The organism is Desulfosporosinus metallidurans, assembly GCF_001936615.1.
Taxonomy (GTDB): Bacteria; Bacillota; Desulfitobacteriia; order Desulfitobacteriales; family Desulfitobacteriaceae; genus Desulfosporosinus; species Desulfosporosinus metallidurans.
Genome location: NZ_MLBF01000010.1, coordinates 1 through 57,671, shown reverse-complemented (window position 1 = coordinate 57,671; position 57,671 = coordinate 1). Strand labels below are relative to the sequence as shown.

Here is a 57,671-nt window from a genome sequence, read left to right as displayed (position 1 = left end):
GTCCAAAGACCTTATTATTCGTGGGGAGACGATGGCCTTAGCCTTTGGCAAGGAACCTTTCTTTGACCCGCTGGTCATTCAAATGATGTCCATTGGGGAAGAGACAGGGCGGTTAGAAGAATTAATGGTTGAAGTAGCTAATCACTATGATAAACGAGTGGAGATTGGGATTACTCGTTTAGTAGCCTTGGTCGAACCGATCTTTACGATCATCATTGGAGTTTTTGCCGGGGGGTTAATTATTGCCATAGCCTTACCCATCTTCAACATGGCGAGTGGGGTCAAATAAAGTTGGGAGGTCGTCATGAGGGCAGGAACAGAATCATTGAAACGGCGGCCAAGCCAGTTCGGATTTACGTTAATTGAAGTCATGCTCGTCTTAGCGGTGATCAGTATTTTGGCACTCGTTACGGTTCCAAAATATCAAGCGTTGATTGAGCAGATTCACTTGGATTCTTCGGCTCAAAGTGTGGTAGGGCGTCTGAATTATGCTAAGCAACTGGCTATGGATCAACGAAAAACAATTTATGTAGCCTTTAATGGCAATGCGATTCAAATATTAGATTCGACCTATCAATCGATTGGAGATTCACAGTCTTTTGAGAGTGGAGTTTCCTTTAATCAACTCCAAAGTCTGGGACTAAATCCGCTTACCGACGGGACAAATTCATATGGGTGGGGCTTAGCGTATAGCAATAAAGGGTATGTCATGGCCAGCGGCGGACGTACTGGATTTGCAGCTAATATTCTCTTAACGAGTTCAAGGTCCGGACGATCGGAGAGCATTAATATAGGGGCAGGTACTGGATATTTGACCACTTCTGAGCCTTAAGGTACTTTACAAACGTCGTGCGAGAGAGGGGGGAAGGGGATGAAGAACAAACGTGAAAAGGGTATGACCGTATTAGAAGTGGTGATAGCCTTATCCATTCTTATGATTGGGATTGGTTTTCTCATGCAAAGCGATGCGGTATCTTACCACTATCGAGATCAGCGTGAACAACGCCAGCAAATGCTGTTTTATGCGGCGGGGCAGATGGAGGCTTTTGTTCAGGGTCAAACTGTGAGCGGAGATCATGCACCGTTCTCGAATTATACCGTCCAGACGACCGTTACCCCAGTGACTGGTAGTTCCCATCTTGAGAAGGTTCAGCTTACTGTGTCCTCGAAGTCTGTCTCCTCCTATGCCCCGCTTCCTGTCGAATTATATGGGTACAGGGTAACGCCATGAGAGGATTGAATGGGTTTAGACCTAAGAAGGATTTTTGCCCTAGTCTGGATAATAAGAGCTTGAGGAATGATGGATTCACTTTGTTGGAATTAATGATCGCAGTGGCCATCTTTGGCTTCTTGATGCTCTCAATTTCGCAACTCATGCGTTTTGAAATTCGCAATTTTAATACAGGATCTGCTCAAAATGAAATTCAGCAAAAAGCCCGTACAGCCATGATGCATATCTTAGATGAGATCAACAGACACCCTTATACCTATTTTTCACCTGCCAGTCCCCCGACTACTGACAGCGGCGTCTATTATACTCTCCCTCTGGGAACCCTCACTTGTCTGATTGATGTCAGTCCGACGAACCTCAGTAGTCTACCTTCCGGTACAGAACTCTATTATGATGCGCCGCAACATCGTCTTTGGTTTCGGGATAACACGAAGAATACGACGTATCTCGTATCGGATGAAATCTATACGTTAACCATTACGCCCGTGGAAGATGACGTGCATTTGGTGCAAATTGACTTGGTGGCAGGGGATCCGAACACCCCTCAAACCTTTGAACTTTTAACATGGGTGCGCTTATATTGAGGGGAGGGGAGTCCTTGCGTGAAAGAGGGTCAGCCCTGCTGACAGTTGTGGTGGCAGTCATGGTATTACTCTTGATTTCGGGAGCTTTCTTCTCAACCATCATATATCAGTCGAAGATCGAATCTTCAGAAGAGAAAGGTTTACGAGCGTATTACTTGGCTGAAGCAGGGATACAGTATGGCATCGCGAAAGTATTAGATGGAAATTTGAAAAAGGGAGATCCTCTGCCTACCCCTGAAACTGTCGATGACCCTTTTGGACAAGGGGGAAGTTTTACTGTTCAGTGGCAGGACAATCCTAGTGGACCATCCTTTTTTGTCACAAGTACGGGTACATATTCTGGGATCATGCGCAATAAAAAGGCTGAGTATAAGTACGACGGTTCAGCCGATGGGTGCAGTGACGGCCCTCTTCCTAATTATCCCTTATGGACGGCTCAGAGTTACCAAGCCAATAGCTATGTCATTTATAACGGGGGTGCGTTTTATTCAAGGTATTATGCGAATTCTAGTCAGGTTCCAGGAGTACTTGGTAACCCGTGGCAAGAGATCACGAAAAAGTGGAGAGATTTCAATGTCTACAACACCAATGACATTGTTTGCTATAATTCGGCTAAGTTCCAAGCTAGGAATTACTCGTCTAATCAGCAGCCAGGCTTACTGAGTAGTCCTTGGCAAGAGATAACGGATCAATGGAGAGATTTTAATGAATATGACACAGGAAGTATCGTCATCTATGGCAATAAACAGTTTAAAGCGAGGTATTGGACTAAAAATCAACAACCGGGTCTATTGAGCAGCCCTTGGCAAGAAATTACGAATGAATGGAGATCCTTTAATGTGTATAATACAGGGGATGTAGTGATCTATAATGGACATAGTTACAGAGCAAACTATTATTCCCAAAATTCCCAACCGGATACTTCCCCTAATTGGCAATTAATCAGTTAAGTTTAACTTTGCGTTGATGAGGGAGGTCAGCACATGTCGAAATACTCAAAACTAATCAGGTTGGTTATTTTCCTTGTACTGGCTTCGCTTTTGCTTACAGGTTGTTGGAACCCTTATAATCCTGGGGATGATGACACAACGGATCAAACCGCGCGAACCTTTGCGATTTCAGATGTCTATCCTTATCCGGGAGGCGCAAATCAGATTCAGGATAAACTAATCGATCAATCTTATACTATTTACATTTATATCATTAACAATGGTAATCATGTAAAAGGCATATCAGCAGAAAATGTTAAACTAACGCTGATCGATGAAACACATTTACAAACTATTGATGTGGGAACTACCACGATTGATGGGGGTGTGGGTTACGCAGTCTTCAATAATCTAACTCCGTTTGAGGTTGCAAAGGTTCATTTACATGTCGAAGGATATATTTATCAAAATAAAAATAAAGAAATCTTCGCTGCAGTTAACAGCAATTCTTTTAATATCAATAATCCGCCCCCAGTTTTACAGTCAATTACTATAGCTCCGGCTAATTCTACAGTCCAAGTGGGTTTGACTCAAACTTTCACGGCTACAGCGAATTACTCTGACGGATCCACCAAGGATGTGAGTAATACTGCCGTCTGGTCCAGTTCTGATGTCAGTAAGGCGACAATGACGGATAATTCTGCGACAGGGATTGCCGCAGGAACCTGCCTTATCACAGCTACTATCGGGGGTAAATCTGGAACAACGAACTTAACCGTTGCGCCTCCAGTGCTTCAGTCGATCATGGTAACCCCGACGAATGCCTCTGTTCAAGTCGCGCAAACTCAGACCTTTACTGCGATGGCGTACTATTCTAATGGTTCTACGATGGATGTAAGTCATACGGCCACTTGGTCCAGCTCCAATCAAAGTGTGGCTACCATGACTGGAGGAGTGGCGACGGGTGTAGCTGCTGGAACTAGCACTATTAAAGCTACTTATCAAGGCAAATCGGGAACGACTAGCTTGACAGTCACAGCGCCGGTTCTTCAGTTGATTATGGTAACCCCGACGATTGCTTCTGTTCTAGTCGGGCAAACTCAGACCTTCATTGCTATGGCGTACTATTCCAATGGTTCTACAACGGATGTAAGTCATACGGCCACTTGGTCCAGCTCCAATCAAAGTGTGGCTACCATGACTGGTGGAGTTGCGACGGGTGTAGCCTCTGGATCAAGTACCATAAAAGCTGTTTTTGGGGGGCAATCAGGAACTTCTGAATTGACGGTCGTTGTACCGCCCAATCAGAATACCAATGATCGCCTTATTTGGGAGCAAGAAATAGTCGAGCCATAGACTGTTAATCGTATGGTTTGCTTCGAGGGGGATAAGAAGTGTTTAAGAAAAAACAATGGTTGGCAGTGGTACGGGGGAACCACTGGGTTGTAGCACAAGTGGCTCGCCGTAAGTTCAATCTGAATATTCTTCGCTTGTCGGAATTTCGACCGGAACCGGTCTTTGCTGACTCACTAGAGTATCTTGAGGAAAAGGCACACGAGCAGACTGAAGGTCACCAGGAAGAGGAGTCCTCAACGGGCGGAAGAAATGCGAGTTCACTTAAAGAGTGGTTGCAGAAAAACCATGTTCCTGTCAAGAAGCTTCGCTTGGCAGTCTCCTGTCCAGGAGTGATCACCCGGATGATCACGCTTCCTCTTATGTCTGTGCAAGATTTAGACGAATTGTTGACGTTACAGGTCGATCAGTATTTTACTTTAAATATTTCGGATTATGTTGTAGATTATAGAGTGTTGGAGCGTTTAATCGAAGATGGAGAAATGCGACAACGAGTTCTTCTAGCCGCTTTGCCTAAGTATCAGTGGGAGAAGTTATGGTCGGAGTGGGAGGAGATCGGGTTTAAACCAGATGTGGTAGATTTAGCTGCCGATGGATTAGCCCGGTTATATTCTCAACTGAGCTCGAGGGGCAAGAACCAAGCTAGTAAAGCTGAGGTGGAGGTTCCTCTTGATTTGGCCATTGTTGAACTCAGTGCTGATCGAGTAGAATTCGTTCTCTTAGAGCATGGAGTGTTTTTTTTGTATTCAGATTTGGAGGTTGCTTTAGATGGCCTAGATCAAGTTGCCAGAACTGTAACTTCACAAGAAAGTAGGGCTGAACTTCCAGAAGAGCAGCAAGATTTGGAGCTGCAGACTGCAAAACTCCATGATTGGACTAAAACGGAGATTGAGGCGAGCTTGGGAAATGTACTCCAATCAGTCTCTGAATTTTTTAGTTTTTTTGCGGCAAGGCATTTTGGGAAAGCCATAGATCGAATTTATCTTACGGGTGATTATGCAAATCTCCCTTTTTTGCCAGAAATCTTTGAGAAAAATTTAGAGGTCCAAACTCAGGTAGGCTTCCCGAATGCATGGCGCCCTCGCTATAGTCGAAGGATACGGAGACTACAAAATGACGGAATAAAATATGGCAGCCTTTATGGTTTGGCCTTTCGGGAGGGCTAAATGAGGGAAAAAAGAGAGTTTAATTTTGCCCAACAATGGGAAGCGGGACTAGCCAGAGAAATCCAGAATCCTCACTCTTGGAAAACTAAGGCTGTGCTTTGGGGGACAGTGAGTGTGATGCTTTTGGGAGTACTCGGAAGTGTGCCGTGGATTTGGGAGTACAAGGTGAAACGAGATATCGCCCTAGTTGAACAACAAAGTTCTTCGCTGGGAGATATTGCTAAGCAAGTTAATCAACTAAAGGTACTTAAAGCTCAAACTGAAGGACAACAGCAACTGCTCAATCTTATGCAAAAAAATACCCGCGATCCCGGTCCTATCTTAGATGAACTGAAAAGGACCCTTCCAATGGGGACGATCGTGAATACGTTTTCCTTGCAAGAAAATGTTCTGACAATGGGCGTCAGTGTGCCAACACCTGTCGATGTAGCGAGGCTATGGGTCAGTTTGCGTGATTCTGGAATGTTTCAAGAGGTTGATATTCAGACTGTTTCGTTACAAGACAAGGAGCAGACTTTAAATTTTAACTTAAAGTTAAAATAAGATTTAGTCGCAGCAAGACCATAAAGGCAGAAGAGTTAGGAGCAAAAGGGTGAAGGAGTTAAAGAAGGAAAAACTCGAAATAATCATACTGGTTCTTTTTGTGATGTTGGGGCTGGGTTACGCCTATGTTGCTTTTCTCTTTCTGCCCGAATGGACGGTCATTCAGAGGGCGACAAGTCAGTTAAATGCCCAAATGAGAAACTATCAGGAACTGCTGGCGTACCAGAAAAATCAAAGCGCGCTTCAACAGGATATTAAGACCTTGGAAACAAAAGTCCAACAATTAAAGGCCCAGGTACCTAACCGACTGGATAAACCTCAACTCATGGTTGATCTCTATACGTTGGCTAAGCAACACTCCGTATCTCCGCAATCGATCACGTTTGAACCAATACAAACCAAAGGCTCCTATCAAACAATAGGGATGAACGTAAATTATATCGGAAAGACGGCAGACGTGCTGGCCTTGATTCATGATATGCAATACGGAGGGGGCCAACGTTTGACGCTTCAAAGCCTCAACCTTACCGTTTCCCAAGGGAATATGCGAGCATTTGTTAAATTGACGGCTTATGCCAGTGTCGGAGCAAGCGATTCAACTCAGAAACCAGCCTATATGAATTCGCCCATCGGAGTAGACACTCCCGCGAAAATGTTTCAACCCTAAAAAAATCGCCTTCCCTAAAATGAACGGGATGGCGGTTTTTAATATTCAGTGGATAAGCAAAATTTCTCCCCCGTAAGCATAAGTAATAGAACAACGACAACGTGCAAAAAGGGGTGGAGAAGATGTTCGCGGAACTATTTTTTATTAGTATGGCGCTCTCTGTTCTTAAGGGAGTCTCCTTACTGGTCTCGTATATCAACAACAATGCCTTTCCCCAACCCTTAAACGAGCGGGAGGAAGCGCGCTGTTTGCGAATCCTAAGTGAAAGTAAAACAGAACCTTTTACTCTAACCCGCGAGGTTGAGCAAGCGCGCAATACCTTAGTGGAGCATAATTTGCGGTTGGTTGCTCACCTGGTAAAGAAATTTGACGGAACAGGGGAAGATGCTGATGACCTTATTTCCATCGGCACCATAGGTTTAATTAAAGGGATTAACACATTTGATCCGGGCAAGGGGACAAAGCTTGCAACCTACGCTGCGAGATGTATTGAAAATGAGATTCTGATGCATTTAAGATCCTTGAAAAAGTCACGGGGTGAAGTTTCTATCTACGACCCGATCGGAATGGATAAAGAGGGCAATGAGATTTCTCTGATTGATGTTCTTGGCTCGAATGAAGAGGATATTTCCATCAAAGTTGAAAATGAGGCTGAGCAAAAGGCTTTGCTAGAACTTGTAAAAACATTGAACAAGAGGGAAAAGATGGTGCTTCAGTTGCGTTATGGGTTGATGAACAGTCCGAAAAGGACACAACGGGAGATTGCCAAGATGCTGGAGATTTCGCGTTCGTATGTTTCGCGTATCGAGAAGAAAGCCATTCAAAAGTTATTGGAAGAGATGGGGAAGATTGATTCAAATAAATAAGTCCTCTACTTGCTCTCACGGCATTCTCTAAGGTATAATTATGAAAAAGTTCTGCACTTTGGAGGGTTCAATGTTTGAGTATTTTCGACCCACACTTCAAGCTCCTTCACTCGATCTTATTTCAGTAGAACAACTTGTTCGGGATGGAATCAGGGGGCTCATTATCGACTTGGATAATACTATGACCCCATGGAATGATGTTAATGTAGGCCCTAAAGTGGCGGAGTGGTTTATAAGGGTTAAGGACGCTGGAATTCAGGCGTGTGTTGTGTCAAACAATAAAAAGCGGCAGCGTGTAGCTGTTGTTGCAGAACGAGTTGGAATTCCGTTTGTATTTCGGGCGACAAAGCCGCGCAGAAAAGCTTTCAAAGCGGGAATGGATCTTTTGGGAACGGGGCAAAAGGATACGGCTGTCATTGGAGATCAGTTGTTTACGGATATATTGGGCGGGAATCGTCTCGGTCTCTATACAATTTTGGTCACTCCCATTAATGACCATGAGTTTATAGGAACACGCCTTATGCGTCGCGTGGAGAAATTGCTGGTTTGGATGATGAAACATTTTACTTCGGTGAAACCATTCAGCCCCAAAATACAATAAACAGTAAGGGAATGGCCTGCCATTCTCTTTTTCACATAAACCGTTAAGAGATATAGGGATATCGACCAAACATGTAAAGGGATGTTATAAAATGGAGAAACACTATGCAGTGATTGGGGATCCGATTGAGCATTCGCTTTCCCCAGGGATGCACAATGCTGGGTATGCCGCCTTGGGGGTTAACGCGGAGTATCAACGCTTTCACGTTAAGCCTGGCCAATTGGCGGAGGCGGTAGAAGGTCTTTGTGCCCTAGGATATTCAGGTTGGAACGTCACTCTTCCGCATAAGGAACACATCATTCCCCTTCTTGATTCACTAACCCCTGAGGCTAAGCGTGCTGGGGCTGTCAACACGGTGAAAATCCATGAGGGGAAGAGGATTGGACACAATACGGACGGCGCTGGATTTATTCGATCTGTGGAAGGATATCTTAATGGGTTCAAGGGAAAAAACGCGGTTCTTCTTGGGGGAGGTGGAGCGGCCAAAGGGATTGCCTTGGCTCTGGTAGAGCAAGGGATGAACATACATATTCTTAATCGGACGCGGGAAAAGGGTATAGAATTGGTAGAGTTGATTAAGCACTGGGGAGGAACGGCAACTTCAGGGGAGTTTGCTCCGGGGGATTGGCTTACGGACGTCGACCTTTTAGTGCAGACAACTTCGGTGGGGTTACATGATGAGCCTTTCCCATTTTCTATTAAAGGGATTTTTAGTCAAACACTCGTGGTTGATATAATAGTTAACCCTAAAGAAACGTCTTTGTTGAAGGAAGCAAAAAAACAGGGATGCCGTGTGCTAAACGGACTCGATATGCTTCTCTATCAAGGGACTTTGGCTTGGGAGTTCTGGCTTGGTGGACAAGCTCCGGTGGAGGAAATGCGACAAGCTTTGAAAAAACAGCTCTTACAGCGGATGTTTTATAAAGGTTAAAAGGTAGAGTTAAGTATGAAGAGAGATGAGCGGGCGAGGGGCAATGATCGAGGATTTACTTTGCTGGAAATGCTGCTTGTTTTAGTGCTTTTAGCAGGCTCAGGTTTCGTTCTGCTTATTAAGCTTCCTGTAAACCTTGAAAAGGAACGCCTAACCTTCGCAACTACCCAATTATTAGAGGATATACGGGATACGCGGCAGGCTGCACTGGCGGAGAATAACTGGTACTCGATCAAGTTTTATTATCAAATTGGGGATCAGCATTATCAGATCTTTCGTCAAGGCACAAGAGTAAAAGACGTGTATTATAAAGAGGGTATCCAGCTTTTTGGAGGCCCGAAAGAATTATCATTTAGTGCTATCGGGCGAGGTGTGGGAGCAACCATCATTTTAACAAATTCAAAGGGTGAGCGTAGGAGCATCATCGTTGCCCCCGTGGGCATGCGCATAAGAGAAAAATAATAATTTTTACCTTATAGGATAGAGAGAAGGGATAATATAGTGCGTTTTTTAACGGCAGGGGAATCACATGGTCAGAAATTAGTGGGTATCATTGAAGGACTTCCGTCTGGAATGAAAATTTCCAAGGATAGAATCGATGAAGCCTTAAGACAACGTCAACAGGGTCCTGGTCGAGGCGGGCGAATGGCCATTGAACAAGACGAAGTTCATCTTGTTTCTGGAGTTCGGGGTGGCGTAAGTACTGGGGCTCCAATCGCTTTGGAAATCCTGAACCGTGATTGGGAAAACTGGGAGAAAGTCATGGCTTGGGGAAAAGAGGCTGATTTAGAAAGCCGTAAAGTAATGACTCCACGACCGGGACATGCGGATTTGACCGGAGCTCTTAAATACCATACGGAAGTGCGAAATATTCTTGAGAGAGCAAGTGCCCGAGAGACGGCTATGCGGGTGGCCATTGGTAGTATTGCTAGACAAGGGTTGTCTGCTTTAGGAGTGGAGATCAAAGGGCATGTTCTTGCAGTTGGTGGGGTTCATGCGGAGTATGTTGACGAAGATGCATATTGGCAACGTGTAAAACAATCGGAATGGTCCGTGGGGGATCCTGTTGCTGAACAACAGATGGGAGAACGACTCATGGTAGCTCGGAGTGAGGGCGAATCCTTGGGCGGGCTTCTAGAGGTACAAGTTCATCATCTCCCCGCGGGGCTGGGGTCCCATGTACAGTGGGATCGAAAGTTAGATGGAAAATTGGCCCAAGCGGTGCTCTCAGTGCAGGCGATGAAAGGGATCTCCTTTGGCTTAGGGTTTGATATGGGGGATCGAATGGGATCAAAGGTCCATGATCCGATCTATTATTGTCAAGGACAGGGTTTTAAGAGACGAACCAACCATGCTGGAGGAATCGAAGGGGGAATGAGTAACGGGGAACCCATTATCCTTCAGACGGTGATGAAACCGATTCCTACACTGTATCAGCCTTTAGAAACAGTGCATTTGAAAACTAAAGAGGTGGTAAAGGCCAGTGTAGAACGCTCAGACGTCTGTGCTGTGCCCGCAGCCTTGGTTGTATTAGAACACGTGGTGGCCTGGGTTATTGCTGAAGCGGTGCTTGAAAAATTTCCAGCGGACAGCTTTCTGGAATTACAAACCGCTTGGGAAGCTTATATAGGAAACTTACTTACGATGGAGTTCTAGCTCCATCGTAAGTTTAGTTGAACTTATTTCATTGAGAGGAAGGATCTCCATGCGAAACATCGTTCTCATTGGCTTTATGGGAACAGGCAAAAGCACGGTCGGTAAGCGCCTAGCCCAGTCGCTCGCTTGGGATTTTGTCGATACAGATTGCGAAATTGGTGAAGTAACTAGTATGAGTGTGACGGATATTTTTCGACGTCATGGGGAGACCCGTTTCCGTTCAGAAGAAAGGATTGTGGTCGCGAGGCTCAGTCAGCAGGAGCAAATCGTGATCGCTACGGGCGGAGGGACTGTATTAAACCCGCATAACTGGGATATTTTAGCCCAAAATGGGATTATTATCGGCCTTCATGCTTCACTGGAAGTTATTCTCAGCCGAATCGGGCATAAGAATGACCGTCCACTCCTCAAAGGGCCAAAAGAGGCGATTGAGAAATTATGGTCTGAACGGCAAGTAAGCTACGCCAGGGCTGATTTTACGGTGGATACATCCCAAAAAAATATTGACGAAGTGGTGAGTGAGATTCTGGCACGGCTTGGAAGGATGGAAAATAATGAGTTTAGCAGAGTGGCAAAAGATTGAAGTAAGAGCGGATAGATCTTATCCGGTGTTTTTAGGAGCACCTCTTCAAGAGTTAGGAGAGTACCTGCATTCTCAGATGGATGATGTGGAGCATATTCTGATCATTACGCATCACTCAGTTGCAGACCTTTACTTTGATCGCCTCATGGAAGGGCTTCAAGACTATAGAGTGAATTTATTCAAAATCCCTGCAGGAGAGGAAGGCAAGTCGCTTGAACGTCTAAGTCAGCTAACGACGTCGGCCTTGCGTTATGGTGCGGATCGCAAAACCCTCGTGATTGCCCTTGGAGGGGGAGTAATTGGGGATTTGGCCGGCTTTTTTGCTAGCGTTTTTATGCGAGGGATTCGTTTGATTCAAGTCCCTACCACGTTGTTGGCTCAAGTAGACAGCAGTATTGGTGGGAAAGTTGCCGTAAATCATCCAGCGGGCAAGAATATTTTAGGTTCTTTTTATCCGCCACAAGCAGTTTGGACAGATTTCACAACCCTGGAAAGCTTGCCATGGGGAGAAGTTGAAAATGGTTTAGCGGAAAGCATTAAGCATGCTATAATTGCCGATTCTGACCTGTTTGAGTTTTTCGAGAAACAGGAACAAAGCATTAAGCAACGTGATCCCTCGGTTTGGCGTGAAATGGTGGCCCGATCTTCGGCGGTCAAGGTGAGGATCGTTTCTCAAGATGAGCGAGAACAGGGAGTGCGTGCCTTGCTGAATCTAGGACATAGCTTCGGACATGCCTTAGAGACGGAGATGAACTATCGTGGAGTGACTCATGGTCAGGGAGTTAGCATTGGCCTATTAGCAGCTGCGTATCTGGCTAATGCCAAAGGGTTTATCACCTTAGACGAGGTCGATAGAGTCAAACATCTCCTTATAACTTTTGGGTTACCGACTGTGATTAAAGGGCAAGACTCCCAAGCTTTGTTGCAAGGGATGAAAACGGATAAGAAAAACCAAGGGGGGCGGAAAATCTTAATTCTGCCCAAAGGGATTGGGCAAGCGGTAGTTTCTAAGGAGTGTACAGACCCTGAGATCTTGGCTGCGTGGGACCAGGTAATTTCGTCAGACGATGAAGTTGAGAGTTAAAAGTTAAAAGTTATAAGTTGTGAGTTATTGAAAGTTGAAGGATGCAGTTAGGAGAGAGTTGGAAGCTATTAGAATCTGGCGAGGATCGAAGGATCTTTGTCAGATTTCTTGTTTTATTGGAGTGGAATCATAGCGTTTAAACGAAAATATGCGATTTAGTTAGAAGGATGACAATTGGTAGACTTTCTAAGAAAGATGTGTCGAGGTAGAAGGTTTTCCTTAAAGGGTAGAGAAATAAAAAGGGAATATGCGGTAATGAATTTGATTTTTGGGACATTACAATGACATTATTAAGGAGCAGAAGTAAAGCTGTGAAAAGAGAAAAGAGCGTGCCCTCAGGTTATACGTTATGGGAGCTTCTGCTTGTCCTTTTTCTGATGGGAGTTCTCCTGACCTTGGTTACACCTCATTTTGGTTCAGCTGCTCAACAGGTTCGAGTCCGTGTCAATCTGGCCAATGTGCGGAAGATTGAAGGAGCCGTACAACTTTACCGGATTGATGTCGGAACTTATCCTGCCAGTCTTCTTGACTTAGTTCATACCCCGCAAGGAGTGAGTGGATGGCGTGGTCCCTATCTGGAGGAAGTCCCGGTAAATCCCTTCAATTCTGCTGAGGATTATCAAATTAATGCTTTGGGGCAAGTAAGATAGAAGTGGAGGGTGGAAAGAAGAGAAAGAAGAGAGAGTACAAGAGTAGAGAGAACAAGAGAGAAGAGTACAAAGTAGAGAGTAGAAGAGTGTTGAAAGATTAGGGAAAGGTGGAAAAATGATACTAAACGTTGAGGGGGGAGACTTCTACGGAACAAACGAATGCTTCGCAGGGGTATGTATTGTTTGATGTGTTGCTTGCTCTCTTCCTTTTCTCATTAGGGTTTGCTGTTCTTTTTGGTTTGACGGAAAGTGCCGTCTCTGAATCACGTCAAGCGTCAGCCCTAATAGAAGGAGCGAACCTTGCTCAGACAAAATTGGACCAGTTAGCGGTTCATACTTGGAGTGATAATATTGCTCGACAGGCCTGTATACCTGGTGGGATAGTCGAAGGAAGCGAGGGGAAGTTCCATTGGCTCATTCGTTCAGATTGGGATGATATCCCACAACTTTTGCGAATCAGTGTAGAAGTACGTTGGGCGGAACGAGGAAATCTTTCTTCGTACAAAGTGGAGAGCCTTTATGCGGTCGAATAGAGTGGACTATAATTCTGAGCGTGGGTTAACGCTTTTAGAAGTCTTGTTCGCTTTGCTGATTTCAGGTATTTTTATGGTAATTGCGCTGCGATTAATATCGGATCAGTGGCGGGGATCGCGTACTTTGAAAAATCATTTGGAAGCGCACTATTCAGTCATGACGGCGGGACAAACAATTTCCACAGAGATTCGTTCGGCACAAACCGTGGAATGGGTTCAAGATACTAAAAAATTGTTTATATTACCGCTGCCGGCTGACGCAAATCCGGTGCCAACGCTCGATTTTTATTATATTAATGATTTAGACTATGATGGCATTAAGGATTTGTACTGGGTGCACCTAGGGGCAAAGGAACCGTTGGCTAGTTATATTACAGGATGGGAATGTGTGGAGGTGGAGCCTGGACTGTGGAACGTCTTCTTAGAAGCAAGTGTGGAAGGACAAAAAGCGTCATGGCGGAGCGCCATCAGGCAAAGGAGAGTAAAGCTATCATATACCGATCGACCGGGTATGTTAGCCTTCTTATGCTCCTTCTATTGACGATTCTTTCAGGACTAGGCATGGAAGGATATCTAAAGGCTAATGTAGAGAATCGAATGGTGAGACGGGAAACACAAAGTAGACAGGCCCTTTACGCGGCAGAAGGGGGTGTTGAGTGGGCGAAAGCCCATCTGCTGGTTAACTCTGAACTTCGGGGAGGGAACTTTTCTTTAAGTACCGGGCGCGTTGACGTAGTTATTGTGACGACGAAAGGAGGAGGGTATAAAGTGATTTCTCAAGGTCATTCAGGATTAGCAGTTCGGAAAATTGAGGTGATACTTCAATTAGTGACAGGAAAGTGGATTATGAAGAGTTACCAAGAGTTACATACGTAACATGAAAAACAGTCATGAATTTGGTCAGTTTCTACTCGCCGGAGGCTATATAGAGGCTAAGGATTTGGCGGAAGGTTTAGAAGTTGCGCAGGAAAACGGAGAACCGATTGGTGAAGTTCTCGTGAGTATGAGAGTATTGTCTAAAGCGAGCTTGGCAGAAGCCTTGCGTAGATATTTGGGTATCCCTGAAATTTCGCTGACCCAAGTCACTATTGACCCAGGGGTCGCAGGGTTAATTCCCGAAGAAGTAGCTCGACGCTACACCCTTATCCCCTTCGAACTGCGGTCGGGAATCTTGAGAGTCGCTATGTTTGACCCAACTCATGAACGAGCCCTCCGAGATGTGAGAATGTTAAGTGGGTTGGAGGTTGAGCCAGTCTTTGCTAAGGTAGAGGAAATCCAAGCATCAATTCGTCAGTATCTAACTGTGGAACAATCGGTTGCTCAACTTGCCTCCCCAGTAGACACGATCTATGAAGATCAGGCTGTATGGTCGGTCGAGGTCACAGATACTGATTTGCTGCAAAACGATGCTCCCACTCTTAAATTAGTGCGTTCTGTGTTGCATGAGGCAGTAATACAAGGGGTAAGTGATATCCATTGGGAACCACGCAAAAACGACTTTGTCGTGCGCTATCGAATCGACGGTAAACTTATTCGGAAACATGTTCTTTCTACAAATGCTGCACGGAGTATAGTTTCGTGTTTAAAAGTCATGGCTCAAATGGATGTTGCGGAACGCCGAATTCCACAAGATGGGCGAATGACGTTTAGCGCTGAATTTCGTCGTGTCGACTTGCGGGTGGCGTCAATGCCAACGGTGTTTGGTGAAAAAATTGTTGTTCGTATTCTTGATCCAGAGATGGCACAGCGAACGCTCAATGCTTTAGGGATGCGTTCAGAGGTTGAGTCAGGGTTACAGGCCTTGTTAAGACGCCCGAATGGTTTAATATTGGTGGTGGGCCCGACGGGAAGTGGTAAAACGACAACCCTTTATGCTCTTCTTAGGGAGCTGAATGCCGAGGAACAAAATATCATTTCGATCGAAGAGCCTGTCGAATATCAACTTCCGGGGGTAAACCAAGTACAAGTCAATCTTCCTGCGGGACTCAGTTTTGTAGTCGGATTACGACATATCCTGCGGCAAGACCCGGATGTGATTATGATCGGAGAAATACGGGATGAAGAAACGGCTAGAATCGCCATCAGGGCTTCTCTTACAGGGCATTTGGTCTTATCGACCCTACATACCAACACAGCTGCGGAGGCGTTGGCCCGACTCATTGATATGGGAATAGAACCGTATCTTCTGGCATCTGCGGTCAGTGGGGTTTTGTCTCAACGCTTGGTTCGCCGTTTGTGCGAACATTGCAAGACGACGTACAGAGTGTCTGAGACAGAGAAAAGATCACTTCACTTGCCGACAGCTATTACTCACTTATATCGTCCTACCGGATGCCCGGAATGTCTAGAAACCGGGTTTAGAGGCAGGATTGGGATTCACGAGTTTTTGCAATATAATCAGGAAATTAAGGAACTAATACTTTCACGTCAAAACTCTAGGGACATTGAGCAACAGGCCATGGTTTCAGGGATGTTAACGGTCTTGGAAGATGGGCTACTGAAGGTGGCTCAAGGGTCTACGACTGTGGAAGAAGTACTACATGCTACTTCGGGCATTGAAGGGTAAGGAGAGAAAAAACATGCTTTCACTTGAAGAACTTTTGCAGTTGGCGGGGGAAAAAAAGGCGTCTGACATCCATCTAACAGTAGAGAGCCCACCGGTACTTCGGATTGACGGCTCACTTGTGCAACTTGAGATGGAAAAAATTTCGCAAGCGAATCTCGAAACGTTTGGTCATTCCCTTATGAATGACCAACAGGCTAAACGATTTGCTGAAAATGGTGAATTGGATCTTTCTTATAGTTTGCCAGGGATTGGACGATATCGCGTTAATGTTTTTCGACAGCGAGGATCCATTGGAGTGGTTATTCGTTTGATTCCCTTTGTCATCCCTAGTCCAGAAGATCTGGGCCTTCCGCCCGTGAGCATTGAATTAGCTCGCTTACATAAAGGGTTAGTATTAGTGACTGGCCCAACCGGGAGCGGTAAATCGACGACGCTTGCTTCGCTAGTTGACTACATTAATCGCACAAGGGCTTGTCACATTGTAACGATCGAAGACCCTATAGAATATTTACACCGCCATAAATTGAGTTTAGTCAATCAACGGGAAGTTGGTAATGATACTCAATCGTTTACGAATGCGTTGCGCGCTGTCTTGCGCCAAGATCCAGATGTAATTTTAGTAGGCGAGATGCGAGATTTAGAAACGATTGCAACTGCTGTTACAGCTGCTGAAACCGGGCACTTAGTCTTCAGTACGTTGCATACGAATGATGCAACCCAGTCAGTGGATCGAATGATTGATGTTTTCCCACCGCATCAACAGCAGCAAATCCGCGTGCAACTGGCGGCCGTTTTACAGGGGATATTATCTCAACAATTGTTTCCCAGAGCAGACCATAAAGGGCGCGTGGCGGCCATTGAAGTTATGTTGGCGACGCCAGCGGTTCGTAGCCTCATCCGGGAGGGTAAAACCCATCAGCTGCCGACCGTCATCCAGACGAATGCCAAGCTGGGGATGCAAACTATGGATAAGGCCATTCTGGACTTAGTCCAAAAGGGCCTTGTTTCTTACGAGGTTGCCCAGGAAAAACTGCAGAGTCCTGATAGTTTAAGGAGATGAAGAAACGTTTTGCATGGAAAGCTGTTGACGAGAAGGGAGTAATACAGCACGGTTCATGGATCGGTGATGAAATCTCAGAGGTTCAAGCACGACTAAGGAAGGAAGGATATTTCCCGGTGGGGGTACACTCAATGCGAAATTGGCAAAGTATTTTGGTACCGACCCGGAAGAAGTTTCAGTGGAGCCATTTCGCCCGCCGGTTAGCTACTTTATTGGAAGCAGGAATCCCCTTACTTCAAGCTTTAGAGATGATGACCTTTCATGAGGCAAAAGTATCCTTTGAGCAGGAACAATGGAAGAGTGTAAAGGAACGAGTAGAAGCAGGCAGTGACTTGTCGGAGGCTTTAGCACTTCTAAATCCATCCCCTAATTCGTTTGTGCTCTCTATGGTCAAAGCTGGGGAATATACTGGAACACTGGCAAAAGTCCTCAGTGAAGTCGCTGACGAGTTAGATCAGGAATACGCTTATCATAAAAAGATAAAGGCAGCTCTGGCCTACCCACTGCTGTTGTTCTTCGCAGTGATTGTAGTGCTCTATGTCCTTTCTGTCTGGGTACTCCCCATGTATGAAAAACTTTTTATAAGCATGGGTGCAGAATTACCGTTTTTGACTAGAGTCATTTTTGCGGGTGGGCGAAAAATCCCTCTTTTTCTGTGGGGTACATTTGGTTTGGTTACGAGTGGTTTACTTGTTTTGAGACACACGAATTCGGATCGTTGGAAAATACGCTTAGACCACTTATTGGGACGGATTCCCCTTCTAGGAAGGGTCTATCGCCTTCGTGATTTAGTCCAATTTAGCCAAATTTTGGGTCGATTGATAGATGCCGGAATTCCTTTACTCGAGGCGTTGCGCTTGACGGCTGGTATGTTACGTAGCCAAGAAATGTTGGAGTTGACGAACCAGCTTGTGCTCAATGTTCGACAGGGAAAACGAATGGCCCCATTACTGCGTACGAGCAGGATTTTCCCTAGAGAGGGAGCTGAAATGATCTCAGTCGCAGAAGAATCTGGTCAGTTGGATCGCATGTTGCATTATGTTACGCAAATGTTTCGACGTGAACTAGAGGATCAGCTCAACAGGCTTACCAAGATGCTTGAGCCAGCATTTATCCTCGCTTTAGCTGGGCTGATCGGACTTGTTGCCAGCGGAGTAATGCTTCCTATTTTTGATCTCAGTTCACATCTGGAATAACAGAAGTCAGAGGCCGGAGGCCAGATATAAAACGGTAACTTCGGAGTTGAGCAAGTGTGCTTATGCCCGCGGACAAGTTTAGCTATACTTGAGATCATTTGAAGTGAGGGTCGCAATGAATATGAAGGAGGAGCGGGGGATGAAGTCTATCAGACAAGACAAAGGGTTTACTCTTATTGAAGTGTTGGCTGTAGTGATTATTATTAGCGTCTTAGCGGCTGTGGTGATTCCTAAGATAGCATCGAGCACAGCAAATGCACGGCGAAAAGCAGATGTTGCGACGGCGCATCAAGTCAAAGCGGCCTTGGATCGCTTTCAGGTTGAAAACGGAAATTACCCTAAAAATACTGAGTTGACAGTGTCTGCTGGCACGGTGACCAGCTCTAATCTCATACCTAAATATATTAGTAAATTGGACAAATCGACGACTCAACAAATTGTCCCTGAGGGAAACAAGGGATTTGGGGTGGTTTATATTGCGGCCGATGCCGCAGATCCCACGAAAATTGTTATTCCAGATACTAAGACCAATACGATCATGATTTATTTATTTGGCGATGGCTTGGCAGCCGAAGTTCGAGCATATGATGAAGGTTTAGATAATGTCCTTTGGACGTCTGCTAATTAGCCTTCCGTTAGTATACTAACGGAAGATTGAACTCCAACATTAAGTCTAAGAATCTGACCAGGAAAGGGGACACTTCGTTGAATTTTTCGTTGTATTTAATGAGTATTACAATCGGACTCTTAGGACTCCTGATTGGTAGTTTTCTGAACGTGGTCATTTATCGTGTCCCACGTGGGGAATCCATCGTAACCCCAGGTTCCCACTGTCCTGCTTGTGGACATTACCTAAGAGCCTGGGAGCTAGTTCCTGTGGTTAGCTTTCTGATTCAGAAGGGACAGTGCCGTAACTGTCAAGCACGAATTTCTTGGCGTTATCCCATGGTCGAACTTTTAACTGGGGTTCTCTTCTATCTGACCGTTGCGTTAAGTTTTGGAATGGAAATCCACCCAGCTCGGCTGTTGTTGAACTTGGTTTTTGTGGCGGTGCTCATTGCCTTAGCGTTTATTGATCTTGACACATTCCGCTTGCCGGATGTTCTTACCCTTCCGTTGTTGGGACTTGGGTTACTGGGAGCCTTTCTTATACCGGGAAACCCAACGGGATGGGAGAGTGTGCTCAGTGCCTTAGGAGCTGGGGGGTTATTCTGGATTATTGCTCGATTTTATCCGCAAGGAATGGGACTTGGAGATGTAAAGCTGGTTGCTGCAATGGGCGCTTTCTTAGGGTTTCCTTCTATCTTTCTAGCCATTTTCATAGGTAGTTTTTTGGGAGCACTGATAGGGATTTTTCTTCTCTTAGCGGGTAGAAAAGGTTTTCGTCAACAGATCCCCTTCGGGCCTTATCTTGCGCTCGGGGCGATACTGGCCCTATTCTGGGGAACTCAAATATTCGACTGGTATTGGACCTGGGCTAGATAATAGAAACTTACTTCCGAAGGCTTCCTACTCTTGCGGAAGTTAAGTTGAACTTTTTTAGGATTAAATGTAGGATGTGCGAATCGATATATTTGGATTTCGGACATCGATTGTCGAACTTCGATCTTCGAACCACGATAAAGGGGTGACCCTATGCGAAAAAGGTCAGTGGTCTTTGAATTGACCGATGGAGAAATTCGAGCATTTTGGTTTTCTGTCCCTCCTTTCATAAGACAAGGTCATCGTTCTCGTGCAGTCAAGTTTGACCGAATTCCATTATCGGCTGGACTCATCGAACAAGGCAACGTGCGGAACGAAAACGCTTTGATTAATGTTTTCTTAACTTATGCGTCACAGCAGCCACTGCATCTTTATAAAGATTTAAAGGTGTATTTGGCGATCCCTCTTCAACAAGGATTTATTCGGGCATATTCGTTGCCGTGGCTGGAAAAACGAGACAGAAAATCGGCCATTTCTTTGTTAGTCGCTGAAGAGATGCCGATTGTTAGGTCGGATTTACTCTATGATTTCCAAGTGATTTCCGAAGAAAAACCTATAAGTTTGGTAATTTTACTGGGTGCAACTCGGAAAAGTATCCTTGAACAGTATGTCTTGATCCTAGAAAAAGCAGGGTTCAGGGTGGAGGGTATAGATTTTGCATTTTCTGTTTTAGGGCAAGCATTGGGCTTTGAGGCAAAGGAAGATGTGCTTTATCTTCAGGGGGAGTCCGATAGTTTTCAGATGGCCTTCTTTAGAGGAACTGTACCTGAAAGTGTGCGTACGTTACTCCCCTCCCATTCCTCCAAGGTAGGTGAGGGAAGTGTCAAAGAGCGGATAGAAACTTTGGAAAGTGAGATTCGGCGCTTCCTCTTGTTTTACAGCACACAACATAACGATCTCAATTTGAAACGCTTGGTCTGGAGTGGAGACACGGTCGCTGGTCAACTAGCCCAGAGAATATTGGCGTCAAATCACGTTTCAACGGTGGAACAAGCCAAAATCACGTGTGCTTCAGATCCTTGGCAGAAGCTCCTGGAAGAGAATAAGGGTTGGGGCGAGGTGGCAGTAGGGTATGGACTACGGATTTGTGCACATCGTCCTGGGCTTAATCTTTGGGGTCAACCGAATAGGGACAAGAAGCTTATGCGAACGTTCCGTGGACTGGCATTTTTCAGCGGGGCGCTTTTGATGATTGGAACTATAGTTTGCTTCGTGCTCTATCAAAATACGTTACCCTTGCAACAAGAGGTTCGACTGCTTTCAAGCCAAGGTGCTAGGATTGAGAAACAGGCTAAACATCGTGAAGAACTTGAAGATGCTTGGAAAAAGGTAACGATTCAGCCAGAGAAAATTGGAGAAGAGTTGGCAAAGGTTCAAGCTTTGTGGGGTTCAGAGCTGGAGATTGAACAAGTCACGTACAAGCAAGATAGTATGTCGTTAAGCGGAAGTACTGATGATTCGAGAGGGGTTCAAACCTTGATTCGTAAACTTCGGACCATGGGCTGGGAACAACCCGCTTTAACGAGTTATAAACTGACTACGCTAGACAACGTAGAGTTCTCTTTGAGTGCAAAACGTGGTAAAGATGGAGTGCAAGTTGAGAATAAGACTGAAAATAACACAACGGTGAACATGAGTGAATCTTTAGGCGGGGGTGGGTAAATCATGGCTTATTCCCCAAGTGAGATCAAGGTTAAGCGGACTATCCTATCTCAGGTCTTCCCATTTCGGGGTCTTTCGCTACGTAGTGTCAAGAGAATCGTCGTGGTGATATTAGCTTGCATTGTTTTAGCATTTCTGGTGCTTTGGCGTCCAATGTATCTTCAGCTGCGCTCTTTGCAGAAGGAGAAAATCTATTGGCAAAACGTAAAAGCAGGGTCGGCGAATAATAAAGAAGACACTAAGGTGTCCACTATTCCTACGATGGATCAGTTCCCCGACATGATTGATCAGTGCCGAGGCGCGTTTGTAAAAGAAGGTGTGGCCGTCTATGCTTTAAATGTTGAACGGTTTGGAGAACGGAGAGAGGTGGGTAACGGGGGAAGTTTGGATTATGGGTTGGTTCGACTGAGATTGCATGGTCAATGGAAAGACATTGTCAGAGCACTCAAAGCTGTTGAGGAGATGAGATTGTTCAGTATTCACGTTCAGGAAGTACTTTTAGAAGTAGAAGGAGGGGAAGTGCTTCTGCAGATTTATTTTTGCACAGGAGTATGAATTTCCCAACTAGTATAATTTGGGGTATTATTGAAATTAGTGGAACGAAACATTCCCTCTTATCCATAGGCTAAGGAAGAGGAGGGAATGTAATATGGTCAAAGAATACACTATTCAACCTGGAGATAATTTTCATAGTTTAGCCCAACGTTGGGGAGGGAACTGTGACGATTTTCTTCAGCTCAATCCAAGTGTTGATCCACTGAAACTTCAAATAGGACAAATTATTGTTCTTCCAGAATTCAAGGCAAGTCTCAAAGGGCAAGAACAATATGCAGATATTCATGGTAATCATGGCCAAGAATTTGTAGGGGATTATCTTGACGAAGTCGAGATGGAGGTCGAAGGAGTCCGTTTTCGTCTTCGGCGCATTGGTGAGCCTAAAATTCCTCACGAAATTCACTTTATTCTTCCCCGAACTGAGATCCGTAAAGTCCAGCCAGTGGGGGAAGGAGGCCCGACTGAAGTTCAAATTATGCTAAGCAATTTGGACGTTGTGCTTTCCCCCCGTTTAGTGAGTGGAAAAACATCACCTCCGTAAAACGGAGGTTTTTATTCCGTAAAGGGTATGGCGTGAAGTGATTGTGGAAAATAATTCGAACTTGTGATAAAATTTCGGGTATGTGAGCAAGGAAGTGATAAATTGGCAAGCATATGGGTATTTCATGGCCCTAATTTGAATTTATTAGGACTTCGAGAACCAGAACATTATGGATCACGCACCTTGGCAGAGATTAATCAAGACGTGTTAGCAACGGCGAGTCAGGCGGGGATAAATGCGGAATGCCGACAAACGAATCACGAGGGAGACCTTTTGGATTGGATTCAAGCCTTAACGTCGGATGACTTTTTAATTCTCAACCCTGGGGCCTGGACCCATACAAGTTATGCGATCAGGGATGCTATTAGTGCAGTAAGGGTTCCTACGCTTGAAGTTCATCTTTCAAACATTCATGCACGAGAAGCATTTCGGGCCAATTCGCTTATTGCGCCAGTCAGTATTGGTCAGATTTCGGGTTTAGGAGCCGAGGGCTATGTCTTAGCGATGCGTTATGCCATCGATTACCAGCTTCGAAGGGCAAAATGATTATATCAACGACAAGGAGGGAGTCATCAATGAATCGGTTAGAACGGATGCGCCAACAGATGCTGGAAGAGAAAATCGATGCTTATGTGGTTATTCGTCCAGAGAATGGACGGTATGTGAGTGGGTTTACCGGTGGGGAAGCGACCCTATTTATTACTTCAGAAAGGGCCTGCTTGTTGACCGATTTTCGTTACATAGAACAAGCAAAAGCTCAGGCTCCAGATTTTGAAATTATTAAGACGGGATTAGACCACTTTGCGACTTTGTCTGAAATTGGGCAACAGGCCCTGAGGGTTGGTTTTGAAGGGGACTTCATTACTTTCCTAAGCTATGGTAAACTCAAGGATGCACTTCCGCAAGCGGAACTTTTGTCTCTGCCTGATTTAGTTAGTCATTTGCGTTCGGTGAAAGATAAGTCGGAGATCGAGTTAATTCGTCAAGCCGTTCGAATTGCGGATGACGCTTTTGCAGAAGTATTAAAGACCATCGAAATCGGGCAGACGGAACAAGAGATTGGGCTGGCTTTAGAATTTTCCATGCGTAGGGCTGGTGCAAGTGGGGGTTCTTTTGAATTCATCATAGCTTCTGGCGTTCGTTCGGCGATGCCTCACGGAACGGCCAGTACGAAACAGATTCAATTGGGTGAGTTCCTTACTATGGATTTTGGAGCGATCTATCAGGGTTACTGTTCAGATATCACGCGAACTGTGTTTTTAGGCGAACCGGGGGACAAGCACAGTGAAGTTTATGAGACTGTATTGGCAGCCCAGCGGGCAGGGATTAAGGCGGTTGCACCAGGGCGGACCGGAAAAGAAGTGGATGCGGTGGCCCGCAAACTGATTGAAGAGGCAGGCTATGGTGATTACTTCGGACATGGATTGGGACACTCCGTGGGGCTGGCCATCCATGAAGGGCCAAATCTAAATATGCGGGAAGAACGCGTGCTTGAACCCGGTATGGTCATTACCGTCGAACCGGGTATTTATATCCCGGACTGGGGCGGCGTCCGGATTGAAGATATTGTTTTGGTGACCGAAAATGGTTGCGAAGTATTGACACAGGCACCGAAAGAGTTCATTATTCTTGAGTAAAGTTTGTGGCCCTTCTAAGTATTTGACTTTAGAAAGGGACAAGCTAACTATAATGAAAATTTGGCTTACGCTACACGAAAGTTATACTTTCTGATTGGGACAAGACTAATATTTAGGGGGAAAGAGACATTTATGATTTCTTCAAATGATTTTAAGACAGGACTGACTATTCAACTCGATGGTGATGTGTTCTCAGTGGTTGAGTTCCAACATGTTAAACCAGGTAAAGGAGCAGCCTTTGTTCGTACAAAATTAAAAAATGTTAAGACAGGTGGAGTCGTAGAACGAAGGTTTAATGCCGGAGAAAAGGTACCGAAGGCCCACGTTGAGCGTCGTGATATGGAATACCTCTATAAAGACGGAGACCATTTTGTTGTTATGGACAAGGAAACTTATGAGCAAGTTTCTTTAACTGAGGATCAAATTGGAGACGGTGTCAAGTGGCTGAAAGAAAACATGACTTTAGGGGTGCTTTTCTATGACGTTGAGGTTATTGGAGTCGATGTGCCTAATTCCGTTCAACTTACTGTTACAGCTACTGAACCTGGGGTAAAAGGGGATACTGCGACTGGAGGCACTAAACCCGCAACTTTAGAAACCGGTGCAGTGGTACAAGTGCCGTTCTTTGTCAATGAAGGGGACGTGCTGATCATCGATACCCGGACGGGAAATTATGTTCAACGTGCCTAATTAATTTTCTGCTGACATGATATTTCCTCCTAAGGGGCAAACTAAGTTTAGTAGCTACCATAGGAGGTGTTTTTTTGTCACAAAGAAGATCAAAATTAAGTGTAATTCCTCTAGGCGGAACCGGAGAGATCGGAAAAAACTTACTTGTCTTTGAATATGAAGATTCTATTGTCATTATTGACGGGGGTGTAAAATTCCCAGATGAAGAGTTGTTGGGCATCGATTTGGTGATTCCAGACGTTACATATTTGGAAAAAAACCGCGATCGCATTAAGGGACTCTTCATTACGCATGGACATGAAGATCATATAGGTGGACTCCCGTTTATTTTACCTAAATTGAATATTCCGATCTATGGTACTAAGTTAACGTTGGGTTTAGTGCGGGCAAAGTTACAAGAACGAACTCCTTATCCTGAACAGTTGGTGCATGTTATTGAACCGGGCGAACACATCCAGGCTGGGGCTTTTGAGGTAGAAGCGTTTCGGGTAACACACAGTATTCCAGACGCTGTTGGATATTCTTTACTCACTTCGGTTGGTCGAGTGGTCTATACTGGAGACTTCAAAGTCGACTATACGCCCATTGACGGTCAAAATATGGATCTTGGAAAACTGGCTGCCTGGGGGGAGGAAGGGATTCTGGCCTTGCTCTGCGATTCCACAAATGCTGAACGGTCAGGCGTTACAATGTCTGAAATGGCTGTTGGAAAAACTTTACGGGAGTGGTTTGAACGAGCTGAAGGGAAAATTATTATGGCCTCCTTCGCTTCGAACGTACATCGAATCCAACAAGCGATTAATGCAGCCGCAGATATTGGTCGCAAAGTTTGCGTTGTGGGAAGAAGTATGGAAAGCGTGGTTCGTACTGCTATCGAGTTGGGATATTTAAAGCTGCCTCAAGAGGATATCTTCATTGAGAGCTCTGAGGTCGGAAATACCCCGCCAGAACGACTACTGGTTCTTACCACGGGGAGCCAGGGGGAACCGCTGGCGGCCTTGACGAGGATGGCTACAGGGAGCCATCGGAAGATTAATGTTCAGGTTGGAGATATGGTCATTATTGCGGCTACGCCTATACCTGGAAATGAGAAACTGGTCGGGAAGACGATTAACCACCTTTATGAAATCGGGGCGGAAGTTGTCACTAAAGAAATGGGACAAGTTCATGTGTCCGGACATGCTAATCAAGAAGAGATTAAGCTCGTGATTCGCCTGGCCCGCCCACGTTTTCTCATCCCCCATCACGGTGAAATTCGGCATCAGGCTGCCTTGCGAAGGATTGGACATTCACTAGGCTATGCGGATCAGGACATTGCCTTAACTCAACTGGGGTCTCGCGTTGAACTTTCTCCCGATCGGATGGAGTTTGGAGAGCGTGTGGAAGCAGGGAGTGTTTACATCGACGGACTAGGTGTCGGAGATGTAGGTCAGATCGTCCTGCGGGATCGGCAACAATTGGCTCAAGATGGTGTGGTCGTGGTTGTAGTTGCTCTTTCCAAGGGAAAACCTTACCGGATTATATCCGGACCGGATATTATTTCTAGAGGGTTTACGTTTATGAAAGAAGCAGGAACCTTAGTGGATGAAGCCAAGAAAGTGGTCGGCAATACCTTGGAAAGTCAACTACTGAAAGATCAACTTGAATGGGTAGTTCTAAAGTCCATGATTCGCGAAGGCCTAAGCAATTATTTTTGGGAAAAAACCCGGCGGCGACCGATGATCTTGCCTGTTGTACTTCATTATTAGTTTGTTAGGACTTTAGCAGAGTGCTTGTGGTGCGTTATGATCCAGTCAAAACGCTCTTGTTTTTTGAGTGCGCTGAGCGTTTTATTTGTAGAACTGATGGAGAACCTTCAGCAGAAATGCTAAGGCGTTTTAAAGAGTTAGGGGTGCGGATCTCCATAGACGATTTCGGAACAGGGTTTTCTTCACTTAACTATTTGCGTCGTATGCCGATTGATACCTTGAAAATTGATCAGTCCTTTATTCGAGATATCAGCACTGGTGAAGATGGGGAGGAACTTGTTACTGCTATTATTCAACTTGCTAAAAACCTCAGGCTGAAAGTGATCGCTGAAGGCGTGGAAACGGATACCCAGTGGTCCTTTCGCAAGGATAAAGAATGCAATGAAATGCAGGGATTTCTCTTTAGTAAGGCGGTGACCTCTAAAGAGGTGGAGATGTTGTTTGTTCAGCCATTGAAGTAAATTGAATGTGTAGTCATCAGTTAAGCCGGGTACATGCTTTGTCATGTGCCCGGCTTTCAACACTTCCTCATTTTTTGCAGAGGATTTATGTCTAAAACCAGAAATGAGGACATACCTTCAATTAAGGGGGGCAATGACGTGTCGCTACATTACACGCTATCTGTCGTTCAGGCATCTAAGGTGGAGGTAGTACCGATGGGTAAGTCCTCGCAAGTGGAGGGGAACGTTTCCGGGCTGAATCAAGGTGCGGTTTTGTGGGCGGATATGGCTAGATGGTTTGGGGAAGATATTCGTTCGATTTTAAGCAATATCAAGGCTATCGCCTTTCGCGAGGTTGAAGAGATTCGATTGCGAGTGGGTCAGCCCCTTTTGGTTCTCACGTCTGACAAGGATTTTTTCATAAGTCGAGAAGGCGGAGTATGTAGTCCAGATAAGGCTTATCTCGTAAATAGTGAAGACCTTGCCAGTGCACTAGAGCGGATGACTCACAGTTCGGTTTATGCGGCTGAAGAGGACCTCAAGAAGGGTTTCTTGACACTTCCTGGAGGGAACCGAGTAGGGGTAACGGGAGAGGCGGTCCTGAACCGAGGTCAAATCCAAACCATGAAGCACGTTTCTTCTTTGAACTTACGTATCGCGAGAGATATTTCGGGACGAGGTTTAAAGTTATTGCCTTTGCTTCTGGGAGCGGACGGGATGTTTTGTCATACGCTTTTGATTTCGCCCCCTAGAGCAGGTAAGACAACTCTCTTGAGGGATCTTATTCGTTTAATCAGCAACGGGGTTTCCCAATTGGGGCTAAGAGGCCAGACTGTCGGCGTAGTGGATGAACGCGGGGAACTTGCCGGGATGTGGCAAGGAATACCGACCTACGACTTGGGTTATCGGACGGATATTTTGGATGGTTGCCCAAAAGCTAGCGGAATGAGTATGATGGTTCGTTCCATGGCGCCCCAGGTGATGGCGATGGATGAGCTTGGGCATAGGGATGATGTTACTGCTTTGATGGATGCCTTACGCACGGGGGTACGGATTCTTAGTACTGCCCACGCCAGCTCTTTAGAGGAAGCACGGAAAAGGCCGACGTTAAATTGTTTGCTGGAGCAAGGAGTGTTTGAGCGTCTTGTGGTGTTAAGTAGAAAACATGGGCCGGGGACGATTGACTGCGTTTATGATCTTGAAACTGGGAGGATCTTGTGATGGTCATTTTCGGATGTGTCGGAATCATTGCTGGTTGTGGGAGTTTGGGCTTATGGTTGGCTAACCGAATTCGGCGCAGACCTGTAGAATTAAGAGAGTTTTTAATGGCTTTGTCGCTTTTGGACACGGAAATCGTCTGGGGAGCGACCCCTTTACCAGAAGCCTTCGGTATTTTGAAAGAACGAACCGATGCACCTTGGCAAGGATTTTTTGCAGACCTTCAGGATCGTCTGCAGCGGGGAGAGTCAGCGAGTATAGCATGGAACGACGTGAGCTTAGCACAGAATTCACATTTTTGTTTGAAACATGAAGACTGGCAAGTCATTCGTGATGTTAGTAAAGGTCTCGGTCGATCGGATCGACAAGAGCAGCATAAGCAATTGGAGTTAATACAGCGCCAACTCGCCTTGATCAAGGACCAAGCGGGAATATGGTCTGAAAAACAAGCTAAAATGTGGTCTTATCTTGGTTTCCTCTGTGGAATTGCGGGTGTACTCATTTTGATTTAACCAAGGAGAGGAGGCGGAAAAGTGAGCTTCAATCTTATCATTACTGTCGCTGGAATCGGTATTTTGGTAGGAGTATTAGCATCTGTGTTGACTCAATCTGGCCGTAAGGAAATGGCTGAGGGCGTTACGATTATTGGCGTTATCGTGGTCCTCTATATTGTAGTGCAATCAATTGCAGAATTATTTACCTTAGTTAAAAGTGTTTTTAACCTATATTAGGGGGTTAAAACGTGGAAATATGGCAAATTGTGGGACTGGCCTTGATTGTTACGATGATCAGTGTCGTTCTCAAACAAATTCGTCCAGAAATTGCGTTGCAACTTACAATTTTAGCGGGTGCATCCATTTTCATTCTTATCTTAAGCAAGATCAAAGTTATCGTTGATTTGCTACAAAATCTAGCAGATCAAGCCAATATTAGTTCCTATTATTTGCTCATCGTTTTAAAGATTGTTGGCGTAGCCTATCTCGCTGAGTTTGGCGCCCAAATCTGCCGTGATGCAGGAGAAGGTGCCTTAGCCACCAAAATTGAGGTAGCCGCTAAAGTTGGGGTTATTCTTTTAGCAATTCCGATTATTGTAGCCATAACAGAGTCACTGGTACGACTCGTTCCGTGAGGTGATGTATTTGCGGCGATTCTTCTTCAGTTTACTTCTACTAGTTGTCTTGTTGGGTTGGACAACTTCTCCTGTACTAGCCGAAGAGACAACCTTTCAGTCAACGGAGTCAGCGGGAGTTACAGAACAAGTTGATCTGAGCCAAATGCGAGGGTATCTCGAACAATTAGATGCTGATGTTCAGCAGGCCATACCCGGCTTTTCGTTGGCACGGATGTTTGAAGATCTAAAGAGCGGGAAATTAGATCTGCGACCGGAGAAGTTAGGGCAAACTTTAGTGGAAATACTAGGACGGGAGATTTTAAGCAGTGCTCCATTAATCGGTAAGTTACTTATTTTAGCGGTACTTTGCGCTGTGTTGGGACAGCTTCAGGTCGCTTTTGGCGGAAGTGTGGGGAAAATTGCCCAAGTTATGACTTACCTTGTGTTGTTAAGTTTAGCCCTTACTTCTTTTCAGGAAGCACTGGGTATGGCTACGGGAACCATAGACCGTATGGTTGGACTGATGCAAACATTGTTTCCGGTAATGTTGACGTTACTGATCTCTATGGGAAATCTAACGAGCGCAGCCCTATTTAAACCCCTAATCATGGGGAGTTTAACGGTTTTAGCCACGATGATTAAAACCGTCGTGCTGCCACTTTATTTTCTTTCCGCTGTACTGAGGCTTTTTAACCATATCTCAGAGCAGTTTAAGCTCAGTAAGCTTGCTGGACTGCTTGAATTTGCTGGAAAACTTTCATTAGGGGTTATTATGACCGTCTTTATTGGAGTCATGACGGTTCAGGGGGTGACGGGGGGGGTTGCGGATAGTGTCGTTTTTCGTACAGCCAAATATTCTGCGGATCTAGTCCCAGTTGTGGGTAAGTTTTTCAAAGATGCGGTTGAACTGGTGATCACGTCCGGTTTACTGTTGAAAAATGCTGTTGGAATAATTGCTTTGTTTGCTATTATAGTAATTTGTGTGGGACCAGTTGTGAAACTATTAGCGATGATCCTTGTTTTTCGTGTCTCGGCGGCCCTTATCGAACCACTTGGTGAAAAAGCCCTTGCTGATAGTCTTCAAGATATGTCAAAAAGTTTAATTTTCATCTTGGTTACAGTTGCATCAGTCGGGATAATGTTTTTTATGACCGTCGCCGTGGTTATAGGGACAGGAAACCTTTCGGTCATGTTGCACTAAGGAGGAGAGCGCTGTGCAGACCTTACATACACTTGTGCGAAATCTGGCTATAATTCTGTTGTTGGCCACTTTTCTGGAAATGCTTCTTCCTAACAAATCTATGCGCGGGTTTGTGCAAATGGTGATGGGTTTGTTTGTGATTTCCGCAGTTCTGACACCGATTGCTTCGTTCTTACATACCCCGTTGGCGATGGAAATTCCAGCTTGGGCTCTTACAACTCCCCAAGATTTGCCGGCGATTGCGGCTGAGGGGCAAGGGGTGAAACTTGGACGGGATGCGGTTCAAGGGCAATACCGTCAGATTCTAATGCATCAGATCCAAGCGCTTGCTCTCGGTACTAATGGAGTTACCGCTGCTACGGTAGACATTAAATTTGAAGAAGGGACAGGGGGGGTAACTGATCAGCCCAAGATTGCTGAAGTCAGGGTTACGTTAATTTCTGCAAAAGGAGAAATTATGCCTGTTCAACCCATTACCATAGGACAGCCGCCTACCGCTACGAAGACGCCTTCCCTTAAGGCTGAAGAAGTGCGCGAAAGAATTTCGGCATTTATGAACTTGTCAAAAGAAATAATTTTTGTACAAGAAAATTAGAAGGAAACCTGATTTTGGAGGGAGGTTTTGATTTGTGAAGTTGATGAAATTGATTTCATCGGACAAAATTTTACTGGGTTTAGTGGGGCTTGTAGCGGTTGGGATGTCCTTTATTTACTTAGGGAAAGGTGCTGTAACTCCGCCCCAGAGTATACAGGCAAAATCTGCAGCGACGGCGAGCTTAACCACAAATTCTAGAATTAGTGCATTGGAAAAAGAATTGGAGAGCAAACTACAAGCCAATATCCTGCAAATGGAGGGGGCAGGTAAGGTGCAAGTCTCCGTGAGTTTTTCAACGGGGTTGAAAACTGAGTATGCACGTAATCAAAATGTCACGAAAAGTACTACCAAGGAAACAGACAAGACCGGGGGAACGCGCGAAACGACGGCGGTCACAGATAACAACCAAGTGGTCATGCCAAGTGGTTCCTCCCAACCGGTTATGGTGATGGAGGATCGTCCGGAGGTAGCCGGTGTTTTGATTATTGCTGAAGGGGCTCGGGATCCAAAAGTGAGAGAAGAAATCCATACCGCGGTACAAACACTCTTGAATATTCCAAGCGCTAGAATTACGGTACGGGTAATGGGAGGGCCATAATCTATGTTCAACAAAAGAATTGAGCGACCATTAATTATGTTTATCGGGCGCAAATGGATATGGGTGGGAGGATTTGTGAGTTTAGTGCTCATCCTTGGGGCTCTTGGGTCATGGGTGATGAAGTCTGAACCACATACTCATTTCACAGGGCAACCGAGTTTACCAGTGAATGCAACAGTGGAAGGACCTTCAATTCAAGTTGAAGTTGAAACTGTCCAGCCGAATGTTTCCGGGGAAAACTATTTCGTAAATTATCGTCTGAAAAGAGAACAGTTTCGTCAGGAGACAAAAGCCATGCTCTCGGAGTTGTTAAACTCAACAGTGGTCAAGAGTAGAGAACAAGCGCAAGAAAAATGGCTTGAACTCAGCATAAAACAACAGAAAGAAGGTGAAATCGAAAACCTCCTCAAGATTAAAGGCTTTCAAGATGCTGTGGCAGATGTCTTTCAGGAAAACGTCACCGTTATTGTTTACGCGCCGAGTTTAACACCCAATGAAGTCAGTATTATCCAAGACATTGTGGTTCATGTAACAAAAGTTCGACTGGATAAGATTACAATATCGGCAAAAGAAAACTTGGCTGGCGCCAAGCCTTAGCGAATGCGACCGCCTTAGTTGCACTGATGCCACCCGAAACCTATGCTTTCTGACTGGTATAAAAAATAAGTTTTGCCCCTGAAAAAGTTTTATAATATTTGCAGGAAAATGAGGTACCTAGAGCGAATTAATCTAAATAGGACCAATGACATAGGACCAAAGTCCTGCTTAAGAGGGTGAGGACACAGAGAATGAGCAGATTTCTTATCGCCGATGATGCAAGCTTTATGCGTCTAATGATTTGTCAGATTCTAGCCCGTAAAGGTCATACGAACATTGTGGAAGCGCAAAACGGTCGTCAGGCTGTAGAACAATTTAAATTATCGAAACCTGACATAACGCTCATGGATATTACAATGCCAGAACTTGATGGGTTAGCGGCTTTGGAAGAAATTTTGGCGATTGACCCTATGGCTAAGGTGATCATGTGTAGTGCAATTGCCCAAGAGAGTATGGTTTTAGAAGCTTTAAAACGGGGGGCTGTCGACTTTATAGCCAAACCTTTTCGACCAGATGAACTTCTGGAGACCGTTAGTAAGTATCTGATTTAAGCAAATTGCATCAAATGAGTGAGAGTAAAGCTGTTGCACAGAATCAATGCGACAGCTTATTAATTTGCCTGAAATACAGTATACTTAGGGTCATTTCGTTGAAAAAGGAATCCCAGCCCCATATAATAAAACATATGTTTTACACGGGTAACCAGTTGTCTTCCCAGAGTAGAAGATTGATGAAAAAAATCACCATTAAAGGAATTTCCGAAGATGGGGGAGAATACAGAGAGGGGTAACGGCAGTGAAACCAGTTAAAATTACGGATACTACTTTGAGGGACGCTCACCAAAGCCTTTGGGCCACTAGGATGCGAACCGAAGATATGCTGCCGATCCTAGCAGAGATGGATGAGGCAGGATTTTTCTCAATGGAAGTATGGGGAGGAGCCACCTTTGATGTTTGTTTGCGCTTCTTGGGTGAGGATCCTTGGGAGCGGTTGCGGCAAATCAAACGTCATGTAAAAAAAACCCCACTGCAAATGTTGCTAAGAGCACAATCTTTAGTTGGGTATCAACACTACCCAGATGATGTAGTGCGAGAATTTGTATCACTGAGTGTAAAAAATGGGATCGATATAATTCGCATTTTTGATGCTCTAAACGATGTCAGAAACATGGTGGTTCCAATGGATGCCGCCAAAAAAGCAGGAGCACATGTTCAGGCATCGGTTGTTTATACCATGAGCCCGGTTCATACGACCAAACACTATTTAGAAACAGCTACGTCATTAGCCGAACTTGGTGCTGATTCTATCTGTATTAAAGATATGGCCGGCTTGCTTACCCCGTTCAAGGCTTACGAATTAGTTTCTTTGTTGAAAAAAGAGTTAGGAATCATGATTCATTTGCATAGTCATTATATTGGCGGAATGGCCGTAGGGGCATACCTAAAGGCAGCCGAAGCAGGTGTAGATGTCATCGATACTGCCAGTGTTCCCTTGGCATTTGGTGCAAGTCAACCTCCTGTCGAAACAGTCGTCCGGGCGTTCCAAGAAACTGATTATGATACGGGCTTGAATCTTCGTCATTTGTTCCATATCGCCAAGTATTTTGAAGCATTGCGTAAAAGCCGCGGCTTTGACCGCGGGGTAACTCGTATTACAGATATGAGAGTCTTTGAACATCAGGTTCCTGGGGGGATGATTTCCAATCTTGTCTCTCAACTAGAAGAACAAGGGGCACTGGAACGTATTCATGAGGTGCTGGAGGAGATTCCGAAGGTCCGGGCGGAATTAGGTTATCCACCGCTGGTTACTCCTACGAGTCAAATCGTCGGGACACAAGCTGTATTAAATGTTCTTAGCGGGGCAAGATATAAATTAATACCTGGTGAAGTCAAGGCCTATGTGCGTGGTTTATATGGCCGTCCTCCAGCTCCTGTAGACCTTGAAATCCAAAAGAAAATTATTGGGGATGAAGAACCGCTGACCGTTCGTCCTGCAGATAAACTGGAACCCGGTTTAGCTAAGGCTGAACGAGAATGTGTAGGATTAGCTCGTTCCCCAGAAGATGTCATCAGTTATGCGATGTTTCCTCAAGTTGCCAAGAAGTTTTTTGAGGAGAGACAACGGGGCGCTATAACACGTGAGGAAACGAAGGAAGCCAAGCCAACTAAGGAAACAAAGGAAGTTAAGACAACACAGACTACATTGTGGTCTAAGGAGGATTCTAAATTGAATTTACAAGAAATCAAGGAATTAATAAAAATCATAGATGAAACTGAAATTAGTGAATTGAATCTTGAAAGCGATGGGGTAAAAATAGCTATCCGCAAAGGCCCAAGTTCGGTTACGAGCGTTCCAGTAACGGCCGCTGCGCGAGTTGCTGCAGAACCTCCTGTTCAAGCCGCGCCCAGTGTGGAAATGACTGTAGGTAAAGTAGCTGAACCCATTGTAGGGGCGAATACAGAGATCATTACTGCTCCGATGGTAGGAACGTTTTATAACGCCCAGTCGCCGGAGGCAGCTCCTTATGTAGAAGTTGGACAAATGGTCAAAGTGGGTCAGCCCGTTTGCATCGTTGAGGCCATGAAATTAATGAATGAAATTGAATCAGAAGTAGAGGGTAAGATAATTCAAATTCTTGTGGAAAACGGGCAACCTGTTGAATACGGCCAACCGCTATTCGTTATTGAAAAATAAGGAGAAATTGCATGTTTAAGAAAATACTGATCGCAAATCGTGGCGAAATCGCGTTGCGCGTCATTCGGGCATGCCGTGAACTGGATATTGAGACTGTCGCTGTTTTTTCTGAGGGTGATCGCGAAGCGATGCATGTAAAAGCTGCGGACGAAGCAGTATGTATTGGACCAGTGGCCAGTGCTAAGAGTTATCTTAATATCCCGAACATAATTAGTGCCGCTGAATTAACGGGTGTTGATGCTATTCATCCCGGATATGGTTTTTTATCTGAAAATGCTCGCTTTGCAGAGATCTGTGAGTCGTGCGGTATAACGTTTATCGGACCATCGCCCGAGGCTATCGAAACAATGGGAGATAAAGCTAAAGCACGTAAAACCATGATTGAGGCTGGCGTTCCTGTAGTGCCTGGATCGAAGGAAATCATAAAAGATGAAGAATTGGCCGCAACAATTGCTGAAGACATAGGGTATCCGGTTTTGATTAAAGCATCTGCTGGTGGCGGGGGCAAAGGAATGCGGGTTGCCCAAAATTCTAAAGAATTAAGCAAAGCGATTCAAGCTGCTCAAAACGAAGCACAGGCTGCCTTTGGCAACTCGGACGTTTACCTCGAGAAATATGTTGAAGAACCTAGACACATAGAGTTTCAGATCTTGGGAGATAAGTATGGCAATGTAGTCCATCTGGGTGAACGGGATTGTTCGTTACAGCGTCGTCATCAAAAACTTCTCGAAGAAGCGCCTTCAAGTGCCTTAAATCCGAAATTAAGGGCGGAGATGGGTGCTATTGCCGTCAAAGCGGCTAAATCTGCTAATTATTCAAATGCTGGAACGATCGAATTTTTACTAGATCGGCACGGAAACTTCTATTTTATAGAAATGAACACTAGGATACAGGTTGAGCATCCGGTAACCGAGTTGGTGACAGGACTTGACTTAGTCAAAGAACAAATCCGTTTAGCGTCTGGGGAACCTTTGGGATTTACTCAAGGAGATATTCAAATCCGAGGCTGGGCAATCGAATGCCGAATCAACGCGGAAGATCCGGATAAAAACTTTATGCCTTCACCGGGAATGATCAACATCTATCATGTTCCAGGCGGGCCAGGAGTTCGGGTTGATAGCGCGGTATACCAAGGGTATACAGTTTCACGCTATTATGACTCAATGGTTGGGAAATTGATCGTCTGGGGTGCAACTAGGCAGGAGGCCATTGCCCGAATGAAACGAGCCCTTGAAGAGTTTGTAATTGACGGGATAGCTACAACGATCCCGTTTCAGTTAAAAGTGCTGGATAATGCTTTCTACCGCCGTGGGGAAGTATATACGAATTTTATTCAGCGCCGTATTTTAGGGGAATAGAACCATCATAATTAGATTGTCTTTGCCAGAACTGCCTTGATTTGTTATAATAGCAACATAATATTGGATATAGTAAACTTACTTCAGGTGGATCGTAAACTCCATCTGAAGTTTTGTTGAATTATCTAGGGCTAAATGTGCGAAGTAGGATGTGCGAACTTCGACTTAGTGGGAGGTGAAGACGTGGAAAGCTTGGGAACGGATAATTCCCTCGGTTCTATACGGATTGCTGATGAAGTTGTGGAAGTCATTGCAGGATTAGCTGCTTCTGAGGTTGAGGGTGTAGTCGGTATGAGCGGGGGTCTTGTAGGAGACCTTGCCCACATGTTAGGGAGAAATAAAAACCTATCCAAAGGGGTAAAGGTTGAAGTCGGCGAACATGAGGTTGCCGTAGACCTCTTTATTGTTGTAGAGTATGGTGTGGCGATTCCTGACGTTGCCTTAAACGTACAAGAATCGGTAAAAGAGGCCATTGAAAGTATGACAGGACTTAAAGTCGTGGAGGCCAATGTCCATGTACAAGGGGTAAATTTTAAAGCGTTACCGGAAACCAAAGAAGAAGACTTCCGTCTGAAGTAGTGTCGGCCCCCCCTGGAAATACCAGGGGGGGCTTCTGAAAGAGGGGACAACAAATGTTTGCCTATGTTTTAGGACTCCTTCTGATTCTTGGAGCCCTTTGGATATTGGCCATGGCCACAGGATGGGTGCTTCCTTATATTTTGCTTGTTCAAGGGCTGGAGTGGTTAAAAGCGAACCCTTGGGAAAGCACGGTTGTGGCGGGCCTTTTGTTATTACTGGGTTTGCTTTTGTTTGTTCGACCGCGCGAAAATGCGGATCGTTCCTTCCGAACGTCTTCCAAAGGAGGAGAGGTTCGAATTTCTCAAGATGCCTTGAGGGAGATTATTGCTCGTAGCGCAACTGCGTTGCCGGGCGTTTTAGAGGTTCAATCAAGCCTTCGAGAGCGTGAAACTGGACTTCAGATTATGGTCGCTTGCCAATTTGAGCAAGGAGTTCTGATCCCAAAGACGTCTGAAGAATTACTAGCAAAAGTTAAACAGGATGTCGAACTTTATACAGGAATTATAGTGACAGAGGTGAAAGTGCTCGTGCGTCGTCTAGAGAAGACCCGTTCGGCACGCGTCCGATGAGTGGATTCTGGTTAAAAATTGGAGAGAAAAGTTCATACTTTTTAGTTTGGGCTATGGACAATCACCCGGGTAAACTCATCGGAACAGCCATAGGGTTTTTGCTGGGTTTGCTGATGGTCACTCTGGGCTTTTGGCGCACGTTGGTATTAGCCTTATTTGCTGTTTTAGGATTTGTCTTAGGAAAACGCCAAGATGATCATCAAGATATTACAACTTGGTTAGAAAGAAATTTTAATAAGTTCTAGGAGGAATTCCCTTGAGTCGAAGATTAGCCCGTGAAACAGCATTACAAGTCCTTTTTCAAAGGGACCTGACGAAAGAACCGCTGATTACTGCGGAGGAAGTTCAACGTTGGGCTGTAGAATTTCAAGTCCCCGAAGCCAGTAGGGGTTTTGCCCAAGAATTAGTCGATGGTACGATAACCCATCAGGGTGAAATTGATCAATTGATTGCTTCACTAGCTCAGGATTGGACCATTAGCCGCATGGCGAATGTGGACCGCAATGTAATGCGTTTGGCTACGTATGAGATTCTGTTCCGTCCAGATATTCCAGGTCGTGTGAGTCTCAATGAAGCCATCGAATTAGCAAAGCGTTTTGGAGGAGAGGAATCTGCAAAGTTCGTCAATGGAATTCTTGACCGAGTCGTTGATCAGAAGTCCATTGGCGACTCACTTGATACGGAAGCTAACTCGTCTAAACCTCTGGGTAGTACCTGATGTTGACGATTCAATTATTCTAAGATCCAATCTTCTAATTTTTTTGATTATAAGGCACTTCTTGAAGGAAAAACGAATAAAGATCTCGAATAATTAAGTACATGAGGAAAATTTTCTTAGACATTGAGGAGGAGTCAAATGTACCGCGTCGTTAAAAAAAGACTGCTGGCACAGGGCATTGCCTTGCTGGAAGTTGATGCACCGGCTGTGGCCGCGAAAGTGGAGCCAGGCCAATTTGTGATTGTTCGTGTGGATGAGTTGGGTGAGCGAATTCCGCTTACTGTCATGGACTTTGATCGAGAAAAGGGCACTATCACGATTGTTGTACAAGATGTGGGGTATTCTTCAGCCATCATCACGGGCATGAATGAAGGGGATGAATTCCAAGATTTTGTGGGACCGTTGGGTGTTGCGTCTGAAATTGAGAATTATGGTACTGTTGTGTGCATTGGTGGGGGCTTAGGTATTGCTCCTATTCATCCAATCGCACGGGCATTAAAAGAAGCGGGGAACCATGTGATTTCCGTCTTGGGTTCAAGGAGTGCGGACCTTCTGATTTTGGAAGAAGAAATGCGTTCCGTGAGTAACGAAGTTGTGATTGCCACAAACGATGGAAGCTTAGGCGTTAAAGGGTTTGTGACAGATGGGTTGGCTCAGGTCCTAGCTCAGGGTCATAAAGTAGAGGCGATTTGGGCGATTGGTCCTATGGTTATGATGAAAGCAGTTGTGGATTATACCCGTCCTTTGGGTCTTAAAACGATCGTCAGCATGAATCCAATTATGGTGGACGGGACAGGAATGTGTGGTGCTTGCCGGATCAGTGTGGGCAATGAAACTAAATTTGCTTGTGTGGATGGACCAGAGTTTGATGGGCATTTGGTTGATTTTGATTTAGCCATGAAGCGTCTTGCTTTTTATAAGGATGAAGAAAACCGAGCCAAGGCTCGTCTGGAATGTGACCATGAAGGAGGGCATCACTAATGGCAGAGAACGTTGAAAGTACAAAAAAAGTAAAAATCCCTCGTCATGAAATGCCTTGCCAGGATCCTCAGGTTAGAGCACATAACTTTGAAGAAGTCGCTCTGGGCTACTCACAAGAAACGGCCATAGAAGAAGCAAAGCGTTGTTTACAATGTAAAAAACCATTGTGCCGTACTGGCTGCCCTGTGGAAGTGCTGATCCCAGATTTCATCAAACAAATTGCTGAGGGGGATTTCCAGGAAGCGGCTAAGGTTTTGAAAGTTAAGAATTCCTTACCCGCGGTGTGTGGGCGCGTTTGCCCCCAAGAATCTCAATGTGAAAGCAAATGTATTTTGGGAATTAAAGGAGAATCTGTGGCGATTGGTCGCTTAGAGCGTTTTGCTGCGGACTTTGGCATGAAATCTGAAAAGGCAGAGATGGAAAAAGTAGAGCCGAGCGGTAAACGTGTGGCCATTATCGGCGCTGGACCTTCTGGATTAGCGTGTGCAGGTGACCTGGCTAAAGCTGGACATGCTGTGACTATTTTTGAGGCCTTGCACGTTGCAGGGGGTGTTCTGATGTATGGAATTCCTCAGTTCCGTTTGCCGAAAGAAATTGTACAAACGGAAATCGAAAACCTAAAACAAATGGGGGTTGAGATCCTTACCAACCAAGTCGTTGGAAAAATTACCTCTGTGGATGAACTTATGGAAAATGGATATGATGCGGTGTTTATTGGTACGGGTGCTGGACTTCCTTACTTTATGGATATCCCTGGAGAGAACTTAAATGGAGTCTATTCTGCCAATGAGTTCTTAACCCGGACAAATTTGATGAAGGGTTACAAGTTCCCAGATTATGCGACTCCTGTAAAAGTAGGAAAAAATGTCGCTGTGTTAGGTGCTGGGAATGTCGCGATGGACTCCGCACGTACTGCCTTCCGCTTGGGTGCAGAAAATGTTTACATCATCTATCGTCGTTCTCGTGATGAGATGCCAGCACGTAAAGAAGAGCTTGAGCATGCGGAAGAAGAGGGAATCCAATTCCGTCTGTTAACAAATCCCGTTTCTATCGAAGGAGACGAGCGTGGCTGGGTAAAAAGCTTGACCTGCTTGCGTTACGAACTTGGAGAGCCGGACGCTTCAGGACGACGTGCTCCGGTTGCTATTAAAGGGTCCGAATTCGAAATTCCGATGGACACGGTAGTCGTAGCGATTGGCCAAGGGCCGAATCCTCTTGTAACGACGTCTACCCCTGGCTTGGAGTTAAACAAGCGGGGTAATATTGTCGCAGATGCTGAAACGTTAATGACTTCTAAGCCTGGTGTTTTTGCAGGCGGAGATATCGTCACTGGTGCTGCTACGGTTATTTTGGCCATGGGAGCTGGTAAAAAGGCTGCAGAGGGAATCAACCAGTATCTTAAAGCAAAATAAACTCGTTTGATTAAAGTAAAGTTAAGGGCTGAAGTGGGGTGTTTACCCCACTTCAGTGTAACAAGAGCCCTTGTTTATTGATGTGAAAATTAATCGATAATCTGAAAGGAGTGTGTCTATTGTCTCAATTGTTGGATGGCAAAGCAGTGTCCAAAATTCTTAAGGAAGAAATTCGTGAGGAAATTGCACAGTGGAAAGAAAAAGGAGTGCAACCTAAACTCGCGGTAATTTTAGTTGGTGATGATCCTGCTTCAGTGGTCTATGCACGGTCAAAGCAGAAAGTTTGCGAGGGTATCGGTATGGCCTTTGAACTTTTCACGATGCCGGGAGCTACACCAGAAGCGGATATTCTGGCAAGGATTGAGAGCCTAAATAATGATCAATCTGTTCATGGCATTATGATTGAACTTCCGCTTCCTAAAGGGATTAAGAAAGAAAAAGTTATGGCTGCAGTACGCCCAGATAAGGATGTAGACGGAGTTCATCCTATCAATCGTGGGTATATTTTAAGTGGCGAGGATGGGCTTTTCCCAGCCACCCCACAAAGCTGTATTGAGTTGCTTCTGCGCTCCGGTGTTGAGATTGCAGGAAAACATGTCGTCATTGTAGGCCGAGGAGAAACTGTTGGCAAACCCTTAGTTTTCCTGATTCTGAAGCACAATGCGACGGTGACTATTTGTCATTCTAAAACTCCGGACTTGGGAGCATTCACCCGTCAGGCCGATATTTTGATCGCAGCAGTGGGTCGCGCCAAGTTGATCAAAAAGGATATGGTCAAAGCGGGAGCGATTGTCGTCGATGCCGGGATCAATGAAACTCCAGAGGGAATTTGCGGGGATGTGGATTTCCAAGCGGTTCAAGAAGTTGCTGAGTTGATTTCGCCAGTTCCGGGTGGGGTAGGTTCTCTGACCACTGCTTTGATTATGCGTAATGTTCTGAAGGGAATCGTTCTTCAAGGGGGGACGCGTTAATGGATATGAATCAAATTTGGCAATGGACGACAGAAGAATTCCTGACTGTGTCCGCCAGCTCCTCACCGACACCCGGCGGGGGCAGTGTTTCTGCTTTTGTAGGAGCACAGGCTGCGTCGATGGCTTGCATGGTGGCTAACCTTACGATCGGTAAGGAAAAATATAAAGAGGTGGAACCTCAAGTAAAAGAGATCTTGTCACAGGGAGAAACGGTTTTAAACGCGCTTAAAACCGGATTGAGTCAGGATATCGCTGAGTTCTCGAATTTTATGGCTGTTCTGAAATTGCCAAAAGGCACGGATGAGGAAAAAGCTGTGCGCGCTACGAAAATGCAAGAGGTCTTAATTTCGGCTACGGATACTCCCCTCGGAATCGCCCAGAATTGCTTTAAAGTTTTACAATTAGCCCAGGAACTTGCTCCGATCGGTAATAAAGGGGCGATCAGCGATGTCGGTGTTGCGGCATATTTAGCGGAGAGTGCCTTGAAATCTGCAATGCTTAGTGTGGATATCAACCTTCCTCAGATTAAAGATCCGGGGTATCAAGAGCGGGTAAAGGCTGAACGAGCGAGACTATTTGAACAAGCTGCGGTAATTTGTGCGGAGACGGTCGCCGTAGTCCAAAGTCGGCTGTAAGTCAGAAGTCCGATGCTCGATGCGCGATGCACGAAGTATAGGCGGTTATTCATCTGATATAGGAAACTTACCTATATTAGTTTCCACACTTTATTATAGGTTTTAGCTAAAACTTATTCAGTGGCTACATGTGCGACATTCGAGGTTCGAACCGCGAACCGCGAGCATCGTGCTTCGGTTTTGTGCAGGGGGTGAGGAATAATTTCCTTCCCTCTTGTTTTTTTGTTATGATAGGTTTAGAGGTGATATTTGTGCCTAAAATATGGACAGTGTCCGAGTTGGTAGGGCAAATCGGACAAGTCTTGCAGGATCGAGCGGATTTGCAAAACTGCTGGATTAGTGGTGAACTTTCGAACTTTAAGAATCACCGTGCTTCTGGGCACTGGTATTTTACGCTGAAAGATGAGTCTTCCAGTCTTAAAGGAGTTATGTTTAAAAGCCGTTCCGAACGCGTGCGTTTTGTCCCGTCAGACGGACTAAAAGTCATGATTCGGGGAAATATCCGCATGTACGAGCGGGAGGGAACGATTCAATTTTACGCTGAAGAGATGGAACCCAGCGGGATTGGCCAACTCTATTTAGCGTTTGAACAACTCAAAAAGAAGCTTGAAGAGGAAGGACTCTTTGATCCAGCACGCAAAAAAGAAATTCCTCGCTTTCCTAAGCGAGTGGGCATTGTGACGAGCCCGACGGGAGCGGCAATTCGGGATATTATTAATATAATGGGGCGACGTCATCCGGGAATGTCGTGGATCTTGGCACCAGCTGCAGTTCAAGGAGAAGCGGCACCGCGGGAAGTAGCTCAGGCGATCGCTCGCCTAAATCGTTACGGAAATGTCGACGTCTTAATTGTCGGTCGGGGTGGGGGATCTTTAGAAGAGTTATGGGCCTTTAATACTGAAGTTGTGGCCCGTGCTATCTCAGCGTCTGTTATTCCAGTCATTTCAGCGGTGGGACATGAAACCGATGTGACTATTTCAGACTATGTTGCAGATTTGCGTGCGCCGACTCCATCTGCCGCGGCTGAACTGGCCGTGCCTATATTACAAGACCTAAAGTTTCAAGTCATTCAACTACGTGCTCGACTTCAAAGTGATATGGGGATGCTGATCGAGAGGAAGCGTCAATACCTTGATGGGATCGCGAATAAGGGGCCTCTTAAAGATCCTTTCTGGCGCATTGATCAAAATCGCCAACGCTTAGATACCCTGCAGGTGCGCCTTCAGGAGAGCATGACTAGATTTGTAGCCGATAAAAATGGTATACTAACCCTATTGGCAGCTAAGTTAGATTTGCTGAGCCCTTTGGCTATTTTGGGTCGAGGCTACTCGTTGACCTACGATGCAGAGGGGAAACTTCTTCGCTCCGCTCAAAAGGTGGAGGTTGATGAACAAATTAGGATTCGCTTAGGAGAAGGAAGTTTATGCTGCCAAGTGTTAGAGAAGGAGATTTAATCCATGAGCAATGAAAATTGGTCGGATGACCTTTTTGTTGAGTCTTCTGAGCAAGAAGAACCCCTCTCTCTGGAAATTGGGATTCATAATTTAGAGAAAATCGTGAAATTGCTTGAACAGAAAGATCTTCCTTTGGAAAAGGCTTTGGGCCTATTCAAGAAGGGCGTTGGTCTTGTACAGTACTGTTCCAACGTTTTGGATCAAGCGGAAAAGCAGATGGAAATTCTGCTTGAAGATCAGGACGGACAGTTGCAGGTAAAACCTGCAAGTTTTGAAGTGGAAGGGTGAACGTAAAGCGTGTTCAAAGAGACGTTTCAGCGCTATCTCACCATGGTTGAGCAGAGCCTTGCACAATTGCCATGGGACAAGGACAGCTTAAATGAGAGCATGTATTATTCCTTGATTGGGGGAGGTAAGCGTATTCGACCAGTTCTCGCTCTGGCCTCTGCAGAAGCTGTGGGTGGTCATCTGCAAGATATTTTACCTGCTGCGCTTTCGTTGGAACTTATTCATACGTATTCCTTAATCCATGATGATTTACCCGCCATGGATAATGACGACTATAGACGGGGAAGATTATCAAACCATAAGGTTTTTGGCGAGGCTCAGGCTATTTTAGCCGGGGATGCATTATTAACTTATGCCTTTGAACTTCTGGCAACCCCAGGCCTTGGTCGGCCTGAGAGGCAGCTTCGTGTTATTCGTGAGGTTGCGGTGGCTGCCGGAAAAGCGGGTATGGTCGGTGGGCAGGTTGCGGATGTCGCTGGAGAAGGGAAAACGCTGAACCTAGACGAGATTGAAAAGATTCATAAGGCTAAAACTGGTGCTTTACTGACGGTTTCTGCTCGGCTCGGCGGAATTTTAGCGGGTGGTACTGAGCCGCAGGTTGAAGCGTTGACTGAATATGCCCAGGCCTTGGGATTAGCGTTTCAAATAAAAGACGATATCCTTGATGTGGTGGGGGACAGTGAAACAATCGGTAAACCCGTTGGGAGCGACCTTCGCCAGGGTAAGTCGACTTATCCCTCTTTGTTAGGGTTAGAAGGCGCAGAGCGACAAATGCATACCCAAATACAAAAAGCACAGTCTGCCTTAAAGCCTTTTGGTACAGGTGCAACCTTTCTAAACGAGCTAGCTTACTATATAGAACAACGCCAGCATTGAAAGAGGTCGTGATCATGCCGATTATCCCAGGAATCTTTTACAATGCAATCCTTGTTTCCGCTGTGACAGCTTGGTTAATAGCTCAACTCCTTAAAGTCGTTGTAAATCTGTCTTTAGTAAGGAAACTGAATCTTCAACTACTTCTGAGCTCAGGTGGTTTTCCTAGTTCTCACTCCGCAACGGTAAGTGCTCTAGCTTTAGGAATTGGAAAATACTATGGGTGGGATTCCCCCATCTTTGCTGTTTCTGCCGTTTACGGTATGGTTGTGATGTATGATGCTGCAGGGGTACGACGAGCGGCGGGGAAACAAGCCGAAGTTCTCAATCAGTTGGTTGAAAATCTATACCTAGGGTCTGACCTTGCCCAAGAACGCCTGAAGGAACTCATTGGACATACTCCGTTTGAAGTATTCGGGGGCGTGATTGTAGGAATCATTGTGGGACTGTTGGTCTGAGATCGGGTTGAGGAGGGTTAACTAATCGTTGGCAGTACGCAAACGTAAGAGCTGGAAACATCTTGTAGTTGTTTTTTTGGGGAGTTTTGTCATTGCGGCCATTGTGGGAATTGGTTCTGAATTGCTGATGCGCCGGGCGGAGTCATTATGGGTAGCCGCATTGTTTCTTTTAGGCGTGATAGGGGTTCATATTGTCTTTGATGTTGTCGGAATTGCCGCGACAGCAGCAAATGAAGCTCCTCATCATGCTAGGGCAGCTAACCGTGTCAGGGGCGCGCGCCAGGCCGTCTATCTCGTGCGTCACGCGGACTTGGTGGCGAATATAGCCAACGATGTCGTGGGAGATGTTACTGGGACGTTAAGCGGAGTGATGGCTGCTGCGATTGTCATAGATATTGTCCGTTATTATCCGATATTTGGAACGAGAGAGATTTGGTTAACCACTCTCATCTTAGCCTTAGTAGCGTCGATAACCATTACAGGCAAAGCTGTGGGAAAATCCTTTGCCATTCATGATGCTAATAAAGTGATTGCTTGGGTTGGGAGCGCGATTGCCGCTGTTGAACAAATCACAGGTTGGAGCCTGACTGGACAGAAAAAACGAGGAGGAAAGAAGGATGGGGCTACTCGAAAAAATTTATGAGCCGAAGGATTTGCGCCGCTTAGATTTCACCGAACTTGAAACTCTGGCGCAAGAGATTCGGCAAAAAATGATTGACGTGGTCTCTAAAAATGGTGGTCATTTAGCTTCGAACCTCGGAGTTGTTGAACTCACTTTAGCGATACATAGGACATTTGATAGCCCCCACGACAAGATTGTGTGGGATGTGGGTCATCAGACCTATGTACATAAGCTTTTGACGGGTCGATTGGACTGGTTTAGTACGATTCGCCAATATAATGGATTGTCCGGATTTCCTAAACGGGCGGAGAGCGTCCATGATTGCTTTGAAACGGGCCATTCCAGCACATCCATTTCCGCAGCAGTGGGGTTTGCCAAAGCACGAGATGTTCTTCGAGAGAACCACCATGTTTTGGCCGTAATCGGAGATGGTGCGATGACCGGCGGAATGGCTTTTGAGGCCTTAAATCATGCAGGTCAAAGTGAAACCAATATGATTGTGGTCTTAAATGATAACGAAATGTCCATTTCTCCTAATGTAGGAGCCATGTCCTCTTATCTCAATCGATTGAGGACTGACCCGCGTTATGATAAGCGCAAAGAAGATATTGAGTACCTTTTAAAACGCATACCGGGTATTGGAACACAAGTCGCTAAGATGGTGGCCAAAGCCAAAGATAGTCTGAAGTACCTTTTGGTGCCGGGACTTATTTTTGAAGAATTGGGTTTCACGTATTTGGGACCGATTGACGGACATGATCAAGCCTTAGTTGAACAGGTTCTAGACCAGGCTAAACATAAAAAGGGACCCGTGCTTGTCCATGTGGTGACCCGCAAAGGAAAAGGCTATAGACCTGCAGAGGAAAATCCTGATATCTTTCATGGAGTCGGCCCTTTTGATACGGAAACGGGAAAGAGGACTAAAATTTCTGCTCCACCGACCTATACGACGGTGTTCGGGGAAACCCTTTGCGCGCTTGCTAAGGAAGATCCTAAGATCGTGGCCATTAGTGCGGCCATGCCCAGCGGGACAGGTCTTAATGTGTTTGCCAGTCAATTTCCTGAACGCTTTTTTGATGTTGGCATAGCAGAACAACATGCCGTTACATTTGCAGCTGGGTTGGCCTTTGGGGCTCTTAAGCCAGTTGTGGCAATCTATTCTACCTTTTATCAGCGGGCCTTTGATCAAGTATTGCATGATGTCTGTTTGCAACAGGCCAATGTTGTGTTAGCCATTGACCGTGCTGGAGTTGTAGGGGATGATGGGCCCACGCATCACGGGGTATTCGATATTTCCTTCTTTCGGATAATGCCAAATCTGGTTATTATGGCGCCAAAAGATGAGAACGAGTTACGCCATATGCTCTATACGGCATTACAATATTGCGGACCTGTGGCCTTGCGTTATCCGAGATCGGTTGGGCAAGGTGTGAAACTGGATGAGACGTTAATGAATATCCCCATTGGCAAAGCGGAAGTCTTACGTCAAGGCAAGGATGTGACTTTGATTGGAATCGGCCCAATCGTCAATCTCTGCCTACTGGCAGCGCAGGAATTACGCCACCGCGGCGTAGACGCTGCGGTCATTAACTTGCGTTATGTTAATCCGCTTGATCGTGAACTCCTTATCCATTATGCGCGTTTAACAAAACATTTTATTACGATCGAAGACCAAGTTCTTAAGGGAGGCATGGGAAGTGCCATCCTTGAACTTCTGGAAGAAGAAGGAATCGAAGGAGTTGCCTTCGAACGCCTAGGATATGATGGGTTCGTGGATCAAGGACCAATTCCTCAACTTCATAAAGTCCATGGATTGTCAGTTAAAGGGATCATGCAAGCAGCAGAACGCTTACAATTAATCCGCCGCGTCGCACAATCCTAGGAGGGAGTTTTCACGGGGACATAAGGAAGGGACGGGAAGGGATACTGTGGCAAAGGGAAAGGAACGCATCGATCTCTTATTAGTTAAGAATGGGTTGGCTACCAGTCGTGAGAAGGGCAAAGCAATGGTTATGGCGGGAATCGTGTTTGTCGGTGGGCAGCGCGTAGACAAGCCGGGCACGGAAATAGCGGAAGAATCCTTGATCGAACTGAAAGGGGAAACCTTGCCGTTCGTTTCTCGCGGTGGACTAAAGCTAGCTAAGGCAGTTGAAGAGTTTGGGCTCATATTCAAAGATCAGGTAGTCGTTGATATCGGGGCTTCCACAGGTGGCTTTACGGACTGTGTTTTGCAAAACGGCGCGAAGCGAGTTTATGCAGTGGATGTCGGATATGGACAATTGGATTGGAAACTTCGGACAGATCCCCGCGTTGTCTCGATGGAACGGGTGAATGCTCGTTATTTGAATAGCGAATCTCTACCTGAACAAGTGGATTGGGTCGTTTCAGATGTTGCCTTTATCTCTATAACGAAGATATTCTCAGCTATGTTAGCCATCCTTAAAGATGGAGGGCAGGTGTTATCCTTGATTAAGCCCCAATTTGAGGCCGGACGGGAGCATGTGGGGAAAAAAGGGGTCGTTAAAGACGGCTTAGTTCATAAACAGGTGTTGGAACAAGTCCTCAGTCAGGCTGAAAGTGTGGGCTTTCGGGTACTAGGCGTGGCTTATTCTCCGATTCGCGGCCCGGAAGGCAATATTGAATACCTAGCCTGGTTGGGGTTACATACCGGTTCGGGAATCAGCTGGCATGACGAACTGGAACGTTTGGTTCAGAACGCTCAGAAAGAGACGGAGTAACGTATGGAAAGAGTCGTTGGTTTATGGCTCAATAAGAGCAAACCGGAAGCACAGACGTTGGCTCTCCAAATTATACCTTGGTTCCAAGCTCGCGGATGGGACGTTTTGACAGAGTGGGTAGATATCCTAGAGCGCGGAGCGAAGTTTTTAATTTCCTTGGGTGGGGATGGAACGCTCCTTCAAGCAGCTCGAGAAGGTGCGCCGTTGGGGATCCCAGTGTTAGGTGTTAATTTTGGGCGCTTGGGGTTTTTATGTGAAATTGAGCGGGAAGATGTTTTTGGTGCCTTAGAAAAGGTTTTACATCAAGACTTTAAAATTCAAGAACGTTTAATGTTGAATGCGCTTATCAAGCGGGAGGGTTCGAACGCTCTTTCTCAGTTGGTCTTGAATGACATAGTGTTTTCTCGGGAGAGTGAGGATGGAGTCATAACCCTTCAGGTAAATCTGTCGGGGGAACCCTCTGTAAGTTATCCGGCCGACGGCTTGATTGTCGCGACCCCAACGGGTTCCACAGCCTATTCGCTATCTGCAGGTGGACCGATCATTAGCCCCAATGTTCAGGCAATTTTACTGACGCCATTAGCAGCACATTCCCTGTCGGCACGCCCCATGCTTGTTTCAGATCAGGAAGAAATTGAAATCCTTCTGGCCCACGGGGAGCAATGCCTGGTGACCTTTGATGGGCGGCATAGTGTTAAGATTTGCTCAGGTGAAACAGTCGTGATTACGACGGCTCCAATTAAGGCTCAGCTCATACGGGTAGGAAGCCGAAGTTTTCCCCAAGTGGTTCGAGAAAAGTTAAGGGATCGTTGGCATGAGTGAGAAGAGAAAAGAACATTGGAGGCTTTGTGTATGAAAGCTCGTCGCCAGATGAAGGTTCAAGAAATTATTACGAAGGAGATTATTCGCACTCAAGAAGAACTTGCCGATAAATTGCACTTATCAGGATTTAATGTCACTCAAGCAACGGTTTCCCGGGATATTAAAGAAATGGGACTCATTAAAGTTCCAAGTTTGGGAGACGAATACCGCTATGCCGTTCCGAGCGAAGTACATCCGGTAAACTTACAAGATCGCCTCAAACGAGTGCTACGTGAAACCGTGGTTTCTATTAATGACACGGAAAGCCTTGTTGTGATTCGAACCATCCCGGGAAATGCACATGCGTTAGCGGCTGTCATGGACAATAGTAACTGGGAAGAGGTCATTGGTACAGTCGCAGGGGATGACACGATTCTTTTGGTTATTAAGCCGAAAGAGGCTGTTCCAACAGTCTTAGAACGGATTACCACCTTGCTTGGATAGGAGGGACGTTATGCTTGCGGAGTTGCACGTGGAAAATTTTGGCTTGATGGAAGCAGTTCGTTTAAGTTTCGGTCAGGGGTTGACGGTGTTCACAGGAGAAACGGGTGCAGGGAAATCTATGTTGATTGACGCCTTGGGGGTTCTTTTGGGTGGCCGAGCCAGTGCAGACCTGATCCGGCATGGGGAAGCTCAGGCCCGAATTGAAGGGGTTTTCGAAGACCTTGCCCCGGAGTACATAAGACGGTTAGAAGAAGAGGGTTATCCAGTTGAAGAGGGCCAATTGTTTCTCTATCGAGAAATTAACACCTCGGGTAAAAACATTTGCCGTGTTCAAGGTCGTACGATTCCGCTTACCCTCTATCGTTCACTATGTTTAGGTCTTGTGGATATTCACGGCCAAATAGAACATCTGTCTCTCTTTCGCACCGAAACTCACCGCGATCTCTTAGATGCCTTGGGGGGACTTCAGGACGATGTTATCTTAGTAAACAAAGCAGCGAAAGCTTATCAAGCGATCCTACGTAAAGAACGGGAGTTGTCCATTTCAGAAGAGGAACGGCAAAAACGTGAAGAAATCTTGCGTTATCAAATCGAGGAGATAGCTCAGGTTAACCCGCTTCCGGGAGAAGAGGGAGAGCTTACTCTGGAGAAGAAACGCTTAAGTAATGCGGAACGAATCACTAGTTTGATCTCAGATGCCTATGTTGCCTTATATGAGGGTTCAGCTGGCAAACTGGCGGCATTTGACCTTTTGGGTCAAACGCGTAAAGCTCTTCAAGAGCTGGCTCGGTTGGATGAAGCGTTTAATGGTTTTGAACAAATTGAGTCCATCTATTATGCGACTGAGGATTTGGCGGACCAAGTTAGGGTATACCGCGATAATTTTGAGTTTGAACCGGGAAGGCTCGACCAGATTGAGGAGCGGCTTATTCAGTTAAACAGACTCCGAAAATACGGGACAAGCCTGGAAGATATCTTGGAGAAACGCGAGAAAATGATTCAAGAGTTAGATCAAATTACCCATGTCCAAGAACAATTTGAATCCATCTATAAAGAAAAGAAGACAACCCGACAAACTTACGACACGGTAGCTAAGTTGCTTAGCCAGAAACGTCTCGAAATCGCTGCACGAATCGAGAAAGGCCTAACTCTAGAACTTGCCGACCTGAGCTTAGAGAGAAGTCGGTTTGAAGTTCGATTTACGCCTAACGAAGAGCCAACGAGTGGTGGTGCTGAGTTGGTAGAGTTTTATTTCTCGGCTAATATGGGAGAACCCCCAAAACCTTTAGCGAAAGTTGCATCCGGAGGAGAGATGTCTCGTTTGATGTTAGCCTTGAAAAGCTTACTGGCTAAAGTGGAATCTGTGGGAACGTTCATCTTTGATGAAGTAGATAGTGGAGTTGGGGGCAGGACGATTCATAAAGTGGGTGAAAAGCTGGCCAAGATCGCCCAGAACAAACAGGTTTTTTGTATCACTCATGCTGCTCAAGTCGCAGCATTTGCAGATGTTCATTATGGCATTATAAAAGAAGTGAATGGCGATAGGACACGGACACAGGTTGAATCTTTGTCAGAGTCTGATCGCCTTGAAGAGCTTTCCAGGATGCTCGGAGGCGGGGAAGTGGAAATTACGCGTAAACACGCCCAGGAGCTATGGGAACGATCTCGAGTACGTCAATAACGATTCACAATTTAAAATGCACAGTTATTAATGGACCATGGTTTTCAATTATTTTCTTAAATTTCGTTTGATGAAGGCTGCACATAATTATGCAGTCTTTTTCTTTTGTCTAATTTGCCAATCTTTAAGGAAATATGGAACGTATTATACAGGATGAAACAGAAGAGATTTGGTTAATTTAAGATCATAATTCACTTAACTTATTAGAAACGCTCTAATCATGAGGAAAAGGGAAGAAAAGAAGAAAAATGGGGAGAATAGAGTGGAGGATGATAAGAGAGTGAAAAAGAAGAGCGTTTTAGTTTTTGTCAGTCTCTTGTTCTGCACCTTCCTTTGTATGAATCCTAGTTTTCAACAGTTAGTGGAATTTCCTGAACAATATCAAGTCAGTCAAATGGAACCTCAATTAAATGGATTTTGGTCAAGAATTATCAAGGTTGAGAAAATACCATCATCGAATCAAATCGTTTCAGTCGCATCTGGAAAACTCTCCAATTCTATAGGGTCAGAAAAACTAGAAGTAGCTTACAAGTTGTTTGGGATTTTCCCTTTAAGATCCGGTGAAGTCGAAGTGATGAAGCCTATGAAATTGATACCAGGCGGACAATCGATCGGTGTTACTTTGCAGACTAAGGGTGTAATGGTAGTCGGACAAGCCCCGGTTGTAGACAAAAGTGGAAGAAAAACCTTCCCTGCCAAGGATGCTGGAATCGAAGTTGGGGATATTCTCTTGAAAATTAACAATCAAGAGGTGCGATCTGATCAAGATGTCTCAAATGCGGTTCATCTAGCAGGAGAACAAAAGGGAAGCGCAAATGTACTATTTAAACACCAGGACCAGATTTTGGAGAAAATTGTAAGACCTATTTTTTGTGTAGAAACAGGAAGGTATCGTATGGGTTTATTTGTGAGAGATGAAGCTGCGGGTGTCGGCACACTGTCTTTTTTAGACCCTGAATCAAAACAATATGGTGCCCTTGGACACGTGATTACTGACGCAGACACAAACCAAAAAATTGAGATCTTCAATGGTAAAATCATTGCATCCTCCATCTATGCCATTGAGAAAGGGAAACGCGGGCACCCGGGCGAAAAAATCGGTTCGTTTGTTTCTAATTCATCGTTTATGGGGTCTATCGAAAAGAATACTATGACTGGGATTTTTGGAAAAATGAGCGGTGCAGTCGTGAACCCATATTTTAAAGAGGCAATTTCAGTAGGGTGGGAATCTGAGGTTAAGGTTGGTCCTGCCAAGATTTATACAGTGATTCAGGGGGAAAAGATCGAGGAGTTTAATGTTAATATTGATCGGGTGATGCATAATCGCACGGATAGCAAAAATATGATTGTACGCGTAACAGACCCAAGGCTACTAGACATTACGGGTGGTATCATCCAAGGGATGAGTGGAAGTCCAATTGTACAAGATGGTAAACTCATCGGGGCCGTTACTCATGTTTTTGTAAATGATAGTCAACGAGGTTATGGGGTATTTATCCAAAATATGTTAAACGAAACTCGACAGCTCGAGAAAAACGAAGCGGCATAAGGGTAAAAAAATCAAATAAATATGAAAGAGCAGCATTTATGAAAAAGGTTGCTCTTTTCTTTTATAAAATTGACATTTCATTCCTATAAAAGAAGGAGTTAACGAAACAATTGTCGAAATAATACTACCAAATATGTCTGTAATGAGGAGGATCCTGGGAAATGCAAAGACCTATTCGAGTCTTATTGGCAGATGATAACCGGGAATTTGTCGAGATAGTCAAAGAATTTATTGAACGGCAAGAAGATATGAGTCTTGTTGGGGTGGCCTATAACGGAAATGAGGCTCTGGAATTAATTTTCCGAGAAGAACCTCATGTTGTTCTGTTAGATATTATTATGCCTCACCTCGATGGTTTGGGTGTCCTTGAAAAACTCCAAAATGCAGTCCAAAGGCCTAAAATTATTGTGTTAACTGCGTTTGGTCAGGAATCAATGACACAACGTGCCGTAAGCCTTGGAGCTAACTATTACATATTGAAGCCATTTGAATTGGAAACCTTGGGTAAACGCATTCGCCAATTACAAGATGACTTTACGGATGCTTTTAGTGGTACCCCAATGACAAACACGATGACTGACGGAAAGAATAATTCGAGTTCGCATGTCTCAAATTCGCAGATTTCTAATGGAATCTTACCTCCGACGACAAAAAACCTTGAAGTTGAAGTCACACGAATGATCCACCAAATGGGAGTTCCGGCCCATGTTAAAGGGTATCAGTATTTACGGGATGCTATTGTTAGTGTAGTTTTAAATATTTCCCTCCTTGGAGCAGTAACCAAGGAGCTTTATCCTATGATCGCAGCTAAATATCAAACCACACCAAGCCGTGTCGAACGAGCGATTCGTCATGCTATTGAATTGGCTTGGGATCGCGGAAACATCGATTTTATGAATCGTTTTTTTGGCTATACTATTAACGTTGATCGTGGTAAGCCAACGAATTCTGAGTTTATCGCAATGGTTGCCGATAAATTACGGATGTCAATGATGTAACAAATATTAACCGAAAAACACCTTTATTATCACCTGAATTATTGGGTAATAATAAAGGTGTTTTTATCTGCCAAACTTTATTTCCGTTATTTCATATGGGAACGGCTTCGACTCTTTAAGATAGTTTGCATTTAAATATTAAAGAGATCTGTTTGGAACTGAAAATTAATATAGGTGCAAAATATTGTAAAGCAGGATTTGCACGCCAGAAGACGAATTAATACATAAAACGACAGAAAGTTCTGACCGCAGAGGGGGATAAAGAAAATGTTTGTGCGTAGTCAGCTCGATAGATTGGCTGAGGTAACGAATCATGGGATCTTAGGGATTAACCTACTCAATGAAATTGTGATCTGTAATTCGTCGACAGCCGATTTATTTGAGATGTCCGTTGAAGATATATTAGGCAAGGATTTATGGCAACTGATGCCGGACGATTCGCTGCCTTACATTCGAGATTCAGAAACGATTGAATTTAGCACTCTGAGCCGAATTGGCAACAAGACGATCATAGCCAGTCGCATGCCCTATAAAGACGATCAAGGACGCGTAATCGGGGCAGTGGCCTTCTTGCGGGATATGACGGAATATGAAGATCTCAGGGTTAAAGTCAACATGCTACAGGAAGTACGCACCCTTCTGACGGCCATAATTAACTCCACACAGGATGCTATTTCCGTAGTGGATGAAAATGGGCTAGGAATTTTGATTAACCCTGCATATACTCATTTGACAGGTTTAACTGAGGAGGATGTCATAGGTAAACCACCCACAGTAGACATAGCAGAAGGGGAAAGTATGCACGTTAAGGTTCTAAGAACCCGTCAACCCGTCAAAGGAGTTTCAATGAAAGTAGGGCCGAATCGCAAAGAGGTGATCGTAAATGTTGCTCCAGTTATCGTTTCCGGACAATTACGAGGAACAGTTGGGGTCCTTCATGATATCTCAGAAATCCATAAGCTTTCTGAGGAATTAGAAAGGGCGAAGCGCTTAATTCGCCATCTAGAGGCAAAATATACGTTCAATGATATTATCGGAGAAAGTGAAGCCATTAAAGCTGCGATTGAACAAGCCCAACGGGCGGCTGTGACCCCGGCAACTGTTCTCTTGCGTGGAGAAAGTGGGACGGGAAAAGAACTGTTTGCTCATGCTATTCACCGCTCAAGCGAACGACAGAAGGGACAGTTTATTCGGGTAAATTGTGCTGCATTAGCGGATAGCCTTTTGGAAAGCGAGCTGTTTGGTTATGTTGAAGGGGCTTTTACCGGAGCCAAGCGTGGAGGGAAAGCGGGTCTCTTTGAAGAAGCCAACGGGGGAACCATTTTTCTCGATGAGATTGGAGAAATCAGTCTAAACCTTCAAGCCAAGCTCTTACGCGTCCTGCAAGAACGTGAAATTGTGAAAGTAGGCGATAATCGGTCGTTTAACGTAGATGTTCGGGTCATTGCGGCAACGAATGCCAATTTGGAAGCAGAGTTACGAGCTGGCAAATTTCGCGAAGACTTGTATTATCGTTTGAATGTAATTCCAGTGATAATTCCGCCCCTAAGACAGAGAAGGGACGATGTTCCTTTAATTGTTCATCATCTAATTCGGCGCTTTAATCAGGAATATGGACGTTGTGTCGAACATGTAAGTGAGGAAACATTGAAAATTTTGATGGGGTATCATTGGCCTGGAAATGTTCGTGAATTAGAAAACATTTTGGGCCGTGCAATAATTAATATGCGCGCAGGTGAAACCGTTGTGGAGCAACATCGTCTTCCAGTCTTGACCTTTCCAAGTGATAATTATTCTGAGGTGCAATTTGTTGACTTAGGACAATCTTCTTTGTCAGAGGAGGAAGAAGGATTTGAAGAGTTGCAACGGCAATGGGAACGCGCTTTACTGTTAGTCACTTTACAACGAACTGGGGGAAATAAAACAAAGGCAGCCCAGCATTTAAAAATGTCGATACGGAACTTCTATTATAAACTAAAACGGCATGCCCTTATATAAGGAATTCTACTTAAAAAAATCCTTTCAAAGGATTGCTTGCTTGCCAGATGAATACCGAAAATAGTATTGCAAATACACGATTGCAAACTATTGCAGGCAGATCTATGCAGGCAGAGCAGTGCTGACCATGAATACTTTTGCAGTAATCGTGGTCCTTTTTTAGTATTGCGGAGAGTATAACTACTCTACTTAGCTGTTTAGTTCTAGGCTAAATTGCTTTAAATCAGACAATTCTAAAATCAAACAGATATACTTGGTCTAGAATGTCAATTCTTGAAATACTGGCACTCATATTGCATTAACGTGTAGGCAGGGTTGACTCTGATTTATTAAGCCTAGAGCTATAAGGGGGATGCAAAATGGAGATTTTTGATTACCTTGAAAAGTATGACTACGAACAATTGGTTATTTGTCAGGATCAGACGTCGGGTTTGAAAGCGATTATTTGCATTCATGACACTACGTTGGGACCAGCTCTTGGCGGAACGCGAATGTGGAATTATGCCAATGAAGAAGAGGCAATTCTTGATGCCCTTCGCCTTGCTCGTGGGATGACGTATAAAAATGCGGCGGCAGGGCTTAATCTCGGCGGTGGGAAAACAGTAATCATTGGTGATTCACGTACACAAAAAAGCGAAGAATTGTTTCGTGCCTTTGGTCGTTATGTTCAATCCTTAAACGGTCGTTATATCACGGCTGAAGATGTGGGGACAACGGTTCGAGATATGGATTGGGTGCATCTGGAGACTGATTTTGTAACTGGAGTCTCCTCGTCCTACGGTGCTTCCGGAGATCCTTCCCCCATGACGGCGCGTGGAGTATGGCGGGGGATGAAAGCCACTGCAAAGGAAGTATATGGTAATGATTCCTTAAATGGAAAAGTAATTGCCATTCAAGGCTTGGGGCATGTCGGTCATGATTTAGCAAAACACTTGCACGGAGAGGGTGCGAGCCTCATAGTCACGGATATCCATCAAGAGGCAGTTAAACGGGTTGTTGAAGAAACAGGAGCCAAGGCGGTGGGCCTAGAAGAAATCTATGGTGTCCAGGCAGATATTTTTGCTCCTTGTGCTTTAGGGGCCGTGATTAACGATGAAACGATTCCACAATTAAAGGTTCAAATCATCGCTGGTGCTGCTAATAATGTCCTAAAAGAAGAACGTCACGGTGACAAGCTTCACGAACTTGGAATTCTTTACGCACCGGACTATGTCATTAATTCGGGTGGCGTCATCAACGTTGCTGATGAATTGGAAGGATATAATTACGAACGGGCCCTGAAAAAGGTCGAAATGGTGTATGACAATGTGGCCAAAGTTCTTAAAATCGCCAAACAGGATAACATCCCGACATACCAGGCAGCGGATCGCATGGCGGAAGAGCGTATTATGAAAATCGGACGGGTCCGTTCGAATTATTTAAGATAGTCTTATTACAGTGACACCTTTTTTTGAAACGCCTTGGGGATCCAATGAAGGCAGGCGCAAAAATGATCCTTTTTAAGATTGCCTTAGAT

66 protein-coding genes (1 of these 66 running past the window's edge) are annotated in these 57,671 nt (G+C 45.1%); all 66 read left to right on the top strand.

Annotated elements, in window-relative coordinates; translation table 11 throughout:
* A protein-coding gene (locus DSOL_RS08935; RefSeq protein ID WP_075364522.1) for a type II secretion system F family protein crosses the window boundary here: on the top strand, positions 1-289 show its end. It extends 917 nt beyond the left edge of the window; 289 of the gene's 1,206 nt are visible here — the last part of the coding sequence; the start codon falls outside the window, past its left edge; it ends in the stop codon at positions 287-289.
* A gap of 15 nt (positions 290-304) precedes the next feature.
* The gene (locus DSOL_RS08930) at positions 305-832 is read left to right on the top strand and encodes a pilus assembly FimT family protein (protein ID WP_075364521.1); all 528 of its coding nucleotides are present in this window, start codon (positions 305-307) and stop codon (positions 830-832) included.
* A 39-nt stretch (positions 833-871) separates the two neighbouring features.
* A complete protein-coding gene (locus DSOL_RS08925; RefSeq protein WP_075364520.1) occupies positions 872-1,231 on the top strand; it encodes a type IV pilus modification PilV family protein in 360 nt (119 codons plus the stop codon).
* Positions 1,232-1,236: 5 nt separating this feature from the next.
* Positions 1,237-1,815: a PilW family protein gene (locus tag DSOL_RS08920; RefSeq protein ID WP_427854386.1), complete on the top strand. Its 579-nt coding sequence runs from the start codon at positions 1,237-1,239 to the stop codon at positions 1,813-1,815.
* A 14-nt stretch (positions 1,816-1,829) separates the two neighbouring features.
* Entirely contained in the window at positions 1,830-2,765 is a 936-nt protein-coding gene (locus DSOL_RS08915) for a carbohydrate-binding protein (protein ID WP_075364519.1), read from the top strand.
* A gap of 33 nt (positions 2,766-2,798) precedes the next feature.
* Positions 2,799-4,100 (top strand): Ig-like domain-containing protein, encoded by a 1,302-nt coding sequence (locus tag DSOL_RS08910; protein ID WP_075364518.1) that lies wholly within the window; start codon positions 2,799-2,801, stop codon positions 4,098-4,100.
* 38 nt (positions 4,101-4,138) lie between these two features.
* Positions 4,139-5,263 (top strand): pilus assembly protein PilM, encoded by a 1,125-nt coding sequence (pilM, locus tag DSOL_RS08905; RefSeq protein ID WP_075364517.1) that lies wholly within the window; start codon positions 4,139-4,141, stop codon positions 5,261-5,263.
* Positions 5,264-5,806, top strand: a complete 543-nt coding sequence (locus DSOL_RS08900; protein WP_075364516.1) for a PilN domain-containing protein — start codon at positions 5,264-5,266, stop codon at positions 5,804-5,806.
* A 49-nt stretch (positions 5,807-5,855) separates the two neighbouring features.
* Complete coding sequence (pilO, locus tag DSOL_RS08895; RefSeq protein WP_075364515.1) at positions 5,856-6,473, top strand: type 4a pilus biogenesis protein PilO; 618 nt, start codon at positions 5,856-5,858, stop codon at positions 6,471-6,473.
* A 122-nt stretch (positions 6,474-6,595) separates the two neighbouring features.
* Positions 6,596-7,339, top strand: coding sequence for an RNA polymerase sporulation sigma factor SigK (sigK, locus tag DSOL_RS08890; RefSeq protein WP_075364514.1), 744 nt, complete (start codon positions 6,596-6,598; stop codon positions 7,337-7,339).
* A gap of 70 nt (positions 7,340-7,409) precedes the next feature.
* Positions 7,410-7,940, top strand: coding sequence for a YqeG family HAD IIIA-type phosphatase (locus tag DSOL_RS08885; RefSeq protein WP_075364513.1), 531 nt, complete (start codon positions 7,410-7,412; stop codon positions 7,938-7,940).
* Positions 7,941-8,031: 91 nt separating this feature from the next.
* The gene (aroE, locus tag DSOL_RS08880) at positions 8,032-8,871 is read left to right on the top strand and encodes a shikimate dehydrogenase (RefSeq protein ID WP_075364512.1); all 840 of its coding nucleotides are present in this window, start codon (positions 8,032-8,034) and stop codon (positions 8,869-8,871) included.
* A gap of 15 nt (positions 8,872-8,886) precedes the next feature.
* On the top strand, positions 8,887-9,333 hold the full coding sequence (locus DSOL_RS08875; RefSeq protein WP_075364511.1) for a prepilin-type N-terminal cleavage/methylation domain-containing protein: 447 nt from the start codon (positions 8,887-8,889) through the stop codon (positions 9,331-9,333).
* A 39-nt stretch (positions 9,334-9,372) separates the two neighbouring features.
* Positions 9,373-10,527 (top strand): chorismate synthase, encoded by a 1,155-nt coding sequence (gene aroC, locus DSOL_RS08870; protein ID WP_075364510.1) that lies wholly within the window; start codon positions 9,373-9,375, stop codon positions 10,525-10,527.
* A 49-nt stretch (positions 10,528-10,576) separates the two neighbouring features.
* On the top strand, positions 10,577-11,110 hold the full coding sequence (locus DSOL_RS08865; RefSeq protein ID WP_075364509.1) for a shikimate kinase: 534 nt from the start codon (positions 10,577-10,579) through the stop codon (positions 11,108-11,110).
* Complete coding sequence (aroB, locus tag DSOL_RS08860) at positions 11,082-12,194, top strand: 3-dehydroquinate synthase (protein WP_075364508.1); 1,113 nt, start codon at positions 11,082-11,084, stop codon at positions 12,192-12,194. Before DSOL_RS08865 ends, aroB begins: the two co-directional genes overlap by 29 nt.
* Before the next feature lie 311 nt (positions 12,195-12,505).
* Positions 12,506-12,844 carry a type II secretion system protein GspG gene (locus DSOL_RS08855; protein WP_235838747.1) on the top strand — a complete coding sequence of 113 codons (339 nt, stop codon included), beginning with the start codon at positions 12,506-12,508 and terminating at the stop codon, positions 12,842-12,844.
* A gap of 188 nt (positions 12,845-13,032) precedes the next feature.
* The gene (locus DSOL_RS08850; protein WP_427854385.1) at positions 13,033-13,377 is read left to right on the top strand and encodes a hypothetical protein; all 345 of its coding nucleotides are present in this window, start codon (positions 13,033-13,035) and stop codon (positions 13,375-13,377) included.
* Positions 13,364-13,918: a PulJ/GspJ family protein gene (locus DSOL_RS08845; protein WP_075364505.1), complete on the top strand. Its 555-nt coding sequence runs from the start codon at positions 13,364-13,366 to the stop codon at positions 13,916-13,918. Before DSOL_RS08850 ends, DSOL_RS08845 begins: the two co-directional genes overlap by 14 nt.
* Before the next feature lie 20 nt (positions 13,919-13,938).
* Complete coding sequence (locus DSOL_RS08840) at positions 13,939-14,253, top strand: hypothetical protein (protein WP_083642390.1); 315 nt, start codon at positions 13,939-13,941, stop codon at positions 14,251-14,253.
* 1 nt (position 14,254) lies between these two features.
* A complete protein-coding gene (locus tag DSOL_RS08835) occupies positions 14,255-15,943 on the top strand; it encodes a GspE/PulE family protein (RefSeq protein ID WP_075364503.1) in 1,689 nt (562 codons plus the stop codon).
* A gap of 13 nt (positions 15,944-15,956) precedes the next feature.
* Positions 15,957-17,003 carry a type IV pilus twitching motility protein PilT gene (locus DSOL_RS08830; protein ID WP_075364502.1) on the top strand — a complete coding sequence of 349 codons (1,047 nt, stop codon included), beginning with the start codon at positions 15,957-15,959 and terminating at the stop codon, positions 17,001-17,003.
* A gap of 131 nt (positions 17,004-17,134) precedes the next feature.
* Positions 17,135-18,199, top strand: coding sequence for a type II secretion system F family protein (locus DSOL_RS08825; RefSeq protein WP_235838744.1), 1,065 nt, complete (start codon positions 17,135-17,137; stop codon positions 18,197-18,199).
* A gap of 139 nt (positions 18,200-18,338) precedes the next feature.
* The gene (locus DSOL_RS08820; RefSeq protein ID WP_139314415.1) at positions 18,339-18,827 is read left to right on the top strand and encodes a type II secretion system protein; all 489 of its coding nucleotides are present in this window, start codon (positions 18,339-18,341) and stop codon (positions 18,825-18,827) included.
* Between the two features lie 89 nt (positions 18,828-18,916).
* A complete protein-coding gene (locus DSOL_RS08815; RefSeq protein WP_170871476.1) occupies positions 18,917-19,684 on the top strand; it encodes a prepilin peptidase in 768 nt (255 codons plus the stop codon).
* A 150-nt stretch (positions 19,685-19,834) separates the two neighbouring features.
* Positions 19,835-21,343: a type IV pilus biogenesis protein PilM gene (locus tag DSOL_RS08810; protein WP_075364500.1), complete on the top strand. Its 1,509-nt coding sequence runs from the start codon at positions 19,835-19,837 to the stop codon at positions 21,341-21,343.
* Between the two features lie 3 nt (positions 21,344-21,346).
* Entirely contained in the window at positions 21,347-21,898 is a 552-nt protein-coding gene (locus DSOL_RS08805; protein WP_075364499.1) for a hypothetical protein, read from the top strand.
* Positions 21,899-21,992: 94 nt separating this feature from the next.
* The gene (locus DSOL_RS08800) at positions 21,993-22,439 is read left to right on the top strand and encodes a LysM peptidoglycan-binding domain-containing protein (RefSeq protein WP_075364498.1); all 447 of its coding nucleotides are present in this window, start codon (positions 21,993-21,995) and stop codon (positions 22,437-22,439) included.
* 102 nt (positions 22,440-22,541) lie between these two features.
* The gene (gene aroQ, locus DSOL_RS08795; RefSeq protein ID WP_075364497.1) at positions 22,542-22,985 is read left to right on the top strand and encodes a type II 3-dehydroquinate dehydratase; all 444 of its coding nucleotides are present in this window, start codon (positions 22,542-22,544) and stop codon (positions 22,983-22,985) included.
* 29 nt (positions 22,986-23,014) lie between these two features.
* On the top strand, positions 23,015-24,076 hold the full coding sequence (locus DSOL_RS08790; RefSeq protein ID WP_075364496.1) for a M24 family metallopeptidase: 1,062 nt from the start codon (positions 23,015-23,017) through the stop codon (positions 24,074-24,076).
* A 132-nt stretch (positions 24,077-24,208) separates the two neighbouring features.
* Positions 24,209-24,766 (top strand): elongation factor P, encoded by a 558-nt coding sequence (gene efp / locus DSOL_RS08785; protein ID WP_075364495.1) that lies wholly within the window; start codon positions 24,209-24,211, stop codon positions 24,764-24,766.
* A 74-nt stretch (positions 24,767-24,840) separates the two neighbouring features.
* Positions 24,841-26,514, top strand: a complete 1,674-nt coding sequence (locus tag DSOL_RS08780; RefSeq protein WP_075364494.1) for a ribonuclease J — start codon at positions 24,841-24,843, stop codon at positions 26,512-26,514.
* Between the two features lie 20 nt (positions 26,515-26,534).
* Positions 26,535-26,975, top strand: coding sequence for an EAL domain-containing protein (locus tag DSOL_RS08775; protein WP_235838743.1), 441 nt, complete (start codon positions 26,535-26,537; stop codon positions 26,973-26,975).
* A gap of 138 nt (positions 26,976-27,113) precedes the next feature.
* Positions 27,114-28,175 carry a stage III sporulation protein AA gene (gene spoIIIAA, locus DSOL_RS08770; protein WP_075364493.1) on the top strand — a complete coding sequence of 354 codons (1,062 nt, stop codon included), beginning with the start codon at positions 27,114-27,116 and terminating at the stop codon, positions 28,173-28,175.
* Entirely contained in the window at positions 28,175-28,684 is a 510-nt protein-coding gene (locus DSOL_RS08765) for a stage III sporulation protein AB (protein WP_075364492.1), read from the top strand. The genes spoIIIAA and DSOL_RS08765 overlap by 1 nt, the downstream gene beginning before the upstream one ends.
* 21 nt (positions 28,685-28,705) lie before the next feature.
* Positions 28,706-28,903 carry a stage III sporulation protein AC gene (gene spoIIIAC, locus DSOL_RS08760; RefSeq protein WP_075364491.1) on the top strand — a complete coding sequence of 66 codons (198 nt, stop codon included), beginning with the start codon at positions 28,706-28,708 and terminating at the stop codon, positions 28,901-28,903.
* An 11-nt stretch (positions 28,904-28,914) separates the two neighbouring features.
* The gene (gene spoIIIAD, locus DSOL_RS08755; protein ID WP_075364490.1) at positions 28,915-29,301 is read left to right on the top strand and encodes a stage III sporulation protein AD; all 387 of its coding nucleotides are present in this window, start codon (positions 28,915-28,917) and stop codon (positions 29,299-29,301) included.
* 10 nt (positions 29,302-29,311) lie between these two features.
* Entirely contained in the window at positions 29,312-30,484 is a 1,173-nt protein-coding gene (spoIIIAE, locus tag DSOL_RS08750; RefSeq protein ID WP_075364489.1) for a stage III sporulation protein AE, read from the top strand.
* A 13-nt stretch (positions 30,485-30,497) separates the two neighbouring features.
* Positions 30,498-31,079 carry a stage III sporulation protein AF gene (locus DSOL_RS08745; protein ID WP_075364488.1) on the top strand — a complete coding sequence of 194 codons (582 nt, stop codon included), beginning with the start codon at positions 30,498-30,500 and terminating at the stop codon, positions 31,077-31,079.
* 34 nt (positions 31,080-31,113) lie between these two features.
* A complete protein-coding gene (locus DSOL_RS08740; RefSeq protein ID WP_075364487.1) occupies positions 31,114-31,677 on the top strand; it encodes a stage III sporulation protein AH in 564 nt (187 codons plus the stop codon).
* 3 nt (positions 31,678-31,680) lie between these two features.
* Entirely contained in the window at positions 31,681-32,274 is a 594-nt protein-coding gene (locus DSOL_RS08735) for a SpoIIIAH-like family protein (protein ID WP_075364486.1), read from the top strand.
* A gap of 191 nt (positions 32,275-32,465) precedes the next feature.
* Positions 32,466-32,825 carry a response regulator gene (locus DSOL_RS08730; RefSeq protein WP_075364485.1) on the top strand — a complete coding sequence of 120 codons (360 nt, stop codon included), beginning with the start codon at positions 32,466-32,468 and terminating at the stop codon, positions 32,823-32,825.
* 244 nt (positions 32,826-33,069) lie between these two features.
* Positions 33,070-34,968 carry an acetyl-CoA carboxylase biotin carboxyl carrier protein gene (gene accB / locus DSOL_RS08725; RefSeq protein ID WP_075364484.1) on the top strand — a complete coding sequence of 633 codons (1,899 nt, stop codon included), beginning with the start codon at positions 33,070-33,072 and terminating at the stop codon, positions 34,966-34,968.
* 11 nt (positions 34,969-34,979) lie between these two features.
* On the top strand, positions 34,980-36,326 hold the full coding sequence (gene accC / locus DSOL_RS08720; RefSeq protein WP_075364483.1) for an acetyl-CoA carboxylase biotin carboxylase subunit: 1,347 nt from the start codon (positions 34,980-34,982) through the stop codon (positions 36,324-36,326).
* Positions 36,327-36,509: 183 nt separating this feature from the next.
* On the top strand, positions 36,510-36,905 hold the full coding sequence (locus DSOL_RS08715) for an Asp23/Gls24 family envelope stress response protein (RefSeq protein ID WP_075364482.1): 396 nt from the start codon (positions 36,510-36,512) through the stop codon (positions 36,903-36,905).
* A 53-nt stretch (positions 36,906-36,958) separates the two neighbouring features.
* Positions 36,959-37,474 (top strand): alkaline shock response membrane anchor protein AmaP, encoded by a 516-nt coding sequence (gene amaP, locus DSOL_RS08710; RefSeq protein ID WP_075364481.1) that lies wholly within the window; start codon positions 36,959-36,961, stop codon positions 37,472-37,474.
* On the top strand, positions 37,471-37,719 hold the full coding sequence (locus DSOL_RS08705) for a DUF2273 domain-containing protein (protein ID WP_075364480.1): 249 nt from the start codon (positions 37,471-37,473) through the stop codon (positions 37,717-37,719). The genes amaP and DSOL_RS08705 overlap by 4 nt, the downstream gene beginning before the upstream one ends.
* Before the next feature lie 11 nt (positions 37,720-37,730).
* Positions 37,731-38,192 carry a transcription antitermination factor NusB gene (nusB, locus tag DSOL_RS08700; RefSeq protein WP_075364479.1) on the top strand — a complete coding sequence of 154 codons (462 nt, stop codon included), beginning with the start codon at positions 37,731-37,733 and terminating at the stop codon, positions 38,190-38,192.
* Between the two features lie 138 nt (positions 38,193-38,330).
* Positions 38,331-39,173 (top strand): sulfide/dihydroorotate dehydrogenase-like FAD/NAD-binding protein, encoded by an 843-nt coding sequence (locus DSOL_RS08695; RefSeq protein WP_075364478.1) that lies wholly within the window; start codon positions 38,331-38,333, stop codon positions 39,171-39,173.
* Positions 39,173-40,585 carry an NADPH-dependent glutamate synthase gene (gltA, locus tag DSOL_RS08690; protein WP_075364477.1) on the top strand — a complete coding sequence of 471 codons (1,413 nt, stop codon included), beginning with the start codon at positions 39,173-39,175 and terminating at the stop codon, positions 40,583-40,585. The genes DSOL_RS08695 and gltA overlap by 1 nt, the downstream gene beginning before the upstream one ends.
* Positions 40,586-40,704: 119 nt before the next feature.
* On the top strand, positions 40,705-41,556 hold the full coding sequence (locus tag DSOL_RS08685; RefSeq protein WP_075364476.1) for a bifunctional 5,10-methylenetetrahydrofolate dehydrogenase/5,10-methenyltetrahydrofolate cyclohydrolase: 852 nt from the start codon (positions 40,705-40,707) through the stop codon (positions 41,554-41,556).
* A complete protein-coding gene (locus DSOL_RS08680) occupies positions 41,556-42,191 on the top strand; it encodes a cyclodeaminase/cyclohydrolase family protein (protein WP_075364475.1) in 636 nt (211 codons plus the stop codon). The genes DSOL_RS08685 and DSOL_RS08680 overlap by 1 nt, the downstream gene beginning before the upstream one ends.
* 251 nt (positions 42,192-42,442) lie before the next feature.
* The gene (xseA, locus tag DSOL_RS08675; RefSeq protein ID WP_075364474.1) at positions 42,443-43,645 is read left to right on the top strand and encodes an exodeoxyribonuclease VII large subunit; all 1,203 of its coding nucleotides are present in this window, start codon (positions 42,443-42,445) and stop codon (positions 43,643-43,645) included.
* A 3-nt stretch (positions 43,646-43,648) separates the two neighbouring features.
* Entirely contained in the window at positions 43,649-43,933 is a 285-nt protein-coding gene (xseB, locus tag DSOL_RS08670; RefSeq protein ID WP_075364473.1) for an exodeoxyribonuclease VII small subunit, read from the top strand.
* 9 nt (positions 43,934-43,942) lie between these two features.
* Positions 43,943-44,809, top strand: a complete 867-nt coding sequence (locus DSOL_RS08665) for a polyprenyl synthetase family protein (protein WP_075364472.1) — start codon at positions 43,943-43,945, stop codon at positions 44,807-44,809.
* A 14-nt stretch (positions 44,810-44,823) separates the two neighbouring features.
* Positions 44,824-45,264 (top strand): divergent PAP2 family protein, encoded by a 441-nt coding sequence (locus tag DSOL_RS08660; RefSeq protein WP_075364471.1) that lies wholly within the window; start codon positions 44,824-44,826, stop codon positions 45,262-45,264.
* Between the two features lie 28 nt (positions 45,265-45,292).
* The gene (locus DSOL_RS08655; RefSeq protein WP_075364470.1) at positions 45,293-45,907 is read left to right on the top strand and encodes a hypothetical protein; all 615 of its coding nucleotides are present in this window, start codon (positions 45,293-45,295) and stop codon (positions 45,905-45,907) included.
* Positions 45,882-47,768: a 1-deoxy-D-xylulose-5-phosphate synthase gene (dxs, locus tag DSOL_RS08650; RefSeq protein ID WP_075364469.1), complete on the top strand. Its 1,887-nt coding sequence runs from the start codon at positions 45,882-45,884 to the stop codon at positions 47,766-47,768. The genes DSOL_RS08655 and dxs overlap by 26 nt, the downstream gene beginning before the upstream one ends.
* Before the next feature lie 46 nt (positions 47,769-47,814).
* Positions 47,815-48,624: a TlyA family RNA methyltransferase gene (locus DSOL_RS08645; protein WP_075364468.1), complete on the top strand. Its 810-nt coding sequence runs from the start codon at positions 47,815-47,817 to the stop codon at positions 48,622-48,624.
* Positions 48,625-48,627: 3 nt separating this feature from the next.
* Complete coding sequence (locus DSOL_RS08640; protein WP_075364467.1) at positions 48,628-49,446, top strand: NAD(+)/NADH kinase; 819 nt, start codon at positions 48,628-48,630, stop codon at positions 49,444-49,446.
* 30 nt (positions 49,447-49,476) lie between these two features.
* On the top strand, positions 49,477-49,929 hold the full coding sequence (gene argR, locus DSOL_RS08635) for an arginine repressor (protein ID WP_075364466.1): 453 nt from the start codon (positions 49,477-49,479) through the stop codon (positions 49,927-49,929).
* 10 nt (positions 49,930-49,939) lie between these two features.
* Positions 49,940-51,610 carry a DNA repair protein RecN gene (gene recN, locus DSOL_RS08630; RefSeq protein WP_075364465.1) on the top strand — a complete coding sequence of 557 codons (1,671 nt, stop codon included), beginning with the start codon at positions 49,940-49,942 and terminating at the stop codon, positions 51,608-51,610.
* A gap of 280 nt (positions 51,611-51,890) precedes the next feature.
* Positions 51,891-53,159, top strand: coding sequence for a SpoIVB peptidase (gene spoIVB, locus DSOL_RS08625; protein ID WP_075364464.1), 1,269 nt, complete (start codon positions 51,891-51,893; stop codon positions 53,157-53,159).
* A gap of 161 nt (positions 53,160-53,320) precedes the next feature.
* On the top strand, positions 53,321-54,157 hold the full coding sequence (gene spo0A, locus DSOL_RS08620; protein WP_075364463.1) for a sporulation transcription factor Spo0A: 837 nt from the start codon (positions 53,321-53,323) through the stop codon (positions 54,155-54,157).
* Positions 54,158-54,424: 267 nt separating this feature from the next.
* Positions 54,425-56,155 (top strand): sigma-54 interaction domain-containing protein, encoded by a 1,731-nt coding sequence (locus DSOL_RS08615; RefSeq protein ID WP_075364462.1) that lies wholly within the window; start codon positions 54,425-54,427, stop codon positions 56,153-56,155.
* Between the two features lie 359 nt (positions 56,156-56,514).
* A complete protein-coding gene (locus DSOL_RS08610; RefSeq protein WP_075364461.1) occupies positions 56,515-57,582 on the top strand; it encodes a Leu/Phe/Val dehydrogenase in 1,068 nt (355 codons plus the stop codon).
* The last annotated feature ends 89 nt before the right edge of the window (positions 57,583-57,671 follow it).

Coding starts and splice junctions, on each gene's coding strand:
- DSOL_RS08930 (WP_075364521.1), top strand. CDS start 305: ATGAGGGCAGGAACAGAATCATTGAAACGGCGGCCAAGCCAGTTCGGA.
- DSOL_RS08925 (WP_075364520.1), top strand. CDS start 872: ATGAAGAACAAACGTGAAAAGGGTATGACCGTATTAGAAGTGGTGATA.
- DSOL_RS08910 (WP_075364518.1), top strand. CDS start 2,799: ATGTCGAAATACTCAAAACTAATCAGGTTGGTTATTTTCCTTGTACTG.
- DSOL_RS08900 (WP_075364516.1), top strand. CDS start 5,264: ATGAGGGAAAAAAGAGAGTTTAATTTTGCCCAACAATGGGAAGCGGGA.
- sigK (WP_075364514.1), top strand. CDS start 6,596: ATGTTCGCGGAACTATTTTTTATTAGTATGGCGCTCTCTGTTCTTAAG.
- DSOL_RS08885 (WP_075364513.1), top strand. CDS start 7,410: ATGTTTGAGTATTTTCGACCCACACTTCAAGCTCCTTCACTCGATCTT.
- aroE (WP_075364512.1), top strand. CDS start 8,032: ATGGAGAAACACTATGCAGTGATTGGGGATCCGATTGAGCATTCGCTT.
- DSOL_RS08875 (WP_075364511.1), top strand. CDS start 8,887: ATGAAGAGAGATGAGCGGGCGAGGGGCAATGATCGAGGATTTACTTTG.
- DSOL_RS08865 (WP_075364509.1), top strand. CDS start 10,577: ATGCGAAACATCGTTCTCATTGGCTTTATGGGAACAGGCAAAAGCACG.
- aroB (WP_075364508.1), top strand. CDS start 11,082: ATGAGTTTAGCAGAGTGGCAAAAGATTGAAGTAAGAGCGGATAGATCT.
- DSOL_RS08845 (WP_075364505.1), top strand. CDS start 13,364: ATGCGGTCGAATAGAGTGGACTATAATTCTGAGCGTGGGTTAACGCTT.
- DSOL_RS08840 (WP_083642390.1), top strand. CDS start 13,939: ATGGAAGGATATCTAAAGGCTAATGTAGAGAATCGAATGGTGAGACGG.
- DSOL_RS08835 (WP_075364503.1), top strand. CDS start 14,255: ATGAAAAACAGTCATGAATTTGGTCAGTTTCTACTCGCCGGAGGCTAT.
- DSOL_RS08830 (WP_075364502.1), top strand. CDS start 15,957: ATGCTTTCACTTGAAGAACTTTTGCAGTTGGCGGGGGAAAAAAAGGCG.
- DSOL_RS08825 (WP_235838744.1), top strand. CDS start 17,135: ATGCGAAATTGGCAAAGTATTTTGGTACCGACCCGGAAGAAGTTTCAG.
- DSOL_RS08820 (WP_139314415.1), top strand. CDS start 18,339: ATGAAGTCTATCAGACAAGACAAAGGGTTTACTCTTATTGAAGTGTTG.
- DSOL_RS08810 (WP_075364500.1), top strand. CDS start 19,835: ATGCGAAAAAGGTCAGTGGTCTTTGAATTGACCGATGGAGAAATTCGA.
- DSOL_RS08805 (WP_075364499.1), top strand. CDS start 21,347: ATGGCTTATTCCCCAAGTGAGATCAAGGTTAAGCGGACTATCCTATCT.
- DSOL_RS08800 (WP_075364498.1), top strand. CDS start 21,993: ATGGTCAAAGAATACACTATTCAACCTGGAGATAATTTTCATAGTTTA.
- DSOL_RS08790 (WP_075364496.1), top strand. CDS start 23,015: ATGAATCGGTTAGAACGGATGCGCCAACAGATGCTGGAAGAGAAAATC.
- efp (WP_075364495.1), top strand. CDS start 24,209: ATGATTTCTTCAAATGATTTTAAGACAGGACTGACTATTCAACTCGAT.
- DSOL_RS08765 (WP_075364492.1), top strand. CDS start 28,175: ATGGTCATTTTCGGATGTGTCGGAATCATTGCTGGTTGTGGGAGTTTG.
- DSOL_RS08735 (WP_075364486.1), top strand. CDS start 31,681: ATGTTCAACAAAAGAATTGAGCGACCATTAATTATGTTTATCGGGCGC.
- DSOL_RS08730 (WP_075364485.1), top strand. CDS start 32,466: ATGAGCAGATTTCTTATCGCCGATGATGCAAGCTTTATGCGTCTAATG.
- accC (WP_075364483.1), top strand. CDS start 34,980: ATGTTTAAGAAAATACTGATCGCAAATCGTGGCGAAATCGCGTTGCGC.
- amaP (WP_075364481.1), top strand. CDS start 36,959: ATGTTTGCCTATGTTTTAGGACTCCTTCTGATTCTTGGAGCCCTTTGG.
- DSOL_RS08705 (WP_075364480.1), top strand. CDS start 37,471: ATGAGTGGATTCTGGTTAAAAATTGGAGAGAAAAGTTCATACTTTTTA.
- DSOL_RS08695 (WP_075364478.1), top strand. CDS start 38,331: ATGTACCGCGTCGTTAAAAAAAGACTGCTGGCACAGGGCATTGCCTTG.
- gltA (WP_075364477.1), top strand. CDS start 39,173: ATGGCAGAGAACGTTGAAAGTACAAAAAAAGTAAAAATCCCTCGTCAT.
- DSOL_RS08680 (WP_075364475.1), top strand. CDS start 41,556: ATGGATATGAATCAAATTTGGCAATGGACGACAGAAGAATTCCTGACT.
- xseB (WP_075364473.1), top strand. CDS start 43,649: ATGAGCAATGAAAATTGGTCGGATGACCTTTTTGTTGAGTCTTCTGAG.
- DSOL_RS08660 (WP_075364471.1), top strand. CDS start 44,824: ATGCCGATTATCCCAGGAATCTTTTACAATGCAATCCTTGTTTCCGCT.
- dxs (WP_075364469.1), top strand. CDS start 45,882: ATGGGGCTACTCGAAAAAATTTATGAGCCGAAGGATTTGCGCCGCTTA.
- DSOL_RS08640 (WP_075364467.1), top strand. CDS start 48,628: ATGGAAAGAGTCGTTGGTTTATGGCTCAATAAGAGCAAACCGGAAGCA.
- argR (WP_075364466.1), top strand. CDS start 49,477: ATGAAAGCTCGTCGCCAGATGAAGGTTCAAGAAATTATTACGAAGGAG.
- recN (WP_075364465.1), top strand. CDS start 49,940: ATGCTTGCGGAGTTGCACGTGGAAAATTTTGGCTTGATGGAAGCAGTT.
- spo0A (WP_075364463.1), top strand. CDS start 53,321: ATGCAAAGACCTATTCGAGTCTTATTGGCAGATGATAACCGGGAATTT.
- DSOL_RS08615 (WP_075364462.1), top strand. CDS start 54,425: ATGTTTGTGCGTAGTCAGCTCGATAGATTGGCTGAGGTAACGAATCAT.
- DSOL_RS08610 (WP_075364461.1), top strand. CDS start 56,515: ATGGAGATTTTTGATTACCTTGAAAAGTATGACTACGAACAATTGGTT.